The organism is Magnetospirillum sp. LM-5, from assembly GCF_902729445.1.
Classification (GTDB): Bacteria; Pseudomonadota; Alphaproteobacteria; order Rhodospirillales; family Magnetospirillaceae; genus Magnetospirillum.
Genome location: NZ_CACVCE010000001.1, coordinates 1 through 55,790, shown reverse-complemented (window position 1 = coordinate 55,790; position 55,790 = coordinate 1). Strand labels below are relative to the sequence as shown.

The window sequence follows — 55,790 nt, the reverse complement described above, 5'->3', positions numbered from 1 at the left end:
CAGGAAGCCGCGGATGTCCCAATGGACGAAATCGGGGGCCAGCCAGGAATCGTTCCAGCCCCAAAAGGCGCAATCGGTGTTGGCGCCGTGATGGCGCTGCAATCTGTCCCGCAGATCGCCGGTCAGATAAGCCTCGCGCGCGGCCCGGATGCTGGTCAGGCAGATGGGTTCGACGAAGGTGTGGGGCGCCATCACCACCACCCTTTCGACCCGCGTCCCGGCGCTGCTGCCGGCATGGACCAGGGCGATCGAGGCACCGTCGGAATGGCCGACCAGCACCACCCGATCCAGACCGGCGGCATCCAGCAGACCGGGCAGGACGTCCCTGCCCTCGCGCTGCATGTAATCCAAGGGTCGCGGCAGATCGACCGGGTCCGAGCCGCCATAGCCGGCCCGGCTGAAGGCCAGGACCGGGTGACCGGTGACGGCGGCCAGTCGGTCAGGGAAATCGCGCCACAGCGACACCGAGCCCAGCCCCTCGTGCAGCAGCACCAGGGTCGGGCGGGCCGGATCGCCCCCGATGCGGCGGGTTTCCAGGGAAACGCCGCCGACATTCAGGGTCTGTCTGCTCACTTCGTCCTCAGCTTGAACCTTTGGATCTTGCCGGTCGCGGTCTTGGGCAGGGTCTCGACGAACTCGATCCAGCGCGGATACTTATAGGGCGCCAGCCGGGCCTTGACGAAGGCCTGCAATTCCTCGACCAGGGCCTCGCCGCCATTCAGGCCCGATTGCAGCACCACGAAGGCCTTGGGCTTGATCAGCCCCTCGCCATCGGGGAAGCCGACAACGGCGGCTTCCAGCACCTTTTCGTTGGCGATCAGGGCGGCCTCCACCTCGAACGGCGACACCCAGATGCCGCCGACCTTCAGCATGTCGTCGCCGCGCCCGGCATAGCGGTAATAGCCCTCGTCATCGACATAGTACTTGTCGCCGGTATGGGTCCAGGCGCCGCGGAAGGTGGCCATGCTCTTTTCTCGCTGGTTCCAATAGGCCACCGCCGCGCTGGGGCCATTGACCACCAATTCGCCCATCTCGCCTTGGGGCACCTCGCGGCCGTCATCGCCGACGATCTTCATGACGTAGCCCGGCACCGGCTTGCCCGAGGTGCCGTAGCGCACCTCGCCATGACGGTTGGACAGGAAGATGTGCAGCATCTCGGTACTGCCCAGCCCGTCCAGGATCTCGGCGCCGAAGCGTTCCTGCCAGCGCTTGCCGACATCTTCCGGCAACGCCTCGCCGGCGGACACGCAGGCCCGCATGCGCAAGGACGCGGTTTCGCGCCGGTTCGACGGATCGGCCAGGATGGTGCCGTACAGGGTCGGCACCCCGAAGAACAGGGTCGGCTGGTGGTCCTTCAAGATGGCCATCACCGATTCCGGCGTCGGCCGGTCGGCCAGCAGGATGGTGGTGGCCCCCACATGCAGCGGGAAGGTCATGCCGTTGCCCAGGCCGTAGGCGAAGAACAGCTTGGCGGCCGAGAAGCACAGATCGTCCTCGCGGATGCCCAGCACGCCGTCGGCGTAAAAATGGGCGGTGGCGGCCAGGTCGCGCTGCAGGTGCACCGCCCCCTTGGGCGCCCCGGTCGAGCCCGACGAATAAAGCCAGAAGGCGACGTCGTCGCTGGTGGTGGGCGCGGGTTCCAGATGGGCGCCGGCTTTGGCGGTCAGGTCGGACAGCAGCACATGGCCGTGGGCATCGGCGCCCGACACCACCACCTGCTTCAGGAAGGGCAGATCGGCCAGGATCGGCGTCACCTTGTCCAACAATGCTTCCGACACCACCAGCACGCGGGCGCGGCTGTCGGCCAGCATGTAGCCGTAATCCTTGGTGGTCAGCAGGGTGTTCAACGGGATCGGCACGATGCCGGCCTTGATGGCGCCCCAGAACACCGCCGGGAAATCGATGGTGTCGAGCATGATCATGGCGATGCGGTTTTCCATCTCCAGACCCAGGCCCAACAGGGCGTTGCCGGCGCGGTTGACCCGCCCGGCCAGGTCGGAATAGGAGTGCGTGCCGCCGACATCGATATAGGCGGCCTTGGCGCCTCGGCCCTCGGCCAGGTGGCGGTCGATGAAATGGGTGGCCGCGTTATAGGCGCGCGGCAGTTCCAGCGGCTTCGGCTCGGTCACGACGTGCGACGCGGTGGCGTTGGTCATCTCGGATGTTCCCTCTCCCATGAGGGCGTGGCGGCCGTTCTTCGTTGGTCTTGCGGTCGTCTCACGCGCCAGTGAACTGAATTGCCCCCTGCGGCAGGAGGTAAAGAACGATGGCCATGCCGCCGGTGATGGTCGGCCGATGGCCGGAACCCGGGCCATGGACCAGCCAGCCGCGGCCATGGCCGTCGAAGGTGGCGGCTTCGTCCACCGGCACGATCATGTCGATCTCGCCGGTGGGGTGGATGTGGTGCGGCCCGGCCAGATCGCCATAGGCGACCACGTCGACCGAGAAGCCGAAGGTGGCCGCCGACGGCTTGGCCGGACGCGAGAAGCGGATGCCGCCGGCGTCCTTGCCGCAGAAATCCCCGGCATCGATGCCCTCGGCCAGGCAGGCGGCGATGGCGGCGAAATCGGGGCCGTCGCCGGGAAAGCGCCGGTTCAACTCGGCCATCAGGGCGGCATCGACATCCTTGCCGGCACAGAACTCGGCGATCGGGGTGATCAGGCTGATCAGATCCGGCACGCTCATGGTCTAAAGTCCGATATGGCGTTTCAGGATTTCGGGATCGTCCCTCAAGGCCTGCGGCCCGCCGTCATAGACGATGCGGCCCTTGACCAGGATGACATGGCGTTCGGCCAGGCCCAGCAGCACATGGACGTTCTTGTCGACGATGATGCTGGCGATGCCGCTGTCCTTGATGGTGCGGATGGTGTGCCAGATCTCGCGGCGGATCAGCGGCGCCAGGCCTTCGGTCGCCTCGTCCAGGATCAGCAGGTCGGGATTGGTCATCAGGGCGCGGCCGATGGACAGCATCTGCTGCTCGCCGCCCGACAGATGGTTGCCCATGTTGTCCAGCCGCTCGGCCAGACGCGGGAAGGTGTCCAGCACGCGCTCATAGGTCCAGTCGCGCTGGCCTGCGACGCCCGGGCGCGCCGCCATCACCAGATTTTCCCGGACATTGAGGTTGGGGAAGATGCCGCGCCCTTCCGGGACATAGGCGATGCCCTTCTTCATGATGGCGTGGGTCTGGGCGCCGGTCATGTCGGCCCCCGCGATGGTGACGCTGCCCTGCTTGGGGCTGACCAGCCCCAGGATCGATTTCAGCAGGGTCGACTTGCCCATGCCGTTGCGGCCCATCAGGGCCACCGTCTCGCCCTTGGCGACGGAAAAGTCCACGCCATGCAGGATGTGGCTGTTGCCGTAGAAGGTGTGGATGCCCTTGGCGACGATCATGGTCAATAGGCCTCCGCCCCGTCGCCGAGATAGGCGTCCTGCACCGCCTGCGAGGCGCGCACGACATCGACCGGGCCGCTTTCCAGCAGCGTGCCGTTGACCATCACCGTCAGGGTGTGGGCCAGGCTGAACACCGCATCCATGTCGTGCTCGACCAGGACCAGGGTGTATTGGGCGGCCAGCCCCTTGAGCAGGGCGACCATCCGCTCGCTTTCCTCTTTGCCCATGCCGGCCAGCGGCTCGTCCAGCACCAGCACGTCGGGGCCGGTGGCCAGGACCATGGCGATTTCCAGCTGGCGCTGCTCGCCATAGGACATGGTGCCGGCGACCCGGCCCGAGCGCGCCGCCAGCCCGGCCAGTTCCATCGCCCGTTCGGCGCGGGAATTGACGTCGGCCAGCGCGCGGGCCGGACGGAAGAAGCGCATCGAGCTGGACAGCCGCGACTGCGCCGCCAGGCGACAATTCTCGAACACCGAGAAGGTCGGGAAGATGTTGGTCTTCTGGTAGCTGCGCCCGATGCCCAACCGGCTGATGCGATGGGCCGGCAGGCTGGTGATGTCGCGGCCGCGAAACAGCACCTGCCCGCCCGAGGCCGGCAGATGCCCCGTCAACAGGTTGACGAAGGTGCTTTTGCCGGCGCCGTTGGGGCCGATCACCGCGTGGGGCTCGCCCTCGCGCACCACGATCGACACCGAATTGACCGCCACCAGGCCGCCGAACGCCTTGGTCAGCTCGCGGGTTTCCAGAACGATGGAGGATTCGGGGGCGCTCATGCCTCGTCCTCCGGTTCGGACGCCGGCTTGGCGCCCAGCTGCAGCAACAGCCCGGCCAGCCCCTTGGGCAGCAGCAGCACCACGGCGATGACGAACAGGCCCATGGGCAGCAGCCAATGCTCGGTCATGCCCTCGAAGCCCATGCGGGCCAGTTCCAGCACGAAGGCGCCCAGGGCCGGGCCGAAGATGGTACCCATGCCGCCCAGGATCACCATCACCAGGGCGGTGCCCGACTGGTGCCACGACAGCATCGCCGGGTTGACGAAGCCGTATTGCGCGGCACCCAGGAAGCCGGCCAGGCCAGCGATGGTGGCGCCGATGACGAAGGCCACCAGCTTGTAATGGTCGGGATTGAAACCCAGGCCCTTGACCCGGTTCTCGTTGACACCGATGGCCTGAACCACCCGTCCGAACGGCGAGGCCAGCAGCACCTTCAGCAGCAGATAGGCGCCAATGAACAGGCCGAACACCAGGTAATAGAACACCAGCTTGTCTTCCAGGTTCATCAGGCTGATGCCGGCGATCTCGACCGCCGGCATGACGTAGATGTAGGCGCCATCCGATCCGCCGGCCAGGCGCGAATCGTTGAAGAAGTAGAAGCCCATCTGCCCGAAGGCCAAGGTGATCATGATGAACGAGATGCCGGTGGTGCGGATCGAAAGCGCGCCGATGATCGCCGCCACGGCAGCCACGATCGCCAAGGCGGCCGGCAGCACGATCCAGATGTTGGCCGCCTCGTATTCGGGCGACAGGATCGCCAGCATATAGCCGCCCAGGCCGAAAAAGGCGGCATGGCCCAGGCTGACCATGCCGGCGATGCCGACCAGCAGGTCCAGACTCATGGCCATGATGGCCAGGATCATGATGCCGGTGATCTTTTGCATCAGGAAGGCGTGCTTGGCCGGAAACAGCCAGGCGCCATAGAGGGGATAGGCCGCCAGCAGGACCACCAGGGCCAGAAGCGCAATGGCGACGGGGCGAGGCAGCCGGCTCATGCGAACAGCCCCTTGGGCTTCCACAGCAGCACGGCGGCCATCACCGCATAAACCGAGAAGCTGGCGAAGTCGGGCACCAGCACCCGGCCGAAAGTGTCGGCCAGGCCGATCAGGATGGCGCCCAGGAAAGCGCCCTTGACCGAGCCGACGCCGCCGATCACCACCACCACGAAACACAAGATCAGCACCGAATCGCCCATGCCGGGATAGACCGAACTGACCGGCGACGCGATGGCGCCGGCCAGGCCGGCCAGGGCGGCGCCCATGGCGAAGACCAGCCCGAACAGCAGTTTGACGTTGATGCCCAGGGCCTGGACCATCTCGCGGTTGGATGCACCGGCGCGGACCCACATGCCGAAGCGGGTCTTGGCGATCACCCACCACATCCCCAGCGCCACCACGGCGCAGACGGCGGAAATGACCAGGCGATAGACCGGATAGGACAGATTGTCGGTCAGCGGGAACGACCAGTTCAGCGCCGCCGGCATGGAAACGGCATGGACGTCCGAGCCCCAGATCAGCTTCTGCGCCTCGTTGAACACCAAGATCAGGCCATAGGTCAGCAGGACCTGATCCAGATGGTCGCGCTTGTAAAGGGCGCGCACCAGCAAGGTCTCGATCCCATATCCGACCAGGGCGGCGATGGGCAGCGACAAGACCAGGGCGGCCAGCAGCGAGCCGGTCTTGGCGGCCAGCCAATAGGCGGTATAGGCGCCCAGCATGTAGAACGAGCCGTGCGCCAGATTGATGATCCCCATGATCCCGAAGATCAGGGTCAGACCACTGGCGACCAGAAACAGCAACAGCCCGTACTGGACCCCGTTCAGCGCCTGGATCAGGAAGAACCACACATCCATATTGTTTTTGCCCATCCCCTGGGAAATCCGCCGCCGACCCTTCTCGGGCCGGCGGCGGGGAAGCGTGATGCTAGACAGCCTTGCAGCCGCGCGCCGGGTCGATCAGGCCCTTCTGGGCCACTCCCAGCACCGTTTCCTGGCCGTTCTTGACCTCGCGCAGATAGATGTCCTGGATCGGGTTGTGGGCCTTCGAGAAGGTGAAATTGCCGCGCGGGCTCTTGATCTCGGCCTTTTCCATCGCCGCGATCAGGGCCGGCTGGGCCGAGGTGTCGCCCTTGACGGCCGCCATCGCCTGGACCAGCAACTGGCCGGCGTCATAGCCCTGGACGGCATAGACGTCGGCACCCTTGCCGAACTGCTTTTCATAAGCGGCGCGGAAGGTCTTGTTCAGCGGCGTGTCCAGATTGTCGGCGTAATGCAGCGTGGTCAGAATGCCCTCGGCCGCCTCACCCTGGCCCTTCAGCACGCCGTCGGTCAGGAAGCCCGGACCAATCAGCGGAATGCCCTTCAGACCGGCGGCGGCGTAATCCTTGACGAACTTCAAGGCGCCGGCACCAGCGAAGAAGCACATCACCGCGTCGGGCTTCAGCGCCGCGATCTCGGTCAGGTTGGCCTGAAACTCGACATTGGGGAACGGCACCAGGATCTGACGGGCGATGCGGCCGCCGCGGCTGGTGAAATGTTCCTCGAAGGCGCCGATCATCTCTTCGCCGGCGGCGTACTTCCACGTCATGGTGACGACGTTCTTGTAGCCCTTCTCGATGGCGACCTTGCCCAGCGGGAAGGTGGTCTGCCAGTTCGAGAACGAGGTGCGGAAGATGTTGGGCGAGCACATCGGCCCGGTGGCGGCGTTGGCGCCGGCATTGGGGATGATGGTGATGGTGCCCGACTGCTTGGTCACCTTGACCATGCCCATGGCGACGCCGGAATGGACGGTGCCGACCACGAAATCGACCTTCTCGCCGGTCACCAGCTTGTTGGTGTTCTCGGGCGCCTTGGCCGGATCGGATTCGTCATCGACGGCGACATATTCGATGTCGCGGCCGCCCAGCTTGCCGCCCTTTTCGGCGATGGCCATCTTCATGCCGTTGGTGATCGCCTCGCCCAGGCCGGCATAGGTACCGGAATAGGGCAGCATGATGCCGACCTTGACCTTGGCGGTGTTGCCGATGGCGAACTTGGTCGGCACGAAGCCGGAAGCCCCGGCCAGACCGGCCACGGCGGCACCCTGCAGGATCGTCCTGCGGGAAACGGGTTTGGAATCCATGTCGTCCCTACTCCTAGACCGGCCCGTCTTCGCCGGGCGCTGTTGCCTCCACGATCGGGGCTCGGTTCGGCCCCTTCGCCTCCTGGTCGGAGGCGGACATTATTGCTCGGCGTTGGCCGCCGTTAAATCGGTACTTTAATGCGTATTACCATGACGATGCAACACGAACCCCACAGCGACGGGGATTGTCCTTCCGCGCGGTCGGGTGCATCCTGGGGTACCACCAGACCGGGAGCCTGGGATGACCGCACTTCTGTTTCCGCTTGCCCAGCCGGCCGTGCCGGTAGCCGGTGAAACCGCCCTTTATCCGGTCCGCCGGGTTTTCTGCGTCGGCCGCAACTATGCCGGCCATGCCCGCGAGATGGGGTCGGACCCCAACCGCGAGCCGCCCTTCTATTTCTCGAAATCGCCCGACTGCCTGGTGCCCGGCGGCGGCGCCATCCCCTATGCGCCGGCCACCGCCAACCTGCATCACGAGATCGAGCTGGTGGTCGCGCTGGGCGCCTCGGTCTATCAGGCCAGCCCCGAAGCCGCCGCCAAGGCGGTGTTCGGTCATGCCGTCGGCCTGGACATGACCCGACGCGACCTGCAATTCGCCGCCCGCGACAAGGGCCGCCCGTGGGACCTGGGCAAGTCGTTCGAGTTCTCGGCCCCCATCACCCCGATCATCAAGGCCAGCCAGCCGATCATGACCGGGGCCATCAGCCTGAAGGTCAATGGCGAGATCCGTCAGAAGGGCGACGTCGCCGACATGATCTGGTCGATCCCGGAAATCATCGCCCACCTGTCGCAGTACTACCACCTGTCGGCCGGCGATCTGATCTATACCGGAACCCCGGAAGGAGTCGGCCCGGTGCACCCCGGCGACCACCTTGTCGGCGCTGTCGAAGGGGTGGGCGAGCTGACCGTGGACATCACGCCACCTAGGGCCTAAACCTGTTTTTTGGGAAAAAGTTTTGCGTTAGTCTTAAGACTGTGCACATTGGGGACCCAGGAGAGAAGGCCTGGGCGGACGGACATGAACAATCCAGTAAAGGACGACAACAACGATGCCTCCGGGGACGTTGTCGAACGGTCCTATTGCACCACCATCGAGGATTTCGCGAGCGTCGCCGCCCGCGAAATGATGGGCCGTTATCTCGGCAGTTTTCTTGACCCGCTGGTCATCACGCCGTCCGAGCTGGTTCATTCCTCCAAGTATCTGAAGCGCCTGAGCGATTCCGGCCGCGTGCTGATGAATGCCGTCGATAAGGTCGGCACCTTGCAGGCCAAAGCCAAGAATGTCAGCGCCGCCACCCGGGTCAAGGAACTGCACACGCTGGTCAGCACCGGCGTCCGCAAGGCGTGGGACGAGGACAAGGAAAAGCCTGTCCCCAGCGTGACCGCCGCCACCTTCCTGAAGCAGGTCGAGTCCGTGCGCGCCTCTGGCGCCGAGCGCGACCACCAGATCGGCCGCCTGCTGACCGAAGTCCTGTTCCAGCAAAAGACCTGGCGCGACAAGGCGACCACCCTGGTCTCCCTGCTGAGCCAGACCAAGGGAACCCCACTGTTCACCTTCATGGAGCCATGGCTGGCCGAGACCTTGCGGTCCGACCAGGCGCTGGATCAGTTGCTGGGCTTCCCCGACCGTCTGGAAGACCGTTGCGCCGATCTGGCCGACCTGTGGCGCGGCGCCTTGCAGGTGCGCGACACCGCCGCCCCGGTCATGAGCGAAATCAACGCCCTGATCGCCAGCGGCGTCGCCCCCAATTGCCGCAATTCCGTCGAGTACGGCCTGCTGCGCACGCTGGCGGCCAAGGACCCGCTGCGCTCGGCCGAGCCTGAAATCGAAATCCAGGCGATCTTCGACATGTTCCGCAAATTGTGGAATGGCGGCGACATCTGCGGCGGGGCCAAGACCGTCGGCAATCTGGAACGCCGCCAGAACCGCTGGATCACCACCGAAGGCGTCACCGACCTGCTGCGCGAGCGCAAGGTCGTGGCCGATCGGCTGGCCTATCTGATGACCCTGACCACCCTGGCCATCGGTCCCAGCAACCGCAACACGCTGAAGAATTTCATCGACCATTATTTCGGCGACCAGGATTTCGTGCCGCGCACCATCGGCGGACCGGAGCCGCCGGTGCCGAAGATGCAGACCCTGACCACCATCTACAAGGCGCTGAAGGGGTCGTGGCTGCCGGAGAACGAGAAGTACCCGGCCATGGCCAAGGTCGAGCAGGCCCAGATGGAACTGCTGAAGCGCGCCCGCCTGTTCGAGCAGATCGAGAAGAAGGGCGGCGGCGCGGCTCAGAAGGTTCTGACCCTGGTCGATCTGGCCCGCAAGGGCACCTTCATCGAGGGCGAGCCCCTGGCGGCGGTCGGGCCGGTCCTGCAGACCTATCTGCGCGATCCCGCCTTCCTGAGCGAATACGTCGCCGGCGCCTCGGGCGAGGACCGGGCCAAGAAGATCGCCCTGCTGTCCAAGACCCTGGGCAGCTTCGGCATCAGCTGGAACGCCGCCTGATCCTTTCATTGCCAAAAGAAAAGGGGCGCCCCGGTCACCCGGAGCGCCCCTTATTCTTTCACCGTCTTACTTCTTCTTGTGGACGGCGTTCCAGGTCTCGTTCATCTCGCGCTCGGCGTTGAAGGCACCGTCGGGCAGCTTGTGAGCGACGCCCTTGTGGCAGTCGATACAGGTCTTGCCTTCCTCGGCGGCCTCGTCGTGGCGGATCTGGGCGCGCTTTTGCTGGCGGCTCAGGTCGAAGGCGCTGAAGGTGTGGCAGTTGCGACATTCGCGCGAATCGGTCTCCTTCATCGCCAGCCAGACATTCTTGGCCAGGTCCAGGCGCTTGGCCTCGAACTTCTCGCGGGTGTCGATCGAGCCCAGGATCTTATGCAGCACCTCGTTCGAGGCCTGGATCTTGCGCTTCATCTTGTAGATCCACGGCTTCGGCACGTGGCAGTCCGGGCAGGTCGCCCGCACGCCCGAGCGGTTCTGGTCGTGGATGGTGCCGCGATACTCGCGATAGACGTTTTGCTCCATCTCGTGACAGGACAGACAGAACGCCTCGGTGTTGGTCAGTTCCATCGCCCAGTTGAAGCCGCCCCAGAACATGATGCCGGTGGCGAAGCCGACGATCAGGATGGCTCCCAGCGACCAGCGGCCGGTGGGCTTTCGCAGCAATTCCCACGCCTGGCACATCAGGCTGGGCTGTTTGCCGTCGGTGTCGTTGCTCATGGCCGTGATCCTTTCCTACTCTCGAAGGGTATCAGCGGCCCGTGACCGCGGGCTGGAACTTGTTTTCCACCAGCGGCTTGGCATCGACCTGCGACACATGGCACTGCGTGCAGAAATAGCGGTTGCCGTTGACGGTATCCTGACGGACGCCGTTGCGGTCGATGTAGTGAAGGTCGGAAATCTTCGGCGCCTTTTCCTGGTCGGAATAGGGCCATTCGTGGCAGCGCAGGCACTGATTGACCTTCAGGTCGATCTCGTACTTCTCGGTGGCGTGCGGCACCAACGGCGGCTGCTGGCGATAGGCGCGTTCGTGCTTGACGCCGTCTTGCACCTTGTAGACGTCGGGCGCCTTGTCCGGCGCGCTGACCGGCGTGTCCCGGAGCGCCCGCACATCGGCCGCCACGGCATCCTTGAAACCTGCAACCTGACCCAGGGCGAGCCCCAGGGCGACGGCGATGGCCATGATCTTGATTTTCACAGCGGTCACTCCCCTTCCAGAACTTCCATTTCCTTGGGCGTCGGCCATCTCAGCCCGCCCGCGCGACATTCCCGGGTCCTTCCTTCGCCGGCGGCACGATGTGATCGACATCGTCCAAACCGTTGCGAAAGCGGGTCCCGAACTCGAAAACATTCTTGGCGCAGACATCGATGCACCGCCCGCAATTGGTACAATCGCGGGAAGTGATCACCGGGCCGGCGCCGGTGGATTTGCCGCGCAGCGCCGGGGCGATCACATGTCGCTCGGGGCACACGGCGAAGCATTCCATGCAATTGTCGCAGGCATCGCGGCGCTTGGCGGTGACGCGCACCACGCTTTTCGACCCGACCAGCCCATAGAAGGCGCCGACCGGGCACAGATGGGTGCACCAGCCCCGTGAGGCCACGCCCAAATCGAACAGGAACAAGGCCAGCGTCACCAGCAGCGCCGATCCCGCGGTGAACAACCCGCCATAGACCAGGCCGCGATGCAGGATGGTGACGGGGTTGGCGAATTCCCAGGCGATGGTGCCGGTCGCCGCCGAGGCGACCATGACGCCCCCCAGGACGATGAAGCGGGTGCGCCGATCCAGGCTCCAGCCTTCCTTGAGGCCGAAGCGGGCGCGCAGCCAGGCGGCCAGGTCGGTCACCACGTTGACCGGGCACACCCACGAACAATAGGTCCGCCCGCCGACGACCGCATAGGCGGCCAGCACGATGACGGCGCCCACCAAGGCACTGGTTTCGACGACATGGCGGGCCAGGAAGGCCTGGGCCACCATCATCGGGTCGGCCAGCGGCAAGATGTTCAGGGTCAGGCTGGCGGCCAGCGTGCCCTTGGTGATCCACAGGCCGAACAGCGGCCCGGTCAGGAACAGGGCCAGAAAGCCGAATTGGGCCAAACGGCGGGCCAGCAGCCATTTGTGGGCGGCCAGCCAGCCTTGGGCCTGGGCCTTGGTGCGGCCGGGGCGGAGTTCGGCGCTCATGGCTTGAACTCCTTGAAGCCGCCGCCGGGCAGACGCTCGGGGCTGGGCATGGCGGCCGGAGGATCGGGCATGCGATCGGGCAGGTCGATGATGCCGTCGATCAGCGACTTGCCAGCCTTTTCCTTTTCCTTCCAGCCCAGGCGGTAATGGGCACCCAGGACGCCCACCGCCAGATTGTGCGGCAGCACCCGGATCGCCGCCTCGTCCAGCACGCAGCCCTTCTCGCACTTGCCGCAGCCGGTGCATTTGTCGGTGTGCACGGTGGGAATGAACATGGCGTGCTTGCCGGTCCGCTCGTTGTGATGGCGTTCCAGCGTGATGGCCTGGTCGATCAGCGGGCAGACGCGGTAACAGACGTCACAGCGCAGACCTAAGAAATTCAGGCAGGTTTCCTGGCCGACCAGAACCGCCGTGCCCATGCGGGCGTCGCGGATGTCGGTCAGGCCTTTGTCCAGGGCGCCGGTCGGGCAGGCGGCGACGCAGGGGATGTGCTCGCACATCTCGCACGGCACCGAGCGGGCGTTGTAGAACGGCGTGCCCAAGGGCTGACCGTCGCCGATATCGGACAATTTCAAGGTATCGTAGGGGCAATCACGGACGCACAAACCACAGCGAACGCAGGCCGACAGAAAATCGTCGGTGGCGATCGCCCCCGGAGGACGCAACGCGACGGCTTCGGCCCGCTTACGGGCAGGCACGGCCAGAAGCAGGGCAAGAACCCCCGCCCCGCAGGCCGCGCGCACGGTCTGGGCGAGAAGACCTCGCCGGCTGACCGCGCCCGTATGCTTGCCCTTGTCCGTCATCGTCACCTTCTCCGGGCCGGGGCCGCCCGCCCGCGAGCGGCCCCGTGATCACCACGCGCGAGCTAGGCCTTCTCGACCTTGACCGCGCACTTCTTGAAGTCGGTCTCTTTCGAGATCGGGCAGGTGGCATCCAGGGTCAGCTTGTTGACCAGGATGCTTTCATCGAAGAACGGCACGAAGATCAGCCCTTCCGGTACGCGGTTACGGCCGCGCGTATCCAGACGCAGGTTGATTTCGCCGCGCCGGCTCTTGACCTTGACGACGTCGCCATTGCGCAGATTCCTGCTCTTGGCGTCGTTGGGGTGCATGAAGCACACCGCGTTGGGAACCGCCTTGTGCAGTTCCGGCACGCGCCGGGTCATCGAGCCCGAATGCCAATGTTCCAGCACGCGGCCGGTGCACAGCCACAGATTGAACTCGGCATCCGGCTTTTCCGGCGGGTCCTGGTAAGGCAGGGCGATGATCCAGGCCTTGCCGTCGGGCTTGCCGTAGAACTTGACCCCCTCGCCGGCCTTGACATAGGGGTCATAGCCCTCGCGGAAGCGCCACAGGGTTTCCTTGCCATCGACCACCGGCCAACGCAGGCCGCGCGCCTTGTGATACAGGTCGAACGGCCCCAGATCGTGGGCATGGCCGCGACCGAAGGCGGCATATTCCTCGAACAGGCCCTTCTGGGCATAGAAGCCGAACGCCTTGCTTTCGTCGTTCTCGTGGCCGGGCTGCAGATCGGACAGCGGGTACTTGTTGACGGCACCGTTGGCATACATCACGTCGAAGACGGTCTTGCCCTTGTATTGTGGCGCCTTGTCCAGCAATTCGGCCGGCCAGACCTCCTCCATCTTGAAGCGCTTCGCGAATTCCATCATCTGCCACAGGTCGGACCGGGCCTCGCCCGGGGCCTTGACCTGCTGGCGCCAGAACTGGGTGCGGCGCTCGGCGTTGCCGTAGGCGCCTTCCTTCTCCATCCACATGGCGGTGGGCAGGATCAGGTCGGCCGACAGAGCGGTGACGGTGGGATAGGGATCGGACACCACCACGAACGCCTCGGGATTGCGGTAACCCGGATAGCCTTCCTCGTTCATGTTGGGGGCGGTCTGCATGTTGTTGGTGCACATCACCCAATAGGCGTTCAGCTTGCCGTCCTTCAGCATGCGATGCTGCAGCACGGCGTGATAACCGATCTTGGGGTTCAGCGTGCCGGGCGGCAGCTTCCAGATTTCCTCGGTAGCCTTGCGGTGACCTTCGTTCATCACCACCATGTCGGCGGGCAGACGATGGGCGAAGGTGCCGACCTCGCGGGCGGTGCCGCAGGCCGAGGGCTGACCGGTCAGCGAGAACGGGCTGTTGCCCGGCTCGGAAATCTTTCCGACCAGCAGATGCACGTTGTAGATCATGTTGTTGACCCACGTGCCGCGCGTATGCTGGTTGAAGCCCATGGTCCAGAACGAGGTGACCTTGACCTTGGGATCGGCATAGAGCTTGGCCATGGCGATCAGCTTGTCTTCGGGCACGCCCGAAAGCTTCGACACCTTTTCGACGGTGTATTCCGACACGAAGGCCTTGAACTCGTCGAAGGTGAAGTTTTCGACCTTGTTGGGGTCGCCCTTGCCTTCGCCATAGCCGTTATTGCCGGCCGCCTGTTCCAGCGGATGGGTCGGGCGCAGGCCGAAGCCGATGTCGGTGACGCCCTTCTTGAAGTTGACCGCCTTGTCGACGAACGCCTTGTTCACCGCGCCGGTCTGGATGATGTAGTTGCAGATGAAGTTCAAGATCGCCAGGTCGGTGTTGGGCGTGAACACCATCGGGATATCGGCCAGGTCGAACGACTTGTGTTCGTAGGTCGACAGCACGGCGACCTTGCAGCCTTCGTGGGTCAGGCGCCGATCGGTCAGGCGCGACCACAAGATCGGATGCATCTCGGCCATGTTCGAGCCCCACAGCACGAAGGCGTCGGCATGCTCGATGTCGTCATAGCAGCCCATCGGCTCGTCGATGCCGAAGGTGCGCATGAAGCCGGTCACCGCCGAGGCCATGCAATGGCGCGCGTTGGGATCGATGTTGTTGGACCTGAAGCCGGCCTTCATCAGCTTGACGGCGGCATAGCCTTCCCAGATGGTCCACTGGCCCGAGGCGAACATGCCGACCCGGGTCTGACCGTCGGGCTTCTTCAGCTGTTCCTTCCACTTCTCGGCCATGATGTCGAAAGCCTGGTCCCACGAGATCGGCGCGAACTCGCCGTTCTTGTCGAACTTGCCGTTCTTCATGCGCAACAGCGGCTTGGTCAGACGGTCGGTGCCGTACATGATCTTGGACAGGAAATAGCCCTTGATGCAGTTCAGGCCACGGTTGACCGGAGCGTCGGGATCGCCCTGGGTGGCGACCACCCGTCCGTCCTGCACGCCGACCAGCACGCCGCAACCGGTCCCGCAGAACCGGCACACGCCCTTGTCCCAGCGGATGTTGGCCTTGGCCGGCTGCGCCACTGCGGGCACCGCGATGCCAGCGGCGGCCGCGGTCGCGGCGGCCGCATTGGCCTTGATGAAGTCGCGCCTGCTGAGGCTCATGGAACGATCTCCCCTTCCAGCTCATTATCGAAATGATGGTAAACGAGGGCCACCGACAGGATTCCCTCGACGTCGTAAAAGCGGGTGATGGTCTCACTCGCCCACTGGCCGTCGGCGTCCTCGACGACGACGATCAATTTGCCCTCGTCGGTCATGGTATGGACCTCGGTGCCGGGCAATTCTTCCAGGGCGGCCTTGACGGCCACCCTTTGATCGGGTTGGGCGTGCACCAGCACGCCGCAGATATTGACGGGTTGGACCGGCGGCTCGGCGCGCTCGCGGGCCGCGAAAGCGTTCATGCGCATGATTTTGTCTCCGATGCGGCGGGATCCACCGGTTGCAGGGAAAGCGCACCCACCGGGCAGACCGCAAGGCAGTCGCCGCAGCCGGTGCAGGTGGCGGCATCAATCATCGGCATGGCGCGACCGCCCAGCATGGGGCGGATGCGAAGGGCGCGGGGTTCGCAAGGATCGGCGCAGGCGACGCAGGTGACGCCGCGGACGGCCAGACAGCCGCCCGCCACAACCGCCACCTTCGGTCGCAACTCACTCTGTTCACTGCGATCGTCGGACCGTCCGAAAAGGGCCCGGCGGGATAAGCTTCCCGTCATCGCTCTGCCTCACATTCAAGGTCCCACTCCCCAGAAGGACCCGACAGGCTGAACAGTGCCACCGCGTTAGGGTAGGCGGTTTGACTTTGGTCAACAACCCCACAATCCGTAAGGGGTTATCCGACTCTGTTACTCTGGTATTTACGCGCAGAGATTGAAATGCCGGCCATGGTACCGAAAGATATCAGTCTTTCGGGCGGGGAACGCGCCCGGCCGCCAGCATTTGCTGGAACTGATCGGCCGGCACTGGCTTGGAGTAATAGTACCCCTGGATGGTCGAGCAGCCATGTTCCCTGAGGAAGGCGACATGCTCGGAAATCTCGCAGCCTTCGGCCACCACTTCCAGGTTCAGGCCCTGCGACAGGCCGATGATGGCCCGGGCGATCTCGGCGGTCTTGGGGTTGGTATCGACGTCGGCGATGAAGGCGCGGTCGATCTTCAAGGTGGTGATGGGAAAGCGCCCCAGATAGGACAGCGACGAATAGCCGGTGCCGAAATCGTCGATGGACAGGCCGACGCCCAGATCGCGGATGGCGCCCATCTTGCGCACCGCCGATTCGACGTCGTTCATCAGCATGCTTTCGGTGATTTCCAGCTCCAGCCACTTGGGGTCGAGGCCGGTATCGCCCAGGACCCCGGTGACGGAATCGATGAAGCCCCTGGAACGGAACTGACGGGCCGAGACGTTGACCGACACCTTGACCGGGCTTAAGCCCATCTTCTGCCAGCCGATGGTCTGCTCGCACGACCGGCGCAGCACCCACGCGCCGATCTGCTCGATCAGGCCGGTTTCCTCGGCGACCGGGATGAACTCGCCGGGGCCGATCATGCCCTTGTCGGGGTCGATCCAGCGCACCAGCGCCTCGGCCCCGACCAGGCGGTCGTCGTCGGCCGACACCTTCGGCTGATAGAAGACGGTGAATTCCTCGTTGACCAGGGCGCGGCGCATGCGCGATTCCAGATCCAGGCGGACCTTGGCCTTGCGGTTCATGTCCTTCGAGAAGAACTGGTACTGGTTGCGCCCCGACACCTTGGCGTGATGCAGCGCGTTTTCCGCCTGCTTGACCAGACCCGAGGCGTCGGGCGCGTCCTGCGGGAACAGCGCGATACCGATCGAGAAGGTCACCACCACCTCTTGCCCATCCATCGCGAAGGGCTGCTTGATGGAATGCAGCACCTTCTCGGCGACGATGACGCTGTCGTCCATGTCGGCGATGGTCATCACCATGGCGAACTTGTCGCCGTCGAGACGGACGACGGTGTCGGTCTCGCGGATGCAGTGGCGCAGACGGTTGGACACCTCGATCAGCAGACGGTCGCCGGCGGCATGGCCCAGCGCGTCGTTGACCATGGTGAAGCGGTCCAGGCCCATCATCAGCAGGGCGACCGAGCCGCCGACGCGATTGCAGGTCAGCACGGCGCGATCGACGCGGTCGCCGAAGATGTCGCGGTTGGGCAGGCCGGTCAGTTGGTCGTGGCCGAAACGCTGCTCGCCGGTATCGCGCGCGGCATCGGCGGCCAAACGGACCAGCCCCAGGTAATAACAGGGAAAGTCGGTGCCCGGCCCGTTGACGGCCGAGGTGCTGATCACCACCGCCTTCTCGGTACCGCCGACGCAAGCGACATTGCCCTGCCAGCGCCCCCCCTTGGCCGAGACCGCGTCGATCAGGGATTTGCGGGCGAGATTGGCAAAGCGATCGTCGCCTTCGACCAGCCCCTCGGTCGAATGGCCGGTCATCACCTCGAAGGCCTTGTTGACACGCACCAGGCGTCGCTCGGCGTCGCACACAACGACGGCGTCACGGATCGTCTCCAGCAAGGTCTCTAGCAGCGCGCTTTGATCGATCATCGGCTCCCCCAGGAGCCCCCCATTTTCATGAAACCCGACAGAATGGCAATGACCTTGTGCGAATCATGCGACGATGCCATCGTTTGCCCTATGGACCCCATCCTTTATTCTGCGGTTCCGCTGGACCGCGCCCATCATTTACGCCGCGACGACAAGGCGATCGACACCCTTGTCCGCCGTCCCGACCGGTTGCTGGTGCCACTTTGGCGCGATCTGTCATTGGTCACGCCGGAAGGCGCGGTGATGCCTGACGGCGACCTCGCCGCTCGCCTGCTCGACCTTGCCGGTGTCACGGTGTTCCTGGGCCTGTGGGCCGGGCGGCCGGTGTTCGCCGCCGACCTGTCCGAGGCGCAGCCCGAGCCCGATGGCACGCCCCCTCGCCTGGGGCCCGATGGCGCCTGGACCGCGTTGAAGGCGGTCGGCGGCACCCTGCCGGCCGACCATGCGGCGATCCTGGCCTATGGCCGCGCCCTGGTGCTGTGGCACCGCCGGGCGCGCTTTTGCGGCATCTGCGGCGCCCCCACCCAATCACGGGAAGGCGGCCATATGCGCCAATGCCAGGATGGGACCTGCGCCGCGCCGCATTATCCGCGCACCGACCCGGCGGTGATCATGCGGGTCGACGGCACCGATGAAACGGGGCAGCCGGCGATCTTGATGCATCGCCAGAAGATCTGGTCGCCCGGCATGTGGTCGGTGCTGGCCGGCTTCGTCGAGCCGGGCGAGACCCTGGAAGAGGCGGTTGCCCGCGAAGTGCGTGAGGAAAGCGGCATCGAGGTGGCGGCGGTCCGCTATCACAGCGGCCAGCCCTGGCCGTTTCCGTCATCCTTGATGCTGGGCTTTTCCGCCACCGCCATCGGGGGAACCCTGGCCCCCGATCCGGACGAACTGGAAGACGCGCAATGGTTCAGCAAGGCCCGCATCGCCGCCGAGTTTTCCGATGCGCACCGCACCGACGGCAGCGGCCGGCCCTTCCTGCCCCGCCCCGACGCCATCGCCCGGCGGTTGGTGGATGACTGGCTGCGGCGGTAAGCACGCAGCCAATCGTCACATCGCCTTGACGCCCTTGAGGAAGCGGTCGAGACCGCCCATCAGGCCTTCCGAATCGCGGGCAAGCGAGTCGGCGGCGCTCAGGACCTCGCGGGCGGCGTCGCCGGTTTCGGCCACCGCCTCGGACACCGTGCCGATCGAGCTCGACACCTCGCTGGCCCCATGGGCCGCCTCGGCGACATTGCGGGCGATTTCGCCGGTGGCGGCCCCTTGCTGCTGCACCGCCTGGGACACCGAATCGGCGATCTGGTTCATGGCCTCGATGGTACGGCTGATCTCGCTGATGGCCGCGACCGCCTCGGCGGTGGTGGCCTGGATGCCGCTGATCTGGCTGGTGATGTCGCCGGTGGCCTTGGCGGTCTGGTTGGCCAGATGCTTGACCTCGTTGGCGACCACCGCGAAACCCTTGCCGGCTTCACCGGCACGCGCCGCCTCGATGGTGGCGTTCAAGGCCAGCAGATTGGTCTGGCCGGCGATGGCGTTGATCATGCTGACCACTTCGCCGATCCGGCCGGCGGCGTCGGCCAGGCCGCGCACCACTTCGTCGGTGCGCCGCGCGGCGGCCACCGCCTCGCGGGCGATGGTCGAGCTCTGGCCGACCTGATGGCCGATTTCGGCGATCGAGTTGTTCAGCTCCTCGGCGGCGGCGGCGACGATTCCGACATTGGACGAGGTCTGCTGCACGGCGGCGGCCACCACCGCCGTCTCGGCGCTGGTGCGGTCGGCCGAGCCGCTCATCAAGGTGGCGGTGGCCCGCATCTGGGCGGCCGCCGCATTGACCGCCTGGGCCGCCGACGAAACGCCGGCATCCAGTTCGCTGGCCAGGCGTTCCAGGGTGTCGCGCCGCTCGGCCTCGGCCTTCAGGCGGTGCTCCTCCTGCTCGCTTTGCAGACGGCTGACCGCCAGGGCATTGGCGCGAAACACCTCGACCGAGCGGACCATGTCGCCGATCTCGTCCTTGCGGGCGACGCCAGCGATCACGACGGCGGTGTCGCCGTCGGCCAGCTTGTGCATACCGCCGGTGATGGCGGACAGGGCATCGATGACACGGCGCCCGACCCAATAGGACAGGCCCAGCACCAGCATCACCACGGCACCGATCAGCAGCGCCTGGCGCTTGACCTCGGCCATGAAGGCGGTCTCGACATCGTCGAGATAGATGCCCGAACCGACCACCCAGCCCCACGCCTCGACGCCCTGAACAAAGGAAACCTTGGCGACCGGCTGGTCGAAGCCGGGCTTCGGCCACAGATAATCGACGAAGCCGGCCTTGTTGGCCCGCACTTCGTCGGCAAAGGCGACGAACAGCTTCTTGCCGACCGGGTCCTTGAACTCGGACAGGTCCTTGCCGTTCAGTTCGGGCTTGATCGGATGCATCACCATGCGCGGCAGCAGATCGTTGACCCAGAAATATTCCGAGCCGCCGTAGCGCAGCGTCTTCAGGGCAGCGAGCGCCGCGCCCTGGGCCTGATCGCGGGTCATGGCCCCGGATCGCTCCTGCGCGACGTAATGATCGACCAGCGTCACCGCGCTTTCGACCAGATGCCGGGTCTTGATCCGGCGACCGCTCAGCAGTTCGTCATGCAGGCTGGACAGCCCCAGACCGACCATCACCATCATGCCGACCATGGACGCAGCCACGATCAGCAGCATCTTGGCCCGAAAACTCCAATTATCGATGAACATCGCTGCTTTGATCCCGAACCTGAGGATTTTCTTATACTTGCGGTCCAGTTGGTTCCGGCCGCGAATTTTCTCGATTGTGCACCGCACCAAAAAACAATGAAACCAACTCTCAGGTCAAGATTCCAAAGGAAGTAGAAACGCACAGGCGCGAATTGTACGCCGCTACAAACGTATAGGGTAAATGCCTGATGGGATCACCCCTCGGTCAGCGAGAAGCGAATCGGCACGTCGATCGCCGATGCGACCGCCCGCCCGCCCTGCCGGGCCGGGGAAAAGCGCCACTGACGCACGGTTTCCAGGGCGGCCTCGTCCAACACCGCATGGCCGGAACTGTCACGGACCGCGACATGGCAGGTTTGGCCGGTCTCGTCGATCCCGACGCGAACCACCACCACGCCTTGCCAACCGCGCTGGCGGGCTATCCGGGGGTAGAAGGGCTTCGGCTGAGACAGCGGCGCCGCCTTGACCTCGTCTTCGACCGAAGAAGAAGGCGCTGCGCCTTGTGGAGCTGGTGCCGCCGCCTGGCTTGGTTCGGATGGCGCAAAAGCGGGGGTGGCACCGTCGGGGGAAACGGCGACCGGAGCCGGCTTGGCCGCGGGCATGGCCGGGGCCTTGGCGCGGATCGGCGGCGGCGTCTGGGCCAGCGGTCGCGCCGCGGGCGGTTCCGGTGGCAAGGTCGCGGCCGGCGGCGAGGTTTTCTCGATTGCCGCCTGCGGCGAGGTTTTCTCGATTGCCGCCTGCGGCGAGGTTTTCTCGATTGCCGCCGGCGGCGAGGTTTTCTCGATTGCCGCCTGCGGCGGCGGGGCCAGCACCAGTTCGACGATGGTCGCCGGCTCGATGGTCGGGGCGGGCGCCGGCCAGGCCAGGATCAGGCACGCCAGCGCCCCATGAACAAGGGCCGCCCCGACCAGCCCGCGCCTCCATCCGCTTTGGGCCAGTTCGGACAGGGCACGGTCGTCAATGGTGAGCGCGATGGACATCGGCGCCTCCTCCCCCGCTTACGATCCACTCGGATATTCCGTCCTCGGCCAACGAGCCGGTCCGAAAGGCGGCGCGGCCGGCGGCGTCCAACCGGGCGGTGTGGGGCAGTTCCCCCATCCAGTCGGGATCGATCTCGAAGCGCAGCCGGTCGGCCAGGCTTCCGTCGAAGGCCCAGGACTGGGCGCCGCCCAGGCCGGCCCGGGCCAAGGTCACCGCCAGCTTGTGCGCCTGCGCCACCGGGTCGGTGGCGACCAGGATCAGCTCGATACCGGGATGGCGCCTGGCGAAGGCGGCCCAGGCCGGCAATTCGGCCAGGCACGGCGCGCAGGTCAGCGACCAGAAATGCACCACCGCCGGCCGGCCCGCCTGGGCCGCACTCAGCCGCGCCCAATCGCCGCGCCCGAAGGGCCGGATGTCGCCGGCTTGGGCCGAAACGGTCGCCCACAACAGAACCAGCACGGTCAGGATCGCCTTCATGGCCCGTCCAGCCCCAACAAGCGCCAGCCTTCGGCCCGACTGGCCCAGGACAGCATGGCCCGCCCGCCGCGGGTCACCAGTTGCGGATGGTCCGAGGCCTCGGCGGTGGTGGCGACCACACGGGCGGCGCCCCAACTGATGCCGCCGTCAACCGCGTGCTGGACCTTGACGGCACTGGTCTCGCCGTCGAATTCCTTCCACGCCCGCCACAGGCCCGACGGCGCCGCCAACAGGGCCGGATGGCCCGGCCGCCGGGCCTGATCGCCGATGGGTTCCGGTGGGCTCCAGCTTTGGCCGCCATCCATCGATCGCGCCCCGAACAGGCCCTGGCGCGCCCGGCCCTTGGTGAACCAGGCGGCGTGCCAGCTGCCGTCGGCGGCCACCGCCAGGGCCGGACCATGATGGGGGCAGGCCTGGACCGGCCAATCATCAACGGCCAACCGGGCCGGGGCGCCCAGGCCTTTCGCATCCAGCCTGGCCACGGCGTGGTCGCGCACGCCGCCTTCGAAGACATGCCGCCAGGCCAAGGCCAGGCCGCCATCACCGGTGGGGGCGAGCGCGAGGCGGCAGCATTCGCAGGAATGATCGGCGATCACCTGCTCGCGTTCGAAGGTGCGCCCGCCATCCTTGGACCATGCCGCCACCAGGGCGGCGCCGGCATAGGCCTGTCCGGCGCGCTTGGCCGCCGCCCCTGCCCGCTTGTCGATCCACACCATGGCGACGGTGCCGTCAGGCAGGAAGCCCGCCACCTCGAAGCGCTGGCTGACCGGATCGTTCGACAAGGGCCGGGCCGGCTCGAAGCTGCGGCCGCCGTCGGCCGACCGGGCGATCCACGCCTGGCCGCTAAAGGCCTGCTCCTTGCGTACGGTCCAGGTCACCAGCACCAGGCCCTTGCCGTCGGCGAAGACCTTGGGCCGGGCCTCGCCATTGTCGTCGATGGCGGCCGGCGGCCCCGACACCACCTGCACCCAGCCCGGCGCCTCGGCACGGGCCACCGCCACCTGGCCGGCGGCCGAGAAGGCCAGCCACAGGGTGCCGTCGGGCGCGGCCCACGGGGTCACCGCCTGGGCGCAGCGAAGCGAAACCTCGGTGCAGGATGATGCCGGTGGCTGATGGGCAGCATGCTGGGCCGCCGCCGGGGCGGCCAGCATCGCCGCAAGGGCAAATATCGCGCGCCGCATCATCAAAACTTCGCCGTGATGCCGGCGAACACGCTGAGCGGCGCGCCGGGGGCGAATTCTTCTCGTCCGCTGGTGTAAGTGGCGTTGGTCGCCCACTGGCTGTCGCCGACATTGATCACCCGGCCGAACAGTTCCAGGTTTTCCGCCAGGGCATAGGCGCCGCGCAGGTTGAACAGGTGGTGGCCGGAATAGGTGTTGGTGTTGGCATCGTCCATCTTGTAGGGGCCGACATGGACCCATTCGGCTTCCAGGGTCAGACCGTTCAGCCAATCGCCCTTGGGCTGCCAGGCCAGGGTGGCGTTGTGAACGACGCGCGGCGCGGTGGGGATATCGTTGCCGGAAAGATCGACATTGCCCGAGGTCCCGCGCGCCACCCAGCCGGCATAGCGATGCCGGGCATAGGTGCCCGACCCGCCGATGGTCCATTCCGGCAGGAACTTCCAGGACGCCGCCGCCTCGAAACCGTAATGGCGGGTCTTGCCGTTGTTGGACGAAATGCGCTGGCTGGCATCCTGCAGGGTCAGAATGTCGTCGCGCTTGAGCATGTGGAAGATGCCGGTTTCCCAGGTGAAGTCGCCACGGTCGGGGCCGCGCAGGCCGATTTCGTAATTATCGACCTTGACCGGACGCAGATGGATCGAATCCGAATTCTGACCCGAGCGGAACAACTGGCTTTCCGACGGCGCCCGGAACGAGTGCTTGTAGCGGGCGAAGCTATTGAGATCGGGCGAAAAGGCCCAGGTCGCCCCCAGGCTGGGGCTGAGATGGCTGAAATAACGGGTGGTGTCGCCCGGCCGGTAATAGGTCGAGGTGGTCGCGCTGCTGGTCAGCGCGTTGGGCACGGTGAAGGCCCCTGTCGACAGGTTGTTCTGGTAATCATAGCTCATGGAATCGTAGCGCAGCCCCGCCTGCAGGCGCAGCGGCGACAAGGGCGAGGTCTCGGCATGGACATAGGGCGAGGCCTGCATGTAGGTGACGTCGTAATCGTAGATGCGGCCCTGATTGGTGTAGCTGCGGAAGAACTCGCCCGATTTGGTGAAGCGCAGGCGGTCCTCTTCGCGGAAGCCGGGGCTGTAATCCAGATCGATTCCGGTGACCAGGCGGGTCCGCCAGGGCGCGAAATCGTGGCGGTACTTGGCCAGCAGGCCCAGCGACTGGTGACCGGACAGCGCCGCCGACGGGTCCGACGACATCAGGAACGAGGCCAGCAGATCCATCTCGTTCCAGCGCACGAAGGGCGTCAACGAGACCAGGCTGTCGGCATCCTCGCGCTCATAGGACAGCGAGGCGCGGGCCGACTTGACCTTGCGATAGGCCAGGTAATGGTAATTGTCGCTGGCGTGGTTCTTGTAATCCATTCCCGACAGCCGGGCGTTGGCGCCGGTCTGCTGATCGACATTGGTGACCGACATCGACGCCTTGAGCAAAGCGCCCGACGATAGCGGCCGGTCGATCCGGAAGCCGGCGCTTTGGCGGTCATAGCCGGTGGCGTCGCGCCAGCCGTCGGAATGGGTCAGGTTCAAATCGCCGCGCAGACCCCAACCGCCGATGGTGTCGCTGGCCGAGCCCAGGAAGCGGCCCCAGCCATAGGAACCGGCCTCGAGGGTGGTCGACGCCTCGGGTTTGTCGGCGGGCGGCTTGCTCAGCACGTTGAACACGCCGCCGATGGCGTCCGAACCTTGCAGGGCCGAACCGGGGCCGCGCGTCACCTCGATGCCGTCGGCCTGGGGCACGTTCACCTCGAACAGGGCGTTATGGTTGAAAAAGCCGGTCGCCCGCGTCGGGATGCCGTCTTCCAGATAGGAATAGACCGCATCGGTGCCGATGGGCTGGCGCAGGCCGGTGGTGTGGCCCTCGCCGTTGGTCTGCATCAGCACCGCGCCCGGCACGCGTCCGATGATTTCCGACGGATGGGCCGGCTTGACGAAGCCGACGGCGCCGCCCTTGATGATGGTGATGGCTGCCGGGGTCTCGGATTTCAGCTCGCCCTCGCGGGTGCCGGTGACGGTCATCTCTTGCAGTTGCTGGGCTTCCTGGGCCAGCAGCGGGACCGGGATCAGGGCGGACGACAAGACAAGGGCGAGGGCAAGCCGCTGATGGCGGCCACGGACAAGCAACGGCATGGGGGGGATTCCCGTCAAAACGTGAATGCAGGCGGACCCGAAGGTCCGGCGATCAAAAGTGCATCACGCGACGGATGGGGGTGCCCTGGGGGCGAAGACGCCGGCAACCGGCTGCGACGGACGTGTCGGATCGGCCAGGGCCAGCGCGACGGCGGTGGTCTCGACCGGCCGGCGCAACAGCACGGCCTGGCCAAGCGGCGGCGCGAAGCCGCCGCTTCCCATGACCAGACAGAGCGGACAATGGCGGACCGAGGGCGCGTCGGGGGTGGCCGCATCGTCGGCGACCGCGCCCGCATGGCAGATGCTGGCGCGGATTTCGGCGTCCGAGGGCAGAGTACCGGCCTGGGCCGTGAAGGCGCCGGCCAGATTGACCACAGCCAGGGCCAGCCACGCGAACAGCACCAGGCCCCGCCAATTGCGGCGGCGCAAGGTGTCGAGCGTGATCAAGGTCCCTGAACGCATCTTCGATCCGTCTTTCGCGGTCCGTCACCCTATAATTTCCCGGACAGCCGCGGCAAGGCCTTGCCCTTGGTCAATGGCTGGTCCCAGACGAATAGGATATTTTGTTCCATACATTGTACTTGCCGATCGGCGCGCTCATCGGCAGCCGCTTGATCTCGGCGAAGGTGGCCGCGTCCAGGATCAGGATGGCGCCGTCCTTTTCCGACAGCGACACCACCGCATATTTGCCGTCGCGGCTGAATTCGACGTGGCGGGTCAGCCGGCCCGGGGCCGGGCGGATGGTGTGGGCGATTTCCAGGGTGCGGGTGTCGATGATCTGCAGGGCGTCCTTTTCCTTGCCCATCGACACATCGACCCAGGCGAACGGGGTGTTCTCGTGCCCGCGCATGAAGAAGCCCGGCCCCAGGGTGGAAAGTCGCTTGACCGTCTTCCAGCTTTCCATGTCGATGATGCTGACCGCCGAATCCTTCAAGTGCGGCGTCGCCATCAGCCACTTGCCGTCCTTCTTGAAGACGATGCCCGAGCCCAAATGCGGCATGCCCGACAGATCCAGGTCGGCGACCTTCCGCTTCAGGTCCAGATCGACCACCATCCCCTTCGAGCCGTCGCGCGACGCCCCCATCACCCGCTCGTAGGTGGGGTCGAAGAAGAAATCATCCATGAAATCGGGGATGCGGATGCGCAAGGCCTGGAAGCGGCCGCCGGTCGAAACCCCTTCCTCCATCCCCTTCTCGCGCGAATGGACCAGGCCGTTCATCACCGGCCCAGCATCGTCGGCATAGGGGAATTCCCAGATTTCTTCCAGGTCGCGCAGGGCCACCACGAAGGAATGCCGGGGCGGCGCGGTATAGACCGCCGACACCCGGCTGGTCTTGCCGTCGCCTGCCACGGGGATCACCTGCATGGGCGACAGGTCGCGGGCGTCCAAGGCCACCAGGCTGTGGGGCAGCACGTTGCCGACCATCAGGAAGCGGCCGTCGTCGGACACCGCGACGTTTCGGGTGTTGATGCCGGCGCGGATTTCGGCGATCAGCTTGCCGGTCCATAGATCGACCTTCGACACCCAGCCATCGCGCGAGGCGAAATAGACGAAGCGGCCATCGGGCGAGTATTTGGCCCCGCCATGCAGGGCGAAGCGGCTGGGGAAGCGGTACAGTACCTCGAGGCGGTCGCCATCGACGATGCTGACATGGTGGTCGCCGCCCTCGACGACGGTGAACAGGTTCAAGGGATCCGACGAGAATGGCGGCTTGGCCGGCAGTTCGGCGGCCGGCGTGACCACCTGGTGCGACGCCTTGATCTGCTCGATGCCCCAAGCGGGGACCGAGGCCAGCGGCTGGTAGACATAGGCCGCCAGCGCCTTGATCTGGTCGGGGTTCAGGCGATCCTTGAAGCCCTCCATCTGGGTGGCGGCGCGGCCCTCGGCGATCACCTTCTCGGCCTCGGCCGGCTTCAGGCGGCCCAGATTCTCGGGCAGCAGGGCCGGGCCGATGGCGCCCAGCCGGTCGGCGCCGTGGCAGGCGGCGCAGGTCTCGGTGTAAAGCCTGGCAACGTCGTCAGCGGCCCAGGCGGGACACCAGGCCAGGACGACCAGGGCGGCGATGGCTGCGGACTTCATGCGATTTCCTCGTCGGTCAGGGTGCAGCCGGGGTCCTCGCCCCAGCGGTCGAGGCCAGCCTTCTCGGCCCGCACCCGGCTGTTGCCGTTGCAGATGTCCAGCCAGCGGCAGGTGCCGCAGCGCCCGCCAAGCTGGCGCGGGAACCGCTTCAAGCCGGCCATCAGCGGGTTCGAGACGTCGGACCAGATGGCCGAAAACGGCCGGGTGCGGACATTGCCCAGCCGCTCGTGCCACCACATGGTGTCGGGATGGACCCAGCCCAGATTGTCGATATTGGCGACGTTCACCCCCGACGAATTGCCGCCCCATTGCTTCAGCCTGGCCTCGATATGACTGGCCATGGCCGGTTGGCGGCCCTTGACCCACAACAGGAAGGTCGGCCCGTCGGCATCGTTGTTGCCGGTCACCACCTCGATGTCGGGATGGGCCTCGGCCCAGGAAAACAGCAGATCCATGGCGCGCCGGGTGATCTGGATGGCGGCATCCTCGCCCCGGTTGCGGTTGCCACGCCCGGCATAGTTCAGGTGCGACAGATAGAACTTGCCGACCCCTTCGGCCGCCGTCAGGTCCAAGATGTCGGGCAGATTGTGCGCATTGTCACGGGTCATGGTGAAGCGCAGGCCCATCTTGACGCCGCGGGCCTGGCACAGACGGATACCGGCCAGCGATTGGGCGAAGGCGCCGTCCTTGCCGCGAAAGGCATCGTGCACGGCGCCGATGCCATCGACCGACACGCCCACATAGTCGAAGCCGGCCGCCGCGATGCGATCGGCCATGGCGGCATCGATCAAGGTGCCGTTGGACGACAGCGCCACCGAGGCGAAGCCCAATTGCTTGGCCCGGGCCGCGATGTCGAAGATGTCGGGGCGCAAAAGCGGCTCGCCGCCCGACAGGATCAGGGCCGGCACCCCGAAGGCCCTGAGGTCCTCCATGGTGGCGAAAATCTCAGGCGTCGACAGCTCGCCCTCGAATTCCTTGTCGGTCGAGGTCGAATAGCAATGCCGGCACAACAGATTGCAGCGACGGATCAGGTTCCAGATCACCACCGGGCCGGGCGGATGGCGTTTCGGCCCGATCGGGGTGGGGTGGTGCAACTCGCGCAAGAATTGGGTCAGGCGGAACATGGTCAGGCCCCCAGCCGCAAGCCGGTCTTTTTCAATATCCTGGTGCTGTAGAGCACCAGATGGCCCCGGCTCATCGGCCCCAGCGCTTCGGCCAGGCGCTGGACCAGGGAATCAGCGGTGGCGGCATCACGGGCATGGATCATGGCGAACAGGTTGTAGGGCCAGGCCGGCGGACAGCGCGGACGCTGGTAACAATGGCTGACGAACCCCAGGGCGGTCATCGCCGCCCCCGCGGCCTCGACATCCTCGTCGGCGACGTCCCACACGCTCATGCCGTTATGGCGATAGCCCAGGGCGTAATGATTGGGCACCAATCCGATGCGGCGGATGATGCCGTCTTCCTGCATGGCCCGGACCCGGTCCATCAGGTCTTCGGCCTCCACCCCCAGCTCGCCCGCGACATGGCGCCAGGGCTCGGGCACCAGCGGCAAGCCGTCCTGGGTGGCGACGATGATGCGGCGATCCAGATCGTCCAGTTGCCTCATGCCTCGAATCTCAAGCCGACGTGGAATTCCCGTTGCTTGGGCATATCGTGGACGGTCAATCCGGTGGCCGCCTCGACTTCGGTCAAGACCCGGTCGACCTCGGCGCGGGATTGCGCGGCGACCACGAACCACATGTTCAGCCGGTGGGCGCGGGCGTAATTGTGCGCCACCTCGGGGAAGGCATTGACGATGGCCGCGACCTCATCGAAGCGGTCTTCGGGCACCTCGATCGCCACCAGGGTATTGTGGCCGCCGAAGCGGTCGGCGTTGTACATCGGCCCGAAGCGGCTTAGGACCCCATCGGCCCGCAGCCTTGCGATGCGGGTGATCAGGTCGGTTTCGGTCAGGCCCAGCAATTCGGCGGCCACCCTGAAGGGGCGGTCGCAGACCGGAAAGCCGCCTTGCAGCGCGTTGATGATGGCGCGGTCGGTGTCGTCGATCATTCCGCCGCCATGGCCCGGCCATAGCGGGCCCCGCACTGCTTGAAGCGGCGCAGCGAGAACAGCACCTGGCGCGGATAATGGGCCACCCCTTCCCGTTCGGCCATCGCCGCCAGGGCGCGTTCGACCGACGTGCGGTCGCGGCCGTGGATCATGGTGAACAGGTTATAGGGCCAGTCCGGCAGCCGGCGCGGCCGGCGATAGCACAAGGTCACTTCCGGTGCTGCGCCCAAAATCCTGCCGATCTCGGACACCGTCTCGTCGGGGATGTCCCACACCACCATGGCGTTGGCGCGGTAGCCCAGTTCGTGGTGGCGCACGATCACCCCCAGACGGCGGATCACCCCCCTGTCCCTCAAATCCTGAAGGCGGGCCAGCACCTCGGCCTCGTCCATGCCGATGGATTGGCCCAGGGCGGCGAACGGGTTCGCCTGCAGGGCCAAGCCGCCCGACAAGGCGCCGATCAGATCAAGGTCGCGTCCGTTCACGTCCATGACAATCCGAACCCCAGATCGATGTGGAAATCCTCAAGCATCGGCAGATCCAGCACTGCCAGGCCGCTTTGGCGGGCGATGCCATCCAGCACGGCGGCGACCTCGGCTTGCGAGCCGGCGGCGACGACGAACCACAGATTCAGCCGGTGCTCGCGCTGGTAATTGTGGTTGACCTGGGGATAGGCCGAGACCAGCGCGGCCACCTCGTCCAGGCGAAACGGTGGTACCGCCATGGCGGCCAGCGTCGAGGCGCCGGCGGCATGCGGGCGCACCACCGCGCCGATTCGGGCGACCGAGCCCGCCAGCCGCAGCCTTTCCAGGCGAAGAATGACCTCGTCCTCGCCGATACCCAGCTTCTCGCCCATGGCCAGATAGGGCCTGGGCACCAGCGGCAGATCGCGCTGGAATTCGTCGAGCAGGCGGCGGTCGAGCGGGTCCATCGCCTTACAGCCCGATCCGATGGGCGCGCGCGGTGAAGAAGATGCCCGACGGCTTGACGGCCGGCAGCGTCGCCACCTGTTCCAGCGTCTCGGTGTCCCACACCGTCACCTGATCGGAATCCCTGGCCGACAGCCACACCCGCTCGCCCCGGGGGGTGAATTCCATGTGCAAGATGGCCTTGCCGGGCTCCAGGGTCTTGACGACCTTCAGGCTGGGGACATCGACCACCTGGACCTTGCCGTTGTCGGGCAGGGCGAAATTGACCCACAGGCGCCGGCCGCCCGGCTGCAGCATGGCGAAGACCGGCTGGCCGGCGACCGCGATGCGGCCGACTTCCTTCCAATGCGACATATCGACCACCAGCACCTCGTGGCGGCCGATGGCCGGCAGGAAGGCCAGGTTGCCCGAGGCCGCCCACCCTTCCAGATGCGGCATCTTGTAGACCGGCAAGGGCTCGGCGCCCTTGCCGTAATGGTCGAGGATGCGCCGGATTCCGGCATCGGGGTTCCACAGATCCAGCATGGCGATGCCGTCCTCGCCGAACAGCCCGGCCATGTAATAGCGGCCGTCCTCGGTGACCAGGGCGTCATAGGGCTGCTTGCCGATTCCCGGATACTTGCGGACCTTGGGATGCTTCCGGTCCTTCATGTCCAAAAGCCAGATCTCGCCCGACTCGTACAGGCTGAAGGCGAAAATGTTGCCGGTGGAATCTTCCAGCCCGACCACCTTCGAGCGCTGGCCGTCGGCGCCGATGGCCGGAATGTCGGCCACCAGGTCCAAGCTGTCGGCATCGAACACCTTGACGCCGCCCGGCGTGTAGTTGGCCACCGCCACCAGCGTACCGTCCTGCGAGATGGCGCCGCCGATGGAATTGCCCGACTGCACCACCCGCTTGACGATCCGGGCTTCCAGCAGATCGACCTTGGTCAGGCCGCCATCGCGGCCGAAGATGAAGGCGAAGCGCTCGTCGCGCGAAAAGACCAGCGAGGCATGCGACAGATCGCCCAGTCCGTCGATGGTGGCCAGCCGGGTCGAATGGGTCGATTCCACCACCTGCAGCCGCCCGTCGGCCCGTTCGACCACCAGGCCCAGGTCGCCGGTGCCGCGCAAGGGAGCGGAACAGGCGGCCACGAACAGCAGGGACAGGCCGGCGATCAGCCGCTTCATGGCACGTCCCCCTTCAGATGCTTGACGATCCACTGCGCCTCGGGCTCGGTCAGCAGGCCGCGCCAGGGCGGCATCGGCGTGCCGGGGCGGCCGTCCAGGATGGTGGCGACCAGCGCTTCGTCGCCCAATTCCCGCATGGCCTGGACCGTCAGGGGCGAGCCCAGGCCGCCATTGCGGGTCATGCCGTGGCACGAACCGCAATCTTGCGACACGAAGTCGCGCAACTCGCCTTGACGGGCGGGCGGCACCTCGGCCCTGGCGGCCGAGGCCACGCCGATCAGGGCCAGGCTCAGGACCAGGGCGACCTTCATTGCGCCGCCTCCTGACAGGGAGCCTCGGCCGACGGCGACAGCGCATGGGCCACCACCTGGCCGATGATCAGCAGCGACGGCGGTTGCGGCTGCCAGCGGGCGATGTCGTCGGCCAGGCAGGCCAAGGTGGTGAAGAAGGTGCGCTGCTGCGGCGTGGTGCCGCGTTCGATGATGGCGACTGGCGTCTCGCCGACGAGCCCCGCGCCCCGTAGGCCGCCGGCGAGACGCTGCGCACTGGCCACCCCCATGTATACCACCAGGGTACACCGGGGATCGGCCAGCGAACCCCAATTCAAATCCAGGTCGCGGTCATCTTGGCGATGGCCGGTGACCAGACGCACGCTTTCCGCCACGCCGCGATGGGTCAGCGGAATGCCGGCGATCGACGCGCAGCCCGAGGCGGCGGTGATGCCGGGCACGATCTCGAAGGCGATGCCGGCCTCGGCCAAGGCCTGGGCCTCCTCGCCGCCGCGGCCGAAGATGAAGGGGTCGCCCCCCTTCAGCCGCACCACGTCTTCCCCCTGCCCGGCCAGATCGACCAGCAATTGATTGATCTGTCCTTGCGGCAACGGGTGCCGCCCGGTTTCCTTGCCGACGTCGATGCGTCGGGCTTGGGCCGGAACAAGGTCCAGCACCGCTTCGCCGACCAACCGGTCGAACACCACCACGCGGGCCTGCATGATGGTCCGCATGGCCTTGACGGTCAGCAGGTCCGGGTCGCCCGGACCTGCCCCCACCAGGATCACCTTGCCAGGGCGCGGCATGGCGTTTCTCCCGACCAGAGGTCGACGGATGAAGGTCCTTACTGCTTGACCGCTTTGATCACGCCGTCGGTGCCCAGACCCAGTTTCAGGTCCAGCGAGACGTGGTGGAAGCGGCCGATGGTGTGGTCGTCATGGACGGCGATGCCGACGGTATAGGCCTTGCCCGCTTCCAGCACCTTGTCGCCGGGCTGGCCGGGATTGAGCTTGCGGGTCAGCGTGACCACCCAATTGTCGCCTTCCTTCTTGCCGGCGAAATTGGCGGCACCGCCGGTCTTCAGCACGCGCTCGGCCAGGACGTAGCCGTCTTCCGACACGCCGCCCTTGCCGCTTTTGTAGCGGACCAGATCAAGATAGGTGCCGGCCTTCAGGGCGGCGTCCAGATCGGCCGCCGGCTTGGTCTTGTCCCAGCCGCCGCGCGGGGAATCCTTCAGCGAGATGGCGGTGCGGCTTTCCGGCAGGTACTTGGTGACCACCAGACCGTCCTTCTTGGGCGCGTCCGGCATGTCGCGGGCGTCATGGTGGCACGACGCCCAGCAGCCCGAGCGATCGGCCGTATCGACCTTGCCGTCGTCGATCATCATCGCCAGCTTGATCTCGTTATCGGCATCCATCTTGCCGCCCGGGGCGTTCGGCGCCGCGTTGTGCGGGCCGGCCGGGAACTCGAAGCGCATGTAAAGCGTGTCCTCGTCGAAGGCGGCCTTGACCTTCAGCGGGATGTGACCGCGCTTGCCGGGGATCACCGAGGGCTCGATCTTCTGGCCGGTGACCATCTTCTTGCCCATGTCGGCCGCTTCCTCGGCATGGCAGCCCGAGCAGGCTTCGCCCTTCTTGGTGAAGGACCTGGCACCACCATGGTCGGGTCCGTTCTGGATCCACTCGAACGAGGACTGGCCGGGATAGAACAAGGTGGTCTTGGCCTCGGGCAGCTTGGCCCAGTCGATGGTCTTGCCGGCGGCCAGGGCCGGGCCGATGCCCAGCATCAGGGCGCAGGCGGCGGCACCGAGGGTGGTCAACAGGCGCGTGGTCTTCATCATTTCCCTCCTAGGACCGGATTATTTCTTGCCCAGTTTCTCGAACGCTTCGACTTCCTCGTCGGTCAGCTGTTCGTGAACCGGCTTGTGGGCGATGCCCTTGTGGCAGTCGATGCAGGTCATGCCGTCGGCCTTGGCGTTTTCATGCTGCTTGCGGGCGCGCTGCTTCTGCATCTCGGGGTTCATGCCGTCGAAGGTGTGGCAGTTGCGGCACTCGCGGGAGTCCGACAGCTTCATCCGCGTCCATTCGCGCTTGGCCATGGTCAGGCGCTGGGCGTTGAACTTCTCGGGCGTCGATACCGTGCCCAGCACCTTGTGATACAGCTCGTTCGAGGCCTGGATCTTGCGGGCGATCTTGTGCACCCAGTCACGCGGCACGTGGCAATCGGGGCAGGTGGCGCGGACGCCGGACCGATTGGTGTAATGGATGGTGTTCACATACTCTTTATATACATTGTTCTGCATTTCATGGCACGAAATGCAGAACTCCATAGTATTAGTCGCCTCCATCGCGGTGTTGAAGGCGCCCCAGAATATGATGCCACCGATGAACAGGACCGTGGCGCCGACCAGCGTGGCGCCGAAGATCTTCATGCGCGAAAGTCGCCCAAAAAATGAATGGTTAGAAGCCATCGTCTTGAATCCCGACGGTCATTCGACCCGATATATCCGAGGCCTAACACGTCCCCAGCCCGCGAAACTTGACTTTGGGCAAACTGAGTTGGTTCGGCTCCGCTCGACGCCGGCACACTAGCGATGGTTGGCGGGGCCGTTTGTGATGTTGGTCAATTTGAATGCCGTCTTCCCATATACGCTTTTATCCCTATACGAATTCAGCACCTCCATTTGACTTTGGTTAAAGAGATCGCCTTCGAACCCTTCCATTGTGCCACCACCCGCACCGCTGGGCCCCAGGGGGAGCACGGCGAATTGTGACGAGAAGTGGAGGTAGAGGATGTTGAAGGGACTGAAACACGCCCTGATGCTTTCCGCGTTGCCGATGGCGCTGGCCAGCGCGGCATTCGCTCAGGAAGCGGCGCCGACCCTGGACAAGGAGTCCAAGGACGCGTCTGGCAAGATTTACTTTGAGCGTTGTGCCGGCTGCCATGGCGTCCTGCGCAAGGGAGCCACCGGCAAGAACCTCGAGCCCGAGGCTTCGAAAAAGCTGGGTCAGCAGCGCCTCGAGAAGATTCTGACCAACGGCACCGAAGGCGGCATGCCCAACTTCGACGACATCCTGACCAAGGATGAGATCGCGAAGATGGCCACCTATATCCAGATGACCCCGGACACTCCGCCGGAGTGGGGCATGAAGGATATGAAGGCGTCTTGGAAGCTGCATATCCCGGTCGACAAGCGTCCGACCAAGCAGATGAACAAGATCAACCTGAAGAACGTCTTCTCGGTCACCTTGCGCGACAGCGGCGAGGTCGCGCTGATCGACGGCGACACCAAGAAGATCTGGGGCATCGTCAAGACCGGTTACGCCGTGCACATCTCGCGCCTGTCCTATTCGGGCCGCTATGTGTACGTGGTCGGCCGCGACGGCCGCCTGGACATGATCGACATGTGGTTCGAGAATCCGACCATCGTGGCGACCATGAAGTCGGGCATCGACGCCCGCTCGGTCGATACCTCGAAGTTCAAGGGCTATGAAGACAAGTATGCCGTGGTCGGCTCGTACTGGCCGCCGCAATACGCCATCCTCGACGGCCTGACCCTCGAGCCGTTGAAGATCGTCTCGACCCGCGGCCAGACCGTGGACGGCGAGTACCATCCGGAACCCCGCGTCGCCTCGATCGTGTCGTCGCAGATCAAGCCGGAATGGGTCATCAACGTCAAGGAAACCGGCCTGATCAAGCTGGTCGACTATTCCGACATCAAGAACCTGAAGGAAGTCACCATCGATTCCGCCAAGTTCCTGCATGACGGTGGTTGGGACGCGTCGAAGCGTTACTTCCTGGTCGCCGCCAACGCCTCGAACAAGGTGGCGGTGGTCGATACCAAGGAAGGCAAGCTGGCCGCCCTGGTCGATACCAAGTCGAAGCCCCATCCGGGCCGCGGCGCCAACTTCGTGCACCCGAAGTTCGGTCCCGTGTGGGCCACCTCGCACCTGGGCGCCGACGTGATCACCCTGATCGGCACCGATCCGGCCAAGCACAAGCAGTACGCCTGGAAGGTCGTCGCCGAACTGAAGAACCACGGTTCGGGCTCGCTGTTCGTCAAGACCCATCCGAAGTCGAGCAACCTGTGGGCCGACGCCCCCCTGATGCCCGATCGCGAAGCCGCCGAGTCGGTGACGGTCTACGACATCAAGAACCTGGACAAGGGCCCCGAGGTGATCAACGTCGCCAAGATGGCCGACCTGCCCGAGACCAAGGCGATCAAGCGCGTCGTCCACGGCGAGTACAACGCCACCGGCGACGAGATCTGGTTCTCGATCTGGGCTGGCAAGACCGATCCTTCGGCGATCGTCGTCATCGACGACAAGACCCGTAAGCTGAAGTCGGTGATCAAGGATCCCAAGCTGATCACCCCGACCGGCAAGTTCAACGTCTACAACACTCAGCACGACATTTACTAAGAGCTGACTTCTCCACCTTCTGCCCCCGGGAAGCCGTGCTTCCCGGGGGTAACTTTTTTGACCCTGACCAAAGTCAAGGGGCGCCAATATGGAATCGATGCAATCTCCGCCGGAAGAGAGGCCGGGGTGCAACGCCACCCCGCTGCTCGGAGGGGGAGATGAACTCAGACACCCTTGCCGTCCTGACGGAGCACCCGCTGTTCGAGGCGATGACGCCCGAATCGCTGGCCACGGTCCTGGACAGTCCTGACACCATCGACCTTATGGAAGGCCAGGTGCTGTTCCGCCAGGGCGACCATGCGGATCGCATCTATGTCCTGGACAGCGGCGCCGTCGAGCTTTTGGCCGAACGAAACGATCTGCCCGACGAGGTTCTGGCCCGGTTGGGACCAGGGGAATTCGTCGGCGCCAACGCCTTGATGCCCGATTCCCGCCATGCCGCCGCCGCCCGCGTGGTGCAAGCGGGCCGGGCCGTGGTGATTTCCGGTCCGGCCCTTCACCGTCTGCTTGATGGCGACTTCGCCTTGACCTTGCAGTTGATCGCGGTGATGGCCGGTTCGTTGCGCGGCCAGATCCGCGAAATCACCGAGCTCAAGCTGCAATCGACCACCGAGCGGCTGGCCAGCTATCTGGTCACCCTGGCCGGCGACGGAGACGGCCGCGCCATCGTCAGGCTGCCGTTCGAGAAGCGCCTGCTGGCCGACCGCCTGGGGATGGAGCCCGCCACCTTGTCGCGCGCCTTCGCCCGCCTGCGCGAGTTCGGCGTCGAGACCGGACGCGGCGACCGCGTCGAGATTGCCAACCTGCATCAGTTGCGCGCGGTGGGCGATTCGCTGGAATCCTTGATCGAGGGAGGCTTCGCGTGAGCTGCCCCTGTCGCCCCTTGTGCCTGGTCCCCAAGCCCAACTGCTCGAAGCCCGACGGCCCGCTGCCGCGCCACCGCGCCACCGGCCCGGCCCTGGCCCGCCAGGTCATGGCCCTGCCGTTGTTCGACGGGCTGGAACACGACGTGCTGGAACGGCTGATGGCCGATTCCACCGCGCTGGCCTGCGATCGCCGCACCTTGCTGTTTTCCGCCGGCGCCGCCGCCGACTGCTTCTATATCGTGCTGGACGGCCAGGTGAAGCTGTTCGCCCTGACCCCCGACGGCCGCGAAAGCATCGTCGAGGTGTTCACCCCGGTCTCGTCGTTCGGCGAGGCGGCGATGCTGTCGATGGGAATCTTCCCCCTGCATGCCGAGGTGATCGAGGACGCCACCCTGATCAAGGTCGGGCGGCGCGCCTTCATCACCACCCTTCAGTCCGATCGCGCCGTCGCCTATCGCATGCTGGCCGGCCTGTGCCGCTGGCATCAGCGGCTGTCCTCGGAAATCCGCCACCTGAAAGAGCAGCCGCCCTGGCAAAGGGTGGCCGAGTTCCTGCTGGCCCTGACCGACGCCCAGGTCGGCGAGGCCCTGGTGTCGCTGCCCTTCAACAAGGAGATCCTGGCCAGCCGGGTCGGCATCCGCCGCGAAAGCCTGTCGCGCGTGTTGGCCCGCCTGCGCGACATGGGGGTGCGCACCGAGGGCAACTCAGTGCGAATCGACGATGTCGGCTCGCTGCGAAGGCTGTGCGCCGAGACGGGCCATTAGACCGACGACGAAGATGACCCCGCCGACCACCGCGATGGCCCCGCCGATGCCGACGATGGCCATCGCCGCCAGCTTGACGACGGAATCCAATCCTTGCGCCGCACCGGCGGTCTTGCGCGCCACCCCGGCCAGGCCGGCCAGATAGAAGCCTGCGGCGTGCAGCAATTGGCCGCCGCCATACAGCCAATATTGCGCCGTCAGCCAGCGGCTGGGCGCAAGCGGCAGCAGCCACAGATGGATCAGCCCCATCAGGGCCAGATTCACTCCGCCGATCATGGCGTGGTAATGGGACGGCGTGCGGGTATCGCCCTCGCCCAGGGCAAAACCGGCCAGCCCGCCCAGCCCGAACACCGCCAAGGACAAGAGCAGCGCCCGGCCGGCCACCACATCGCCGACCTTGGGGCCACGCACGATCAGCGGCCAGACGGCAATCATCATCACCATGGCCGGGGGCGCCGGCAGCACCCAGTGGAACAAGGAGGTGAAGGCCTGGCGAAGGGCCAGATCATCGCTGGCATGGGTCGCTTCCAGCACCGGGCCGATCCAGGCCGCCAGCGCCAGGGCGGCGAAACACAGCCGGATCAATCCCGGAAAGGGCGGCGCCCGGCCAAAGGCCCGCCCCGCCGCCACCAGCCAGCCGATCATCGCCAGTTGGGCGTTGACGAATTGAAGAATGTGACCGCCGCCCCAGAACAGCCGTTCGTTGGCGGTGACCGAATCGTCGCCCAGGCCCGGATCGGCTGCCGCCAGCCCGAAGCAGACCAGCGCAGCCACCAGGGTCAGCCCGGCACAGGCGATTGCGAAACCGACCGTATCAAGGCTTCGCCACACCATCAGCGGCCGGATCGCCACCGCCGCCACTCCGGCGGCCACCAGGCCCAGGCCGGCATAGAACAGCGGATGGATCAGCACCGGGACGTAATTGTTGAGCGACGCCCGCCCCCAACCGGCCAGGGTCGGCACCAGCAGCAGCACGCAGCCCAAGCTGGCCGCCGCCAGCGGGATCAGGGCGCCGGCCCGGGTGGCGGCAGGTGCCACGCGCGCCGCCAGAGCCGCCAGCATGGCCAGAAGCCATACCTGAAACGAGAAGACGACGTGGGTGACCAGGCCCTTCTTGAAGAAATCCGGCCCTGACGGCAGCCAGTTTTCCGCCCCCGGCGCCCGCGAGGCGGCCAGCACCAAGGCCAGCAGTCCGGCTGCGCCCAAGGCGCCCGCCGCCAGTCCCAGCCAGGCCTTCGGCTCGTGTTCCTGACGCATGGACAACTCCCCTTTGCCATACCACATGGGGGGAGCACGGATCGGATGCCAGAGCTGTGCGTTGCATTTCCCCCATGGTGATGACACCGAAAAGGGGATAGGCTTTTTGGATGTCGTTACCGTCGGGGGGATGAAATGCGACTGATAGCCCTTTCATTGCTGGCCGCGACCATGGCGGCGCCACCGGCCCTGGCCCAGGGGTCGCTCAAGGATTTCGGCAAGGCGGTCCTCGAGCAGCAGACCGGCGGCGGCGGCGTGTCGCTGCCATCCTCGGGCACGCGCGGACAGGGCCTGTCGACCGGCGACATCGCCAGCGGCCTCAAGGAGGCGTTGCGCATCGGCACCGAAAAGGTGTCCAGCCAGTTGGGCCGCGCCGACGGCTATAACCGCGACCCGGCCGTTCACATTCCGCTGCCCGATTCCCTGCAGAAGGTCCAGGCCGGCTTGAAGATGGCCGGGATGTCCGGCTTGACCGACGACCTGGAACTGAAACTGAACCGCGCCGCCGAGGCGGCGGCCCCGGAAGCCAAGCGCATCTTCTGGAACGCGCTGGAAAAGATGAGCCTGGACGACGCCAAGGCGATCCTGAACGGCCCATCCGACGCCGCCACCCAATATTTCAAGCGGACCATGACCCCCGACCTCAAGACCGCCATGCGCCCGGTGGTCGACAAGACCGTGTCGGAAGCCGGCGCGGTCAAGAGCTACGAATCGCTGACCGCCTCGGCCAAGGGGCTGCCGATGGTCGGCGACGGCCGCGCCATGCTGACCGACCATGTCCTGGACGGCGGCTTGAAGGGCCTGTTCACCTATCTCGGCCGCGAGGAAGCCGCCATCCGCTCGGACCCCACCAAGCGGACCAGCGACATCTTGCGCAAAGTCTTCGCCAATTAAGGAGCAACACCCATGAAAAAACTGCTGATCGCCCTGGGCGTTCTGGTGGTGCTGGTGATCGGCGCCCTGGTGGCGTTGCCGATGTTCGTGCCGGCCGAGAAGATCAAGGATGAACTGATCGCCCAGGTCAAGACCGCCACCGGCCGCGACCTGTCGATCCAGGGCAAGGTGTCGGTGTCGGCCTTCCCGTCCCTGTCGGTGCAGGTGTCCAACGTCGCGCTTTCCAACCCGGCCGGCTTCTCGACCAAGGATCTGGTTCGGCTGGGCGCCCTGGACGTGCAATTGAAGATCATGCCGATCCTGTCGGGCAAGGTCGAGGTGGACAGCTTCGTGCTGGTCGATCCCGCCATTACCCTGGAAGTGGACAAGCAAGGCCGCGCCAACTGGGTGTTCGATAGCCCGGCCGGTGCCAAGCCCGCTGAGGCCAAGCCCGCGCCCAAGCCGGCCGAGGCGAGCGCCGGCGGTGCGCCGACCGTGCCCGACATCGCCCTGGGCGACGTGCGCATCACCAACGGCAAACTGACCTATATCGACGGCCCGGCCGGCACCAAGGAAGAGGTGGATGCCATCAACCTGGCGGTCAACCTTAAAAGCCTGGCCGATCCGCTGACCGCCAAGGGGTCGTTGAAATGGCATGCCAAGGTCATCGAGCTGGCCCTGATGGTGGCCAAGCCCAAGGCGGTGATCGAAGGCGGGACCACGCAGGCCGACATCTCGGTTTCGGCCGAGACGGTCAAGCTCGCCTACAAGGGTGACGTCACCGGCGGAAAGGCCGCCGGCATCAAGGGCGTGCTGGACCTGGCGGTTCCCTCGATCCGCAACCTGGCCCAATGGGCGACCGGCAAACCGCTGGACATGGCCGGCTCCGGCCTGGGCCCGCTGGCCATCAAGGGCAATCTGGCGGCCGGCGGCACCAAGGTCGCGCTGACCGGCACCGACATCGCCATCGATGCCATCAAGGCCAAGGGCGATTTCGCCGTCGATACCGGCGGCGTGCGCCCGGCCCTGAAGGGCAAGCTGGACGTCGAGATGCTGGACCTCAACCCCTATCTGCCGCCGGAACAGCCGGCCAAGGCAGGCGGCGGCGGCGGCGGCCCGGCTCCGGGCGGCGGCGGCAAGGCGGCCAAGAGCGACTGGAGCGACGATCCCATCGACGCGTCCGGCCTGAAGGCGGCCGATGTCGATTTCGCCCTGTCGGTGGGCGGCATCAAGGTCAAGAAGATCCAGGTCGGCAAAAGCGCCCTGCATGTCGGCCTGAAGGACGGCCGCATGGTCGCCGACCTGACCGAGCTGGCCCTGTACAAGGGCTCGGGCAAGGGCCGCGTCGCGCTGGACGGCAGCCAGCCGGGTGCCGGCCTGGACGCCTCGTTCACCCTGAAGGGCCTGCAGGCCGAGCCGTTCCTGACCGACGCCGCCGATTTCTCGCGGCTTGACGGCACCGGCAATTTCGATGTCCAGGTGGCCGGCAAGGGCCGCACCCAGCGCCAACTGATCTCGGATCTGGACGGCAAGGGGGCGGTCAGCTTCCTGAACGGCTCGATCAAGGGCATCAACCTGGCGGCCATGGTCCGCAACGTCACCACCGCCTTTACCGGCGGCGCCAAGGAAATGGAAAAGACCGACTTCGCCGAGTTGGGCGGCACCTTCACCATCACCAACGGCATCGTCAACAACCAGGACCTGTCGATGAAGTCGCCGCTGCTCAGGGTCGAGGGCAAGGGCACGGTGGAAATGCCGCCGCGCACCGTCCATTACCGCATCGAGCCCAAGGCGGTGGCCAGCCTGGAAGGCCAGGGCGGCAAGGCCGACGCCGCCGGCATCTCGGTGCCGGTGATCGTCGAGGGGCCGTGGGACAATCTGTCCTATCGCCCCGATTTGGGCGCCATGGTCCAGGGCGCGGCCACCAAGGCGGTGGAAGGTGCGCTGAGCGGGGCCAAGGGCGTGGGCGGCCTGCTGGGCGGTGGCTCGTCGGGTTCGTCGGGTTCGGGGGCGAGTAAGAGCCCGCTGCCGATCAACCCGGGCGGCCTGTTCGGCCGGTAAAAGAACGGGCCGGCTCCGCAAAGAGCCGGCCCCTAACCCGATCAGGCGCGATCTCAGTTGATGATGACGTCGGCCGCCGAGCCCAGCAATGCCTCCATCAAAATCGCCATGCTGTTGGGGGAATGGGAATTGTAGCGGATCGACATCAGGATATCGTCGGACATCCTTTTCAGACGGCGGTTCACGACGCTCCGATATTCCTGGAACTGCCGACGCATGTCCTCGTTGACTTTGCCTTCGGAACCGAGGGCATCCAGGTGTCTATTCTCGACCGCGTTGACAATGGCACGGGCGACGAACAGAGCCGCGTACTCATTGACCAGGATGAAATCACGATTTTCAGCGGTCAGCATGTCCTCGGGGCAGCTGCACTGAATTCCCTTGTCGCGCAGGATAGCGACCGCACCGGCAATCGAAATGATCCGCAAGGGCTTCAGCTTGCGGACCCAATATGCGTAATGGCCCGCTTCTTTGAAATGATTGGGCGCGGAATGCTCGCCTTTCGTGGCGTCCATGTTATAGGTCGCCAGGGAATGGCGCGTCTGGATCGCGCAATCCTCGACGATCTTGTTGTCCATGACCAGGAAAAGATCCCTGTGAGCGCCCGTCAACGACTCGCATGAGTCCGAGATCAAGGCGCCCAGTTTTTTCATATCCAACTGTGACTGGGGCACCCCACCAGGCTCAACTCTCTCACGCCCCATACCCATCACACCCATGAAAAATGGCGTCCGTTTTCAACGAACGCCACGCTAAAACAGAGAGGGCAACACGTCAATCGCGCAAAACAGCCCGCATCGCAACGTAATGGGCGACCTCGACATCCTCGTCGGACGCCTTTCCGCGGTCTTCATAGGCGGCATCAAGACCGACGCACAGACGGCGATTGGCAAACGGGCGATTGGCGCGGGAACGCTCCTCGTCGCTCAAACCACTCTCGTTGACCACATACACGCTCCGAGCATGATCAGTCATGCTTCCCTCCAGCTTGATCACCCAGCAGCACCCACTTGCGTCTTTAGTGCGAATACCATATGGTGATAAGTTTTGTCATTTTTATGAACGCCAACCTCTTGACAAATCCATTTTATACGCAAAGCCTAGCCCAGCAATCCTTTTTTGCGCCGGTCAAGGCTGACATGCAAAAAATCGCCCGACCGACAATGAAAATAACATCCAACGCCACCACCCTCGCCGCGAGACATGCCATGACATGTCAGCTACGGATGGTTGCTTAAAGGGCAAGCGACGAGACTATCGCCACCATAGCTCGTCTCGTCGCCACATGTAAAGGACTTTATTCTTAGACCGCCGTCACTCCCCTACATCCGCATCATCCTCGAACCGATCAGGTCCGACGCCGCCTTCTTCTGGTCGGCGCTCAAGACCGGCTCCAGCTTGGCCCAGGCGGCATGCAGGCGCTTGGAGTTCTCGAGCTTGGTGGTCAGCAGCCGTTCCTTCTGGGTGAACATCTCGCCCACCGATGCGGCGGGGCCGGTCTGGCCCATCATCGGCCCCATGGTGGCGGCACCGGCCCGCAACGCGTCGGCGAAGACGGCCCAGTCGGCTTCCTGGGCCGGGGTGATCTTCAGCTCGGCCTTCAGGAAGGCGAGACGGCCGTCAAGGTGACGGGTCATGTCGGCACCACCGCAGCCAGGCATGCCGCCATGCATCCCCATGCCCCCATGCATGCCCATACCCATCATCGGCATGGCCGGGGCTTCGGCAAGCGCGGGGGTGGCAAGCAAGGCGGCGCCCAGCGCCAGGCCGGCAAGAATCTTGGTCATGTCTGTTTCTCCATCGATTTCGACACCCTGTCGATGGAGGCATTCCACCACCCGCCGGTAACCGGGTGATGTCGGACGTCGCACGATTTTGTAACGAAGGGTATCAGCGCCCCTTCGGCGGGCGCGAGCAGCAGCCATGGCCGGGATCGGTGGCGGCCGACAGGGCATTGTCGTCGGTGAAGCGGATCCAGGCCCGGTGCAGCCGCGCCACCATCGACGCCTTCGGCGCGATTCCGGCCAGACGCACCACCGTCAGGATGGAATCGAGCGAAACCCGCCGCAGATCGTAGGCAAGGTCCAGGCGCTGGCCCCGCCCTTCCACCCGCACCAAGCCGTGCAGGCCGGCCAGGGCAGCGGCGGCATTCTCGGCCGGGCCGGCCAGCGATATCCGGTGGCGCACCTCGAGGGCGGCGACGTCACCCACCGGCTTCGGCCCAGGCTTGCGCATCAGCCAACGCACGCGCCAGTTCGGAATCGGGGGCCGCGCCGCCCCAGCGATCCATCGCCACCAGATCGGACAAGGCCAGGCGCTGGCGCCAGCCCTTGCTGGCCAATTCCGGCTTGGCCAGGAAATGGCTGACCTTGCCCAGGCACAGATAGGCCACCGGCACCACCCGGTCCGGCAGACCCAGGATGTCTTGCAGGCGCGCGGGCTCGATGATGCTGACCCAGCCGACGCCCAATCCCTCGGCGCGGGCGGCCAGCCACAAATTCTCGACCGCGCAGACGGTGGAATAAAGGTCCATCTCGGGCATGTGGGTGCGGCCCAGAACCACCGGGCCGACCCGGTCGCGGTCGCAGGTGATGCACAGGTTCAAGGGCGCGTCCAGGATGCCTTCCAGCTTCAGGGCGCGATAGCTGGCGGCCTGGTCGTCGGGGAACAGGGCGGCGGCCTCGGCGTTGGCCGCCTCGAAGGCCGCCTTGACCCGGGCGCGCACCTCGGGCGAGCGGACCAGGATGAAGCTCCACGGCTGCATGAAGCCGACCGACGGCGCGTAATGGGCGGCCACCAGCACCCGGGCCAGCACCTCGTCGGGCACCGGATCGGACAGGAACTGCCCGCGCACGTCGCGCCGCGACAGGATGGTACGGTAAAGACCGCGCCGATCCTCGTCGCTCAGGGCGATTTCAGGCTGGCGGGCGCTCTCGGTCTCGGTCATGGTGCGGGTCTTGATAAGGCGGAAAAAAAGTTCGCCACCTTACCCCCTTTGGCGCTTCATGACCAAGCACGACGATCTTTGGGTATTCGGATACGGTTCGCTGATGTGGCGGCCGGGCTTTGCCTATGCCGAAGTGCGGCCGGCCTTGCTGAAGGGCTGGCACCGCTCGTTCTGCCTTTACTCGATGCATTATCGCGGCACGCCGGAACAGCCCGGCCTGGTCCTGGGGCTGGACCGGGGCGGTTCGTGCAAGGGGCTGGCCTTTCGGGTCCCCGCCGCCGAGGCCGACATCACCATCGACTATCTGAACGAACGCGAACTGGTCGGCTATGCCTATCGCCCCCATTGGGCCGGAATCACCCTGGATGACGGCCGCAAGGTGCGCGCCTATACCTTCGTCGCCGATCGCGGCCACCGCCATTATGCCGGCGACCTGGGCCTCGAGCGGCAGGCCGCCATCATCATGGACGGAGCCGGCGCCACCGGCCTGAACCGCGACTATCTGATCAACACCGTCCGCCAGCTTGAAGCCGACGGTTTCATCGACAAAAGCCTGCACGCCCTGTTGGTGGAGGTCGAACGACAAACCGGCCTGATCGACATGGGGGCCGGCATTTAGGCCGTTGCGAAGCGCCCGACATCGCCCCACACTATCGGGGAGCAAAAGCCGCCGGAGGTGCCTTGGCAGCCTTGGTCCGCATCCTTGTTTTCGTGGTTGTCGCCATGGCGGGTGTGACCGGCGGGGCAAGCCGCGCCATGGCCGTCGAGCTGACCGCCGAGGAACGGGCCTTCCTGGCCGCCCATCCGACCATCCGTGTCCGTCTCAACGGTGACTTCGCGCCCTTCCTGTTCCAGGACCAGGGCCAGGGGCGCGGAATGTCCATCGATTATCTGACCCTGGTTCTGAAGCGGCTGAACCTGACCATGGAGCCGGTCGATATAGGCGGCTTCGCCGAGGTTCTGAAGCGCCTGCCGACCGGCGACGGCATGGATTTGCAGCCGGTCACCCGGCCGACGCCCGAGCGGGCCAAGGAAATCGGCTTCACCCGCCCCTATCTCAGCTTCCCGGTGGTCATCGTCACCGGCACCAACGCCGACTTCGTCGGCTCGCTCGAGGATTTGAACGGCCACGTCGTCGCCGTCGAAAAGGCCTATTGGTACACCACCGAATTGCAGCGCCGTTACCCCGGCATCGAGTTGAAGATCGTCGATGGCAGCTCCCAGGCGATGCGCGCGGTGGCGGTGGGCGAGGCCGACGCCTATGTCGGCGTGCTGGCGGTCGCCGCCTGGCAGATGGAAAAGAACGGCTACACCAACCTGAAGATCGCCGCGCCCACAAACCTGCCAGGGGCCGAGTTGGGCATGGGGGTGCGCGGCGACTGGCCGTTGCTGACCAGCGCGCTCGACAAGGCCCTGGCCTCGATCACGCCCGAGGAACACCGGGACATCAGGCGCAAGTGGCTGCCGGTCAAAAGCGAATTCGGCATCGCGCCGCGCCAGGTCATGCTGTGGGGCGGTTTAGCCGCCGGCGGCTTCTTGCTGTTCATCGCCATGCTGATCCTGGCCAACCGCCGCCTGATCCGCGAGGTCGGGCTGCGCCGCGCCGCCGAACAGGAAGTGCGCTCGTCCCAGGCGATCGCGCTGCAGATGCTGAACGCCTCGACCGATGCCTGCATGCTGTTCGACGTCGATGGCACCATGCGCGGCTTCAACGACGTGTTCGCCAAGCGCCTGGGCGTCGATCCCGCCACCATCCTGGGCAGTTCCCTGTGGAGCTATTTCCCCCCCGTCAACATCGAGGCCCGCAAGCGCGCGGTGGCCGGCGTGGTCGCCTCGCGCGCGCCGGTCACCCTGATCGACGTGCGCGGCGGCCACCATTTGTCGAACACGATCTTTCCGCTGATCGGCCCCGATGGCGAGGTCCGCCAGGTCATCGTCTATTCCCGCGACATCACCGAGCAGGTCGAAGCCGAGGCCCGCATCCAGGCCCATCTGGCCGAGATCAAGCGATCCAACGCCGAGCTTGAGCAGTTCGCCTATATCGCCAGCCACGATCTGCGCGAGCCCTTGCGCCAGATCGCCAATTTCGTCGCATTGCTGGAACGGCGTTTCGCCGACCAGCTCAACGACGAGGCCCGCGACTATATCCGCTTCGCCCATGAAGGCGCCAAGCGCCTGGACAATCTGATGCTGGACCTGCTGGAATATTCCCGGGTCGGGCGCGGCGAACAATTGGCGCCCGTCACGTGCGACGAGGTGGTCGCCGCCGCGCTGGACAATCTGGCCACGCGCATCGCCGAGACCGGCGCCGAAATCCACATCGCGCCCGGCCTGCCCACGGTGCTGGGGGCCAAGACCCACTTGATCCACCTGTTCCAGAACCTGATCGCCAACGCCCTGAAATACCGCTCGCCCGAGCGGACGCCCGAGGTCAGTCTATCCTTCACCATCGACGGCAAGGTGGTCACCTTCAGCATCGCCGACAACGGTATCGGCATCGATCCCGACTATCACGAGCGCATTTTCGGCATCTTCCAGCGCCTGCACGGGCGCGAGGAATATGAAGGAACCGGGATCGGCCTGGCCATCTGCCGCCGCGTCGTCGATCATCACGGCGGACGAATCTGGGTCGATTCGGCTCCCGGTCAGGGCTCGACCTTCCACTTCACCGTCAGCTTGGCAACTGGATGATCACGCCGTACCAGCCCATGCCTTCATAGGTCTCGTAACCGGGGGTGGCGGCGAAGCCGACGATGCGGCCGACCTCATCGACATACGAGCCCATGTCGGTCGAGCCTGTTTCCAGGCGGATGGTCTCGCTCAGGATGCCATTGCCGTCCGACGAGGCCAGGACCTTGCGATTGGCGTCGATCAACAGGCAACGGGTCCGCTCCTTTTCCTCGGGCCGCAGGCGCACGCCCTTGACCACCCCGTCGGCCTGCGGCCGCCAGTCGAAGAAGATGCCCAACGCCCCCAACGGCTCGCCGTTGACGTCGCCGCCGGCACGAATGGCGGTGGCGTAGGTCGCGACCAAGGCCCCGTCCAGCGCGCCGACCGATGAAATGTCGGCCATGGCGAACTCGGTCCCGTCGGCGGTCGCCATGGCGTTCTGGAACCAGGCTTCCCGGCTGACGTCGGTGCCGACCGCGCGCGGATAGCGATCGGGGCGGCCGGTGGCGACGACGCGGCCATTGGCATCGACCACCCACAGATCCAGATAGACGGTGTAGGAATCGAGGATCACCCCCAACCGCTTCGACGCAAAGGCGGTCGCCGCCGGGGTGGCGTCGGCCAGGCAATCCACCATCGCCGAATCGGTGGCCCACCAGCGCACATCGCACGAGCGTTCATACAGATTGCGGTCGATGATCTCGATCATGTTCAGGGCCAGGTCGGCCAGGCGCGAGCCGCGCAACTGCCCGATCAGGGTCTCGCCCAGATTCATCAGGTCGGCGATGGTCGATGACAGCTCGCCTTCCAGCGACTGGGTGATGGAATCGATGCTGGTCGAGACGTTCTTGACCTCGTTGGCCACCACGGCGAAGCCCTTGCCGGCCTCGCCGGCCCGTGTCGCCTCGATCAAGGCGTTCAGCGACAGGATGCGGGTGGTGCCGGTCACACGCTTGATCTCCTGGATCTTGTCGCTGGCGACATCATGAACCGCGCGCGTCAATTCCAGGATTCGTTCCGGCTCGGACATAGGCTCCCCCGATCACATGCTGTGCACAAATGCTAAGCACTAACCCCAACTTGGTGAAATTATAGGCATTACAGACATATTTCAAGCGTCATGTCGTAATCTTCATATTGCGCCGCAGCATTTTTGTTGCATCGCAGCAAAGAACCGTTTTAGATTCAATCCAGGGAGCGCCGCCGGAAGGAGCATGATCATGCTGATCCGCAAGCTATTACCCGACGAACGGCCGGATTTCGCCGTTCACCTCAAGGGGTTGGCCCCGGCCGACCGTCGTTTTCGTTTCGCCCACGGCACGGTATCCGACGATTGGATCGACACCTATGTCGGCGGCATCGACGCTGACGATTTGATTCTGGGTGTGTTCGACGGCCAGCGATTGGTCGGCGCCGCCCATGTCGCCTTCACCGACGCGGTGGCCGAGGTGGGGGTATCGGTCGATCCCACCCATCGGTCGGCGGGCATCGGCGCCGAATTGTTCAAGCGGGCCATCCGCTGGGCCAGGAATCGCGGTGCCCTGCGCCTTTACACCCTGTGCCTGGCCGACAACCGGGCGATGATCCGCCTGGCCGGCAAGCTGGGGATGGAGGTTCACCGCGACAGCGGCACCGCCGAGGCCTATCTGGCGCTGGACCCGCCCGATCTGCTGACCGTGGCCGACGAGATGTCGTCGGGGCTGGACACCATCATGACCGACTGGACCGACGCCTGGCGCGCCTGCCACCGCGCCCTGCTGCCGGGCGGCAAGATTTAGCCCATCAGGGCCATGGCCTGCAGGATTTCGGCGACACGGTCGCGCTTGGCGTTCTTGAAGCGGGCGGCGATGGCCTCGACCGACGGGGCCGGGTCCAACTCGGCCAGCGCGGCGCGGACGGCCTGGACCTGTTCCGGCAGCGTCTTGGGCCACGGCTGGCGAGCGGTGGTGTCGGTGCCGGCCGCAACATCCAGCGTGGTCTGGGCCGGCCCGGTGGCGGCAATCCCCCGGCTGGTCTGGAAATCGGGGCGTAGCCAAAGAACCTTGCCGGCCACCTCGTCGGCCCAGCGGGCCTTGTTCAGCGCCACCAGCCGGGTCAGGATATCCTGATCGGCCAAGTCGGCGGTCCAGCCATAGGCGGCGGCGACGGCCGAATCCAGTTCGTCGTGCAGCCGCTTGAGGGTGGCGACCAGCCCCTTGTCGTTGACGGTGCGGTCGGCGTCGGTCAACGGCTCGTTTTTCCTCAGCTTGTCCAGCACATTGTAAAGCCCGGTCAGGGTCAGATCGGGGTGCAACGCCAATTGCCGCTTGCGCAGGCCGTCCAACTCCTCGGCCAGGGCGCCGATCGCTGCCTGCTGGTCCGGGCTCGCCTCGGGGAACGGGAAGGTGTCGAAACAGGCGGATTTGACGTAGACGGGGTCGTTGCCAACCCCCAGCCGCCCGCCGGCCGCCAAGGCCCAGGTGACATGGATCCGGCTGGACAGGATGCCCAGATGGTACGGATCGGCACTGGCGACGGCGATCAGTTTGTTGTCGGGGCGGATGGCGGCGTCGAGGAACTGGAACACCCGGTGCTTGGCAGTTTCGACGGTGGCGATGTAACGGGGCAGTGGGCCAAGGGCTTGCCTAAGCCTGGGGAGGTTCTCGCCGAACAGCCACCAATTCTCGCGCCTATAGTCCCGATTATTCTGGTCACGCTCGGGCTTCACCCGTTCCAGCACCCATTGATAGACTTCGGGGAAGCGCTGGCGAACCGTCACCTCGTCCAGGCCGAACAGGTCGATCACCATCACCCCGCGCGGCCGGCCGGTCAGGTCGCGGCCGTTGCGGTAGTCCAGGATGTGCTGATCAAGCCCCGGAACCCGGCCCAGCCCCAGGGCGCGGGCCTGGTCGGGGGTGACGATGAAACCGGCGCCGTGCAAGGCGACACCCCGGCTGGCCAGCCCTTCGGCCGCCCGCAGGGACTGGGCGGCGGCGACATCGGCGCCGATGGTCAGGTCGGCGTTGATCGGGCCGAAGCTTTCGGCGAACTCGATCTCGGCGGAATCCTCCTTGCCCGGCCGTTCGCTTAAGACCGTCAGCAACTTGCCGTCGCAGGCCCCCTTCACCCCCACGGTCATGGCGATGCGCACGGCGGCCGCGTCGCGCACCGCATCCTGCTCGTTCTCGTTCAGCGCTTTGACCCACGGATGGTCGGGGATGGCGAAGATCAGCCCGATCGGGTGCCGGCCGGATTTGTGGTGTTCGACCACCCGGCGCGAAAAGGCCTGCGGCAGCGAATTGGTGGTGATGAAGCCGAACCGCTTGGCCTTACCGGTGCGCACCTTTTCGGCCGCCTTGTGCCACCAATACATCACGAAATCGGCGGAATTGGGCACCCGCTTGCCATAGGCGCCCCACAGCGCCTCGGCATAGCCGTCGCCCAGTTCCTGGCGCAGATCCTTGCCGCCGATGAAGGGCGGGTTGCCGACGATATAGTCGGCCGCCGGCCAGTCGGCCGCCTTGGCCCCGACATAGCGCTCGACCGGGACGCGGGCCGATTCGTCGGGAACCAGCTTGCCGGTGGCCGCATCGCGCTTCCGGGTGATCCCGTCCCAGCGGCTGACCGGCTTGCCGGCTTCGTCCCTGACCAGAAGCACGTCGCGCCAGGTCAGCAGCGCGTCGGCATGACGGATGTTGCCGTACTGGCGCAGTACCGGCTTGGGCCAGCCGGCGGCCTGGGGACGCGAGCGGGCATAGCGCTGCAGATGGCCGATCCACAGTACCATCTCGGCGATGGGGACGGCGCGTTCGTTCTTTTCCAGCCCCAGGAACTGGTGCGGATCGACGGCGTGGCTGGACAGGTCCAGTGCGTCCTGGCGCTGATCCAGCTCGGTGGCCAGGAAATCCACCACCTCGGCTTCCAGATGCTTCAAATGGTCCAGGGTGACGTACAGGAAGTTGCCGCTGCCGCAGGCCGGGTCCAGCACGGTGGTCGAACACAGCCGGCGATGGAAATCGGCTACCGCCTGAACCGCGTCCGCCTTGGTGGGGGCGGCCAGGGCGGCGACCTTGACGTCGTCCCATTCGGCCCGCAACGGCTCGATGATGGTGGGCAGGACCAGCCGCTCGACATAGGCGCGCGGCGTGTAATGGGCGCCCAGGCGGTGGCGTTCGTCGTGGTCGAGTGCACGTTCCAGAAGCGTGCCGAAGATGGCCGGCTCGACGTCGCGCCAGTCGGCCTGGGCCGCCTCGATCAGCAGATCGATCTGCGCCTGGGTGACCGCCAGGGCCTGGGCGCCGGCGAACAAGGCACCGTTGAATTGCGGCACCGCGCCCTGGATCGCCGCCGAGAAGGCCGAACCTGCATTCATGTCGGCCCACAGCGAGGTGATCATCTGGCGGGCCACCGCCGGCCGGTCGCGGGTGGTCTTCAACAGGTCGGTGAAGGCGTTGGCCTTCAAGATGCCGACATCCTCGGCGAACATGGTGAACAGGCACCGCATCAGGAAGTCCGACACGGTCTTGGCCGAATGGTCGGCCTCCAGCGACTGGGCCAGGCGGGCCAGACGGTCGGCGATCAGGCGGGTCGCCTTGGCCGCGCGCCTGGACGGGTCCAGCGAATGGGGGTCTTTCCACACCGCCCGCAACCGTTCGCGGATGGCCGGATCGGCCAGCTTGTCCAAGGTGAAGCGAAAGCCGGCGGCGTCGGGGAACTGGATGTAATGGCGGCCGGTGCCGGTGAAATCGGCGAACAGTTCGAACGAATAGCCGACATCGACGACGATCAGGAACGGCGGCACCGGCTCGGACGCCGGCAGGTTGTCGACATAGCGCTTGGCCTGGGCGCGGGCCTGGACCATGGCGTTGTCCCACTGCTTGGTCCCGCGCACGCCATGGCCCTTGCCGCCGCCCTTCCTGGGGGTATAGCCGGCCAGGCCGGGAAGTTCGGGCAGTTCACGTTCGGGCTTGAAACTGCCCTGCTTGGCTTCCAGCACGAAGCAGCCGCGCTTGTAGAGGTCGATGCGCCCCGAGCTGACCGTGCCGTCCCAATAGCGGATGGGGACGCGCCGTTCGAAGCCGTATTCGTCGCCCGCCGTATCGGGAAGACCGACATCCAGCAGGGCGCACAATTCGGTCAGAAACATCTGGTAGGTGCGGTGCTCGCCGCCGCCCGACGGGCGCCAGCGTTCGATGAAGGAAGCCGCCTGCTTGTCCTCGTCCTCGCCGCTCACCCGCAATCCCCCACCGCAATCATCGGGGCCAGCCTAGCCGAGCGGCCCGATGGCGGCAATCACCGGTTTACCCCGCAGGTGTCGGGAACAATGCCTTCAGTTCAGCCCAGCCGGGTGCGGCGGCCGCACGGCTCGGGCGGCTCATCTTGGCGGCGGCTTCCTCGATCTTGGTGATGCGCTCGGTGGTGCCGGGGTGGGTCGAGAACAGCGAGGTGGTTTCCGATCCCTCGGGGTGCAGCTTCAAAAGGGTGCGGAAGAAATCGTCGGCCTTGGTCGGGTCATAGCCGGTGCGCTCGAAGATCTGCAGGATGTGGGCGTCGGCCTCGAACTCGTTGGTGCGCGAATAGCCGGTCAGGACCAGGGTGTAAAGCGGGCCTTCCAAAGCCCCCAGCACCTGCGCGGTCAAGGCCCCGGCAGCGCCGCCGAAGGTGGCCAGCGCCTCCTTGCCGATGGCGCCCAGGCCGGTCATCAGATTCTGGTTCTTCATCTGGGCCAGGCCGTGGCCGCGATCGGCGTGGCCGATCTCGTGGGCGATGACGCTGGCCAGTTCGTCGGGGCTTTGGCTGTACTGCACCAGCGCCGAATTGATCGCCAGCTTGCCGCCCGGCAGCGCCCAGGCGTTGACCTGCTTGTTCGAGACCAGGGTGATCTCCCACGGCAATTGGCGGCGGTCGGCGGCATTGATCAGCGGCTGGGCGAAGCGCTTCAAGGCCTCTTGCGCGTTGCGGTCGGGGTGGATACCGCCCGATTTCTGCAGATATTGCTGGTAATAGGTCTCGCCCAGCTTGACCTCGTCGCCCTCGCTGGCGGTCATGGCGCCGACGATGTTGGCGCCGCCCTGGATCAGGTTGCCCAGGTTGAACTGGGCCAAGGCGGGAGCGGTGATCAGGCTGCCGGCCAGGCCGGACAGAAGGGCGCGACGATGCATGGAAACCCCAAGTCAGCAAGAAATGTGCGGCGCAGTATAAAAGGCTGCGCGTGCGCCGTCATCAGGTGAGGACATCAAGGAACAGCCGACCGTAACGTTCCAGCTTGCGTTCGCCGATGCCGTGAATGCCCTTCATGTCGTCCAGGCTGGCCGGTCGCGCGGCGGCCAATTCGACCAGGGTGCGGTCGGGGAACACCGCATAGGCCGGAATGCCCTGTTCCTCGGCCAGTTCGCGCCGAAGCTTCTTCAAGGCGGCCAAAAGGTCCGAATCCACCGAGTCCGGCACCGTCGCCACCGGCCGCTTGGCCTTGCCCTTGGCCTTCAAGGTGTCGGCGCGCAACGCAATGGTCGCGCGTCCGCGCAACACCTCGGCGCCGGCTTCGGTGATCGACCACGAACCGTGTTCGGACATATCCTGGGTGATCAGCCCGGCGGCATAGATCTGGCGGAAGATCGAGCGCCAGCGGTCGCGATTATGGTCCTTGCCGACCCCGAAGGTCGGCAGCCGGTCGTGACCGAAGCGCAGGATCTGGTCGGTGTCGGCGCCGATCAACAGATTGACCAGATGCTCGGTGCCGAAGCGCTGGCCGGTCCGCCAGATGGCGCTGAGGGCCTTTTGGGCATCGACGGTGCCATCGGTCGATTGCACCCCGTCGATGCACAGGTCGCAATGGCCGCAGGGCGCACTTTGCTCGCCGAAATAGGCCAGCAGGGTCTGGCGGCGGCAGCGCGGCGCCTCGCACAGGGCCAGCAGGGCGTTGAGCTTCTGACGCTCGATGCGCTTTTGCTCGTCCGAGGCCTGGCCGTCCTCGATTTGCATGCGGCGCAGGCGCACGTCGCCCAGTCCGTACAGGGTCAGGGTGTCGGCCGGCAATCCGTCGCGGCCGGCGCGGCCGATTTCCTGGTAATAGGCCTCGATGCTTTTGGGCAGATCGGCATGGACGACGAAGCGGACGTCGGGCTTGTCGATGCCCATGCCGAAGGCGACGGTCGCGACCATGACGATGCCATCCTGGCGCTGGAAGGTGTCCTGGTTGGCGTCGCGCAGGGCCTTGTCCATGCCGGCATGATAGACCAGGGCGCGATGGCCGGCCTGGTTCAAGGCCTGGGCCAGGTCCTCGCAGCCGGCGCGCGAGCTGCAATAGACGATGCCGTTCTGGCCCCGCCTGGGCTGCAGGAAGTGCAGGATCTGGCGCCTGGGGCCGTCCTTGGCCTGCATCGCCAGCATCAGGTTGGGGCGGTCGAAGCCGCCGACGAAGATTTCCGGGGTCTGGTCGAACAGCCGCTCGACCATGTCGGCGCGGGTGGCGGCGTCGGCGGTGGCGGTGAAGGCCAGGGTCTGCACCTGGCCCAGCGCCCGCTTCAGCTCGCCCAGGGCCAGATATTCCGGGCGGAAATCGTGGCCCCACTGGCTGACGCAATGGGCTTCATCCACGGCCAGGCGACGCACCCCGGCCCGGCGCAGCATGTCGGCGGTGTCGGGCTTGGCCAGCCGTTCGGGGGCCAGGTACAACAGCCGCAGCTCGCCGGCCCGCAGGGCATCGAACACCCGGCGCGATTCGGCGGCGTCGTTCGAGGAATTAAGCGCGCCTGCACTGATTCCCAATCCGGTCAATTGCGCCACCTGGTCGCGCATCAGGGCGATCAGCGGGCTGACCACCACGGTCAGTCCGTCATCCAGCAGGGCCGGCAATTGGTAGCACAGCGACTTGCCCGCCCCGGTCGGCATGATCGCCAGCACGTCGCGTCCGGCCAGAATGGGCGCGATGATGTCTTCCTGACCCGGGCGGAAATCCGCGAAGCCAAAGACGGAAGCAAGCAGGGAACGGGCACGGGTGATCATGGCGGCGACTTTAGAGGGCTTCCGTCCAAGACGGAAGCCTTAAGCCCGAACGGGTTATGCCTTTGGCGCGCCCGATCCCGGCTCCGCTCGGGCCTTTTGGCGTGGCGCCAAATTCCGGCACAGCATCAAGCCCGGCGGCGTCTGAGCCGGCCCGGCACC

The 55,790-nt window shown here is 65.8% G+C and carries 54 protein-coding genes (1 of these 54 running past the window's edge); 11 read left to right on the top strand and 43 right to left on the bottom strand.

Annotated features, from left to right (window positions below):
* The 8 genes from MTBLM5_RS00265 to MTBLM5_RS00230 form a co-directional block, all read right to left on the bottom strand.
* Window positions 1–573, bottom strand: the 5' portion of a protein-coding gene (locus tag MTBLM5_RS00265) for an alpha/beta fold hydrolase (RefSeq protein WP_173973810.1). The gene continues 192 nt to the left of window position 1, outside the view; the window shows 573 of its 765 coding nt (coding positions 1–573); the start codon lies at window positions 571–573; its stop codon lies beyond the left edge, outside the window.
* The gene (locus MTBLM5_RS00260; RefSeq protein WP_173973809.1) at window positions 570–2,156 is read right to left on the bottom strand and encodes a benzoate-CoA ligase family protein; all 1,587 of its coding nucleotides are present in this window, start codon (window positions 2,154–2,156) and stop codon (window positions 570–572) included. Before MTBLM5_RS00260 ends, MTBLM5_RS00265 begins: the two co-directional genes overlap by 4 nt.
* Window positions 2,157–2,217: 61 nt before the next feature.
* Window positions 2,218–2,685 carry a DUF4863 family protein gene (locus MTBLM5_RS00255; RefSeq protein ID WP_173973808.1) on the bottom strand — a complete coding sequence of 156 codons (468 nt, stop codon included), beginning with the start codon at window positions 2,683–2,685 and terminating at the stop codon, window positions 2,218–2,220.
* A 3-nt stretch (window positions 2,686–2,688) separates the two neighbouring features.
* Complete coding sequence (locus tag MTBLM5_RS00250) at window positions 2,689–3,390, bottom strand: ABC transporter ATP-binding protein (protein WP_173973807.1); 702 nt, start codon at window positions 3,388–3,390, stop codon at window positions 2,689–2,691.
* Between the two features lie 2 nt (window positions 3,391–3,392).
* A complete protein-coding gene (locus tag MTBLM5_RS00245) occupies window positions 3,393–4,163 on the bottom strand; it encodes an ABC transporter ATP-binding protein (RefSeq protein ID WP_173973806.1) in 771 nt (256 codons plus the stop codon).
* Window positions 4,160–5,158, bottom strand: a complete 999-nt coding sequence (locus MTBLM5_RS00240) for a branched-chain amino acid ABC transporter permease (protein WP_173973805.1) — start codon at window positions 5,156–5,158, stop codon at window positions 4,160–4,162. The genes MTBLM5_RS00245 and MTBLM5_RS00240 overlap by 4 nt, the downstream gene beginning before the upstream one ends.
* Window positions 5,155–6,015 (bottom strand): branched-chain amino acid ABC transporter permease, encoded by an 861-nt coding sequence (locus MTBLM5_RS00235; protein ID WP_173974043.1) that lies wholly within the window; start codon window positions 6,013–6,015, stop codon window positions 5,155–5,157. The genes MTBLM5_RS00240 and MTBLM5_RS00235 overlap by 4 nt, the downstream gene beginning before the upstream one ends.
* Before the next feature lie 70 nt (window positions 6,016–6,085).
* The gene (locus MTBLM5_RS00230) at window positions 6,086–7,282 is read right to left on the bottom strand and encodes an ABC transporter substrate-binding protein (RefSeq protein ID WP_173973804.1); all 1,197 of its coding nucleotides are present in this window, start codon (window positions 7,280–7,282) and stop codon (window positions 6,086–6,088) included.
* Window positions 7,283–7,523: 241 nt separating this feature from the next.
* Here MTBLM5_RS00230 and MTBLM5_RS00225 point away from each other — a divergent pair, with 241 nt between their 5' ends.
* Window positions 7,524–8,216: a fumarylacetoacetate hydrolase family protein gene (locus MTBLM5_RS00225; RefSeq protein WP_173973803.1), complete on the top strand. Its 693-nt coding sequence runs from the start codon at window positions 7,524–7,526 to the stop codon at window positions 8,214–8,216.
* An 84-nt stretch (window positions 8,217–8,300) separates the two neighbouring features.
* The gene (locus MTBLM5_RS00220; protein WP_173973802.1) at window positions 8,301–9,788 is read left to right on the top strand and encodes a hypothetical protein; all 1,488 of its coding nucleotides are present in this window, start codon (window positions 8,301–8,303) and stop codon (window positions 9,786–9,788) included.
* Window positions 9,789–9,854: 66 nt separating this feature from the next.
* Here MTBLM5_RS00220 and MTBLM5_RS00215 read toward each other — a convergent pair whose 3' ends face one another.
* The 8 genes from MTBLM5_RS00215 to MTBLM5_RS00180 all read right to left on the bottom strand — a co-directional run bounded on the left by MTBLM5_RS00215 (window position 9,855) and on the right by MTBLM5_RS00180 (window position 17,791).
* A complete protein-coding gene (locus MTBLM5_RS00215; protein ID WP_173973801.1) occupies window positions 9,855–10,502 on the bottom strand; it encodes a NapC/NirT family cytochrome c in 648 nt (215 codons plus the stop codon).
* Between the two features lie 31 nt (window positions 10,503–10,533).
* On the bottom strand, window positions 10,534–10,980 hold the full coding sequence (locus tag MTBLM5_RS00210) for a nitrate reductase cytochrome c-type subunit (RefSeq protein WP_173973800.1): 447 nt from the start codon (window positions 10,978–10,980) through the stop codon (window positions 10,534–10,536).
* Window positions 10,981–11,029: 49 nt separating this feature from the next.
* Window positions 11,030–11,965, bottom strand: a complete 936-nt coding sequence (napH, locus tag MTBLM5_RS00205; protein WP_173973799.1) for a quinol dehydrogenase ferredoxin subunit NapH — start codon at window positions 11,963–11,965, stop codon at window positions 11,030–11,032.
* The gene (gene napG / locus MTBLM5_RS00200; protein ID WP_173974042.1) at window positions 11,962–12,768 is read right to left on the bottom strand and encodes a ferredoxin-type protein NapG; all 807 of its coding nucleotides are present in this window, start codon (window positions 12,766–12,768) and stop codon (window positions 11,962–11,964) included. The genes napH and napG overlap by 4 nt, the downstream gene beginning before the upstream one ends.
* Window positions 12,769–12,830: 62 nt before the next feature.
* Window positions 12,831–15,332, bottom strand: coding sequence for a nitrate reductase catalytic subunit NapA (gene napA / locus MTBLM5_RS00195; RefSeq protein WP_173973798.1), 2,502 nt, complete (start codon window positions 15,330–15,332; stop codon window positions 12,831–12,833).
* On the bottom strand, window positions 15,329–15,637 hold the full coding sequence (locus tag MTBLM5_RS00190; protein ID WP_173973797.1) for a chaperone NapD: 309 nt from the start codon (window positions 15,635–15,637) through the stop codon (window positions 15,329–15,331). The genes napA and MTBLM5_RS00190 overlap by 4 nt, the downstream gene beginning before the upstream one ends.
* Window positions 15,628–15,942 (bottom strand): 4Fe-4S dicluster domain-containing protein, encoded by a 315-nt coding sequence (locus tag MTBLM5_RS19160; RefSeq protein WP_173973796.1) that lies wholly within the window; start codon window positions 15,940–15,942, stop codon window positions 15,628–15,630. The genes MTBLM5_RS00190 and MTBLM5_RS19160 overlap by 10 nt, the downstream gene beginning before the upstream one ends.
* A gap of 184 nt (window positions 15,943–16,126) precedes the next feature.
* Window positions 16,127–17,791: an EAL domain-containing protein gene (locus MTBLM5_RS00180; RefSeq protein WP_173973795.1), complete on the bottom strand. Its 1,665-nt coding sequence runs from the start codon at window positions 17,789–17,791 to the stop codon at window positions 16,127–16,129.
* Window positions 17,792–17,881: 90 nt separating this feature from the next.
* Between MTBLM5_RS00180 and nudC the strand changes: the two genes are divergently transcribed.
* Window positions 17,882–18,823, top strand: a complete 942-nt coding sequence (gene nudC, locus MTBLM5_RS00175; protein WP_173973794.1) for an NAD(+) diphosphatase — start codon at window positions 17,882–17,884, stop codon at window positions 18,821–18,823.
* 15 nt (window positions 18,824–18,838) lie between these two features.
* Here nudC and MTBLM5_RS00170 read toward each other — a convergent pair whose 3' ends face one another.
* From MTBLM5_RS00170 to MTBLM5_RS00095, 17 genes are all read right to left on the bottom strand, one after another.
* The gene (locus tag MTBLM5_RS00170) at window positions 18,839–20,527 is read right to left on the bottom strand and encodes a methyl-accepting chemotaxis protein (RefSeq protein WP_254430844.1); all 1,689 of its coding nucleotides are present in this window, start codon (window positions 20,525–20,527) and stop codon (window positions 18,839–18,841) included.
* 194 nt (window positions 20,528–20,721) lie between these two features.
* Window positions 20,722–21,507, bottom strand: coding sequence for an energy transducer TonB (locus tag MTBLM5_RS00165; protein ID WP_173973793.1), 786 nt, complete (start codon window positions 21,505–21,507; stop codon window positions 20,722–20,724).
* Window positions 21,485–21,985 (bottom strand): TlpA family protein disulfide reductase, encoded by a 501-nt coding sequence (locus MTBLM5_RS00160; protein WP_173973792.1) that lies wholly within the window; start codon window positions 21,983–21,985, stop codon window positions 21,485–21,487. Before MTBLM5_RS00160 ends, MTBLM5_RS00165 begins: the two co-directional genes overlap by 23 nt.
* Window positions 21,982–23,169, bottom strand: coding sequence for a sialidase family protein (locus MTBLM5_RS00155; protein ID WP_173973791.1), 1,188 nt, complete (start codon window positions 23,167–23,169; stop codon window positions 21,982–21,984). The genes MTBLM5_RS00160 and MTBLM5_RS00155 overlap by 4 nt, the downstream gene beginning before the upstream one ends.
* Window positions 23,169–25,289, bottom strand: coding sequence for a TonB-dependent receptor (locus MTBLM5_RS00150; RefSeq protein ID WP_173973790.1), 2,121 nt, complete (start codon window positions 25,287–25,289; stop codon window positions 23,169–23,171). Before MTBLM5_RS00150 ends, MTBLM5_RS00155 begins: the two co-directional genes overlap by 1 nt.
* A 63-nt stretch (window positions 25,290–25,352) precedes the next feature.
* Window positions 25,353–25,751, bottom strand: coding sequence for a DUF2946 family protein (locus MTBLM5_RS00145; protein ID WP_173973789.1), 399 nt, complete (start codon window positions 25,749–25,751; stop codon window positions 25,353–25,355).
* Window positions 25,752–25,821: 70 nt separating this feature from the next.
* The gene (locus tag MTBLM5_RS00140; RefSeq protein ID WP_173973788.1) at window positions 25,822–27,369 is read right to left on the bottom strand and encodes a nitrite reductase; all 1,548 of its coding nucleotides are present in this window, start codon (window positions 27,367–27,369) and stop codon (window positions 25,822–25,824) included.
* Window positions 27,366–28,493 carry a heme d1 biosynthesis radical SAM protein NirJ gene (nirJ, locus tag MTBLM5_RS00135; RefSeq protein ID WP_173973787.1) on the bottom strand — a complete coding sequence of 376 codons (1,128 nt, stop codon included), beginning with the start codon at window positions 28,491–28,493 and terminating at the stop codon, window positions 27,366–27,368. The genes MTBLM5_RS00140 and nirJ overlap by 4 nt, the downstream gene beginning before the upstream one ends.
* A 2-nt stretch (window positions 28,494–28,495) precedes the next feature.
* Window positions 28,496–28,978: an Lrp/AsnC family transcriptional regulator gene (locus MTBLM5_RS00130; RefSeq protein ID WP_173973786.1), complete on the bottom strand. Its 483-nt coding sequence runs from the start codon at window positions 28,976–28,978 to the stop codon at window positions 28,496–28,498.
* On the bottom strand, window positions 28,975–29,421 hold the full coding sequence (locus tag MTBLM5_RS00125) for an Lrp/AsnC family transcriptional regulator (protein WP_254430843.1): 447 nt from the start codon (window positions 29,419–29,421) through the stop codon (window positions 28,975–28,977). Before MTBLM5_RS00125 ends, MTBLM5_RS00130 begins: the two co-directional genes overlap by 4 nt.
* Entirely contained in the window at window positions 29,418–29,912 is a 495-nt protein-coding gene (locus MTBLM5_RS18700; RefSeq protein ID WP_217424940.1) for an AsnC family protein, read from the bottom strand. The genes MTBLM5_RS00125 and MTBLM5_RS18700 overlap by 4 nt, the downstream gene beginning before the upstream one ends.
* Window positions 29,903–30,352 (bottom strand): AsnC family transcriptional regulator, encoded by a 450-nt coding sequence (locus MTBLM5_RS18695; RefSeq protein ID WP_217424939.1) that lies wholly within the window; start codon window positions 30,350–30,352, stop codon window positions 29,903–29,905. The genes MTBLM5_RS18700 and MTBLM5_RS18695 overlap by 10 nt, the downstream gene beginning before the upstream one ends.
* A 4-nt stretch (window positions 30,353–30,356) precedes the next feature.
* On the bottom strand, window positions 30,357–31,520 hold the full coding sequence (locus MTBLM5_RS00115; RefSeq protein WP_173973785.1) for a cytochrome D1 domain-containing protein: 1,164 nt from the start codon (window positions 31,518–31,520) through the stop codon (window positions 30,357–30,359).
* Complete coding sequence (locus tag MTBLM5_RS00110) at window positions 31,517–31,831, bottom strand: cytochrome c (protein WP_173973784.1); 315 nt, start codon at window positions 31,829–31,831, stop codon at window positions 31,517–31,519. The genes MTBLM5_RS00115 and MTBLM5_RS00110 overlap by 4 nt, the downstream gene beginning before the upstream one ends.
* A complete protein-coding gene (gene cobA / locus MTBLM5_RS00105; RefSeq protein ID WP_173973783.1) occupies window positions 31,828–32,595 on the bottom strand; it encodes a uroporphyrinogen-III C-methyltransferase in 768 nt (255 codons plus the stop codon). Before cobA ends, MTBLM5_RS00110 begins: the two co-directional genes overlap by 4 nt.
* Before the next feature lie 38 nt (window positions 32,596–32,633).
* Window positions 32,634–33,629 (bottom strand): ethylbenzene dehydrogenase-related protein, encoded by a 996-nt coding sequence (locus tag MTBLM5_RS00100; protein ID WP_217424938.1) that lies wholly within the window; start codon window positions 33,627–33,629, stop codon window positions 32,634–32,636.
* 18 nt (window positions 33,630–33,647) lie between these two features.
* Entirely contained in the window at window positions 33,648–34,220 is a 573-nt protein-coding gene (locus tag MTBLM5_RS00095; protein WP_254430842.1) for a NapC/NirT family cytochrome c, read from the bottom strand.
* A 361-nt stretch (window positions 34,221–34,581) separates the two neighbouring features.
* Between MTBLM5_RS00095 and MTBLM5_RS00090 the strand changes: the two genes are divergently transcribed.
* The 3 genes from MTBLM5_RS00090 to MTBLM5_RS00080 all read left to right on the top strand — a co-directional run bounded on the left by MTBLM5_RS00090 (window position 34,582) and on the right by MTBLM5_RS00080 (window position 37,840).
* Window positions 34,582–36,210, top strand: coding sequence for a nitrite reductase (locus tag MTBLM5_RS00090; RefSeq protein WP_173973781.1), 1,629 nt, complete (start codon window positions 34,582–34,584; stop codon window positions 36,208–36,210).
* Between the two features lie 158 nt (window positions 36,211–36,368).
* Window positions 36,369–37,076: a cyclic nucleotide-binding domain-containing protein gene (locus tag MTBLM5_RS00085; protein ID WP_173973780.1), complete on the top strand. Its 708-nt coding sequence runs from the start codon at window positions 36,369–36,371 to the stop codon at window positions 37,074–37,076.
* The gene (locus MTBLM5_RS00080; protein ID WP_254430841.1) at window positions 37,073–37,840 is read left to right on the top strand and encodes a Crp/Fnr family transcriptional regulator; all 768 of its coding nucleotides are present in this window, start codon (window positions 37,073–37,075) and stop codon (window positions 37,838–37,840) included. The genes MTBLM5_RS00085 and MTBLM5_RS00080 overlap by 4 nt, the downstream gene beginning before the upstream one ends.
* Here the strand turns inward: MTBLM5_RS00080 and MTBLM5_RS00075 are convergent.
* On the bottom strand, window positions 37,781–39,097 hold the full coding sequence (locus MTBLM5_RS00075; RefSeq protein ID WP_173973779.1) for a cbb3-type cytochrome c oxidase subunit I: 1,317 nt from the start codon (window positions 39,095–39,097) through the stop codon (window positions 37,781–37,783). The genes MTBLM5_RS00080 and MTBLM5_RS00075 overlap by 60 nt on opposite strands.
* 135 nt (window positions 39,098–39,232) lie before the next feature.
* Here MTBLM5_RS00075 and MTBLM5_RS00070 point away from each other — a divergent pair, with 135 nt between their 5' ends.
* Complete coding sequence (locus MTBLM5_RS00070; RefSeq protein WP_173973778.1) at window positions 39,233–39,991, top strand: DUF4197 domain-containing protein; 759 nt, start codon at window positions 39,233–39,235, stop codon at window positions 39,989–39,991.
* Between the two features lie 12 nt (window positions 39,992–40,003).
* Complete coding sequence (locus MTBLM5_RS00065; RefSeq protein ID WP_173973777.1) at window positions 40,004–42,031, top strand: AsmA family protein; 2,028 nt, start codon at window positions 40,004–40,006, stop codon at window positions 42,029–42,031.
* Between the two features lie 53 nt (window positions 42,032–42,084).
* Here the strand turns inward: MTBLM5_RS00065 and MTBLM5_RS00060 are convergent, their stop codons facing one another.
* From MTBLM5_RS00060 to bluB, 5 genes are all read right to left on the bottom strand, one after another.
* Window positions 42,085–42,609, bottom strand: a complete 525-nt coding sequence (locus MTBLM5_RS00060; RefSeq protein WP_173973776.1) for a hypothetical protein — start codon at window positions 42,607–42,609, stop codon at window positions 42,085–42,087.
* Between the two features lie 196 nt (window positions 42,610–42,805).
* Complete coding sequence (locus MTBLM5_RS00055) at window positions 42,806–43,006, bottom strand: hypothetical protein (protein WP_173973775.1); 201 nt, start codon at window positions 43,004–43,006, stop codon at window positions 42,806–42,808.
* A gap of 347 nt (window positions 43,007–43,353) precedes the next feature.
* Window positions 43,354–43,818 carry a Spy/CpxP family protein refolding chaperone gene (locus MTBLM5_RS00050; protein ID WP_173973774.1) on the bottom strand — a complete coding sequence of 155 codons (465 nt, stop codon included), beginning with the start codon at window positions 43,816–43,818 and terminating at the stop codon, window positions 43,354–43,356.
* A gap of 103 nt (window positions 43,819–43,921) precedes the next feature.
* Window positions 43,922–44,242: a hypothetical protein gene (locus tag MTBLM5_RS00045; RefSeq protein WP_173973773.1), complete on the bottom strand. Its 321-nt coding sequence runs from the start codon at window positions 44,240–44,242 to the stop codon at window positions 43,922–43,924.
* Complete coding sequence (gene bluB, locus MTBLM5_RS00040) at window positions 44,235–44,978, bottom strand: 5,6-dimethylbenzimidazole synthase (RefSeq protein WP_173973772.1); 744 nt, start codon at window positions 44,976–44,978, stop codon at window positions 44,235–44,237. Before bluB ends, MTBLM5_RS00045 begins: the two co-directional genes overlap by 8 nt.
* Before the next feature lie 58 nt (window positions 44,979–45,036).
* Between bluB and MTBLM5_RS00035 the strand changes: the two genes are divergently transcribed.
* Together MTBLM5_RS00035 and MTBLM5_RS00030 are read left to right on the top strand one after the other, a co-directional pair.
* Window positions 45,037–45,597, top strand: coding sequence for a gamma-glutamylcyclotransferase (locus MTBLM5_RS00035; RefSeq protein ID WP_173973771.1), 561 nt, complete (start codon window positions 45,037–45,039; stop codon window positions 45,595–45,597).
* Window positions 45,598–45,659: 62 nt separating this feature from the next.
* Window positions 45,660–47,669 (top strand): ATP-binding protein, encoded by a 2,010-nt coding sequence (locus MTBLM5_RS00030; protein WP_173973770.1) that lies wholly within the window; start codon window positions 45,660–45,662, stop codon window positions 47,667–47,669.
* Here MTBLM5_RS00030 and MTBLM5_RS00025 read toward each other — a convergent pair.
* On the bottom strand, window positions 47,650–48,678 hold the full coding sequence (locus MTBLM5_RS00025; protein WP_173973769.1) for a methyl-accepting chemotaxis protein: 1,029 nt from the start codon (window positions 48,676–48,678) through the stop codon (window positions 47,650–47,652). The genes MTBLM5_RS00030 and MTBLM5_RS00025 overlap by 20 nt on opposite strands.
* A 190-nt stretch (window positions 48,679–48,868) precedes the next feature.
* Here MTBLM5_RS00025 and MTBLM5_RS00020 point away from each other — a divergent pair, with 190 nt between their 5' ends.
* Window positions 48,869–49,426, top strand: coding sequence for a GNAT family N-acetyltransferase (locus MTBLM5_RS00020; protein ID WP_173973768.1), 558 nt, complete (start codon window positions 48,869–48,871; stop codon window positions 49,424–49,426).
* Here MTBLM5_RS00020 and MTBLM5_RS00015 read toward each other — a convergent pair.
* The 3 genes from MTBLM5_RS00015 to recQ form a co-directional block, all read right to left on the bottom strand.
* Entirely contained in the window at window positions 49,423–52,860 is a 3,438-nt protein-coding gene (locus tag MTBLM5_RS00015; protein ID WP_173973767.1) for a class I SAM-dependent DNA methyltransferase, read from the bottom strand. The two genes, MTBLM5_RS00020 and MTBLM5_RS00015, sit on opposite strands and share 4 nt — an antisense overlap.
* Before the next feature lie 67 nt (window positions 52,861–52,927).
* Entirely contained in the window at window positions 52,928–53,788 is an 861-nt protein-coding gene (locus tag MTBLM5_RS00010; RefSeq protein ID WP_173973766.1) for a M48 family metalloprotease, read from the bottom strand.
* Between the two features lie 61 nt (window positions 53,789–53,849).
* Window positions 53,850–55,631: a DNA helicase RecQ gene (recQ, locus tag MTBLM5_RS00005; RefSeq protein ID WP_173973765.1), complete on the bottom strand. Its 1,782-nt coding sequence runs from the start codon at window positions 55,629–55,631 to the stop codon at window positions 53,850–53,852.
* Window positions 55,632–55,790 lie beyond the last annotated feature (159 nt).

Coding starts and splice junctions, on each gene's coding strand:
- MTBLM5_RS00260 (WP_173973809.1), bottom strand. CDS start 2,156: ATGACCAACGCCACCGCGTCGCACGTCGTGACCGAGCCGAAGCCGCTG.
- MTBLM5_RS00255 (WP_173973808.1), bottom strand. CDS start 2,685: ATGAGCGTGCCGGATCTGATCAGCCTGATCACCCCGATCGCCGAGTTC.
- MTBLM5_RS00250 (WP_173973807.1), bottom strand. CDS start 3,390: ATGATCGTCGCCAAGGGCATCCACACCTTCTACGGCAACAGCCACATC.
- MTBLM5_RS00245 (WP_173973806.1), bottom strand. CDS start 4,163: ATGAGCGCCCCCGAATCCTCCATCGTTCTGGAAACCCGCGAGCTGACC.
- MTBLM5_RS00240 (WP_173973805.1), bottom strand. CDS start 5,158: ATGAGCCGGCTGCCTCGCCCCGTCGCCATTGCGCTTCTGGCCCTGGTG.
- MTBLM5_RS00235 (WP_173974043.1), bottom strand. CDS start 6,015: ATGGATGTGTGGTTCTTCCTGATCCAGGCGCTGAACGGGGTCCAGTAC.
- MTBLM5_RS00230 (WP_173973804.1), bottom strand. CDS start 7,282: ATGGATTCCAAACCCGTTTCCCGCAGGACGATCCTGCAGGGTGCCGCC.
- MTBLM5_RS00225 (WP_173973803.1), top strand. CDS start 7,524: ATGACCGCACTTCTGTTTCCGCTTGCCCAGCCGGCCGTGCCGGTAGCC.
- MTBLM5_RS00220 (WP_173973802.1), top strand. CDS start 8,301: ATGAACAATCCAGTAAAGGACGACAACAACGATGCCTCCGGGGACGTT.
- MTBLM5_RS00215 (WP_173973801.1), bottom strand. CDS start 10,502: ATGAGCAACGACACCGACGGCAAACAGCCCAGCCTGATGTGCCAGGCG.
- napH (WP_173973799.1), bottom strand. CDS start 11,965: ATGAGCGCCGAACTCCGCCCCGGCCGCACCAAGGCCCAGGCCCAAGGC.
- napG (WP_173974042.1), bottom strand. CDS start 12,768: ATGACGGACAAGGGCAAGCATACGGGCGCGGTCAGCCGGCGAGGTCTT.
- napA (WP_173973798.1), bottom strand. CDS start 15,332: ATGAGCCTCAGCAGGCGCGACTTCATCAAGGCCAATGCGGCCGCCGCG.
- MTBLM5_RS00190 (WP_173973797.1), bottom strand. CDS start 15,637: ATGCGCATGAACGCTTTCGCGGCCCGCGAGCGCGCCGAGCCGCCGGTC.
- MTBLM5_RS19160 (WP_173973796.1), bottom strand. CDS start 15,942: ATGACGGGAAGCTTATCCCGCCGGGCCCTTTTCGGACGGTCCGACGAT.
- MTBLM5_RS00180 (WP_173973795.1), bottom strand. CDS start 17,791: ATGATCGATCAAAGCGCGCTGCTAGAGACCTTGCTGGAGACGATCCGT.
- nudC (WP_173973794.1), top strand. CDS start 17,882: ATGGACCCCATCCTTTATTCTGCGGTTCCGCTGGACCGCGCCCATCAT.
- MTBLM5_RS00170 (WP_254430844.1), bottom strand. CDS start 20,527: ATGTTCATCGATAATTGGAGTTTTCGGGCCAAGATGCTGCTGATCGTG.
- MTBLM5_RS00165 (WP_173973793.1), bottom strand. CDS start 21,507: ATGTCCATCGCGCTCACCATTGACGACCGTGCCCTGTCCGAACTGGCC.
- MTBLM5_RS00160 (WP_173973792.1), bottom strand. CDS start 21,985: ATGAAGGCGATCCTGACCGTGCTGGTTCTGTTGTGGGCGACCGTTTCG.
- MTBLM5_RS00155 (WP_173973791.1), bottom strand. CDS start 23,169: ATGATGCGGCGCGCGATATTTGCCCTTGCGGCGATGCTGGCCGCCCCG.
- MTBLM5_RS00150 (WP_173973790.1), bottom strand. CDS start 25,289: ATGCCGTTGCTTGTCCGTGGCCGCCATCAGCGGCTTGCCCTCGCCCTT.
- MTBLM5_RS00145 (WP_173973789.1), bottom strand. CDS start 25,751: ATGCGTTCAGGGACCTTGATCACGCTCGACACCTTGCGCCGCCGCAAT.
- MTBLM5_RS00140 (WP_173973788.1), bottom strand. CDS start 27,369: ATGAAGTCCGCAGCCATCGCCGCCCTGGTCGTCCTGGCCTGGTGTCCC.
- nirJ (WP_173973787.1), bottom strand. CDS start 28,493: ATGTTCCGCCTGACCCAATTCTTGCGCGAGTTGCACCACCCCACCCCG.
- MTBLM5_RS00130 (WP_173973786.1), bottom strand. CDS start 28,978: ATGAGGCAACTGGACGATCTGGATCGCCGCATCATCGTCGCCACCCAG.
- MTBLM5_RS00125 (WP_254430843.1), bottom strand. CDS start 29,421: ATGATCGACGACACCGACCGCGCCATCATCAACGCGCTGCAAGGCGGC.
- MTBLM5_RS18700 (WP_217424940.1), bottom strand. CDS start 29,912: ATGGACGTGAACGGACGCGACCTTGATCTGATCGGCGCCTTGTCGGGC.
- MTBLM5_RS18695 (WP_217424939.1), bottom strand. CDS start 30,352: ATGGACCCGCTCGACCGCCGCCTGCTCGACGAATTCCAGCGCGATCTG.
- MTBLM5_RS00115 (WP_173973785.1), bottom strand. CDS start 31,520: ATGAAGCGGCTGATCGCCGGCCTGTCCCTGCTGTTCGTGGCCGCCTGT.
- MTBLM5_RS00110 (WP_173973784.1), bottom strand. CDS start 31,831: ATGAAGGTCGCCCTGGTCCTGAGCCTGGCCCTGATCGGCGTGGCCTCG.
- cobA (WP_173973783.1), bottom strand. CDS start 32,595: ATGCCGCGCCCTGGCAAGGTGATCCTGGTGGGGGCAGGTCCGGGCGAC.
- MTBLM5_RS00100 (WP_217424938.1), bottom strand. CDS start 33,629: ATGATGAAGACCACGCGCCTGTTGACCACCCTCGGTGCCGCCGCCTGC.
- MTBLM5_RS00095 (WP_254430842.1), bottom strand. CDS start 34,220: ATGAAGATCTTCGGCGCCACGCTGGTCGGCGCCACGGTCCTGTTCATC.
- MTBLM5_RS00090 (WP_173973781.1), top strand. CDS start 34,582: ATGTTGAAGGGACTGAAACACGCCCTGATGCTTTCCGCGTTGCCGATG.
- MTBLM5_RS00085 (WP_173973780.1), top strand. CDS start 36,369: ATGAACTCAGACACCCTTGCCGTCCTGACGGAGCACCCGCTGTTCGAG.
- MTBLM5_RS00075 (WP_173973779.1), bottom strand. CDS start 39,097: ATGCGTCAGGAACACGAGCCGAAGGCCTGGCTGGGACTGGCGGCGGGC.
- MTBLM5_RS00070 (WP_173973778.1), top strand. CDS start 39,233: ATGCGACTGATAGCCCTTTCATTGCTGGCCGCGACCATGGCGGCGCCA.
- MTBLM5_RS00065 (WP_173973777.1), top strand. CDS start 40,004: ATGAAAAAACTGCTGATCGCCCTGGGCGTTCTGGTGGTGCTGGTGATC.
- MTBLM5_RS00060 (WP_173973776.1), bottom strand. CDS start 42,609: ATGGACAACAAGATCGTCGAGGATTGCGCGATCCAGACGCGCCATTCC.
- MTBLM5_RS00055 (WP_173973775.1), bottom strand. CDS start 43,006: ATGACTGATCATGCTCGGAGCGTGTATGTGGTCAACGAGAGTGGTTTG.
- MTBLM5_RS00050 (WP_173973774.1), bottom strand. CDS start 43,818: ATGACCAAGATTCTTGCCGGCCTGGCGCTGGGCGCCGCCTTGCTTGCC.
- bluB (WP_173973772.1), bottom strand. CDS start 44,978: ATGACCGAGACCGAGAGCGCCCGCCAGCCTGAAATCGCCCTGAGCGAC.
- MTBLM5_RS00035 (WP_173973771.1), top strand. CDS start 45,037: ATGACCAAGCACGACGATCTTTGGGTATTCGGATACGGTTCGCTGATG.
- MTBLM5_RS00025 (WP_173973769.1), bottom strand. CDS start 48,678: ATGTCCGAGCCGGAACGAATCCTGGAATTGACGCGCGCGGTTCATGAT.
- MTBLM5_RS00020 (WP_173973768.1), top strand. CDS start 48,869: ATGCTGATCCGCAAGCTATTACCCGACGAACGGCCGGATTTCGCCGTT.
- MTBLM5_RS00010 (WP_173973766.1), bottom strand. CDS start 53,788: ATGCATCGTCGCGCCCTTCTGTCCGGCCTGGCCGGCAGCCTGATCACC.
- recQ (WP_173973765.1), bottom strand. CDS start 55,631: ATGATCACCCGTGCCCGTTCCCTGCTTGCTTCCGTCTTTGGCTTCGCG.